General features: G+C 69.9%; 34 protein-coding genes, 1 tRNA gene, 3 rRNA genes and 1 pseudogene (1 of these 39 running past the window's edge). 26 read left to right on the top strand and 13 right to left on the bottom strand.

Going from position 1 to position 57,671, the window contains the following annotated elements:
* The 6 genes from BBH68_RS22540 to eccCa all read right to left on the bottom strand — a co-directional run.
* A partial coding sequence (locus BBH68_RS22540; protein ID WP_065965362.1) for a DUF6531 domain-containing protein occupies positions 1–3,642 on the bottom strand: 3,642 nt, incomplete at its 3' end.
* Positions 3,639–4,130 (bottom strand): hypothetical protein, encoded by a 492-nt coding sequence (locus tag BBH68_RS22545; protein ID WP_079151146.1) that lies wholly within the window; start codon positions 4,128–4,130, stop codon positions 3,639–3,641. The genes BBH68_RS22545 and BBH68_RS22540, both read right to left, overlap by 4 nt.
* A gap of 241 nt (positions 4,131–4,371) precedes the next feature.
* Positions 4,372–5,013 carry a hypothetical protein gene (locus tag BBH68_RS41540; protein ID WP_141713044.1) on the bottom strand — a complete coding sequence of 214 codons (642 nt, stop codon included), beginning with the start codon at positions 5,011–5,013 and terminating at the stop codon, positions 4,372–4,374.
* 21 nt (positions 5,014–5,034) lie between these two features.
* A complete protein-coding gene (locus tag BBH68_RS22550) occupies positions 5,035–7,335 on the bottom strand; it encodes a hypothetical protein (protein ID WP_065965288.1) in 2,301 nt (766 codons plus the stop codon).
* Positions 7,336–7,353: 18 nt separating this feature from the next.
* Positions 7,354–7,626 (bottom strand): hypothetical protein, encoded by a 273-nt coding sequence (locus tag BBH68_RS44310; protein WP_342673148.1) that lies wholly within the window; start codon positions 7,624–7,626, stop codon positions 7,354–7,356.
* Between the two features lie 353 nt (positions 7,627–7,979).
* Positions 7,980–11,936, bottom strand: a complete 3,957-nt coding sequence (eccCa, locus tag BBH68_RS22560) for a type VII secretion protein EccCa (protein ID WP_065965290.1) — start codon at positions 11,934–11,936, stop codon at positions 7,980–7,982.
* A gap of 174 nt (positions 11,937–12,110) precedes the next feature.
* On the opposite strand from eccCa, the gene eccD reads away from it, so the two are divergent.
* From eccD to BBH68_RS22590, 6 genes are all read left to right on the top strand, one after another.
* The gene (eccD, locus tag BBH68_RS22565) at positions 12,111–13,580 is read left to right on the top strand and encodes a type VII secretion integral membrane protein EccD (protein ID WP_065965291.1); all 1,470 of its coding nucleotides are present in this window, start codon (positions 12,111–12,113) and stop codon (positions 13,578–13,580) included.
* Between the two features lie 214 nt (positions 13,581–13,794).
* Complete coding sequence (rpsO, locus tag BBH68_RS22570) at positions 13,795–14,082, top strand: 30S ribosomal protein S15 (RefSeq protein WP_030414166.1); 288 nt, start codon at positions 13,795–13,797, stop codon at positions 14,080–14,082.
* 376 nt (positions 14,083–14,458) lie between these two features.
* Positions 14,459–16,702, top strand: coding sequence for a polyribonucleotide nucleotidyltransferase (locus tag BBH68_RS22575; protein WP_065965292.1), 2,244 nt, complete (start codon positions 14,459–14,461; stop codon positions 16,700–16,702).
* Positions 16,699–18,078 (top strand): M16 family metallopeptidase, encoded by a 1,380-nt coding sequence (locus tag BBH68_RS22580; RefSeq protein WP_065965293.1) that lies wholly within the window; start codon positions 16,699–16,701, stop codon positions 18,076–18,078. Before BBH68_RS22575 ends, BBH68_RS22580 begins: the two co-directional genes overlap by 4 nt.
* A 61-nt stretch (positions 18,079–18,139) precedes the next feature.
* Positions 18,140–18,892, top strand: a complete 753-nt coding sequence (dapB, locus tag BBH68_RS22585) for a 4-hydroxy-tetrahydrodipicolinate reductase (protein ID WP_065965294.1) — start codon at positions 18,140–18,142, stop codon at positions 18,890–18,892.
* 9 nt (positions 18,893–18,901) lie between these two features.
* Positions 18,902–19,360 carry a tetratricopeptide repeat protein gene (locus BBH68_RS22590; RefSeq protein ID WP_065965295.1) on the top strand — a complete coding sequence of 153 codons (459 nt, stop codon included), beginning with the start codon at positions 18,902–18,904 and terminating at the stop codon, positions 19,358–19,360.
* Positions 19,361–19,464: 104 nt separating this feature from the next.
* Here BBH68_RS22590 and BBH68_RS22595 read toward each other — a convergent pair whose 3' ends face one another.
* Together BBH68_RS22595 and BBH68_RS22600 are read right to left on the bottom strand one after the other, a co-directional pair.
* On the bottom strand, positions 19,465–20,019 hold the full coding sequence (locus tag BBH68_RS22595; RefSeq protein ID WP_065965296.1) for a hypothetical protein: 555 nt from the start codon (positions 20,017–20,019) through the stop codon (positions 19,465–19,467).
* Positions 20,020–20,082: 63 nt separating this feature from the next.
* Positions 20,083–20,325: a hypothetical protein gene (locus BBH68_RS22600; RefSeq protein WP_065965297.1), complete on the bottom strand. Its 243-nt coding sequence runs from the start codon at positions 20,323–20,325 to the stop codon at positions 20,083–20,085.
* A 195-nt stretch (positions 20,326–20,520) separates the two neighbouring features.
* Between BBH68_RS22600 and thyX the strand changes: the two genes are divergently transcribed.
* The 8 genes from thyX (at position 20,521) to BBH68_RS22640 (ending at position 30,723) form a co-directional block, all read left to right on the top strand.
* Positions 20,521–21,261: an FAD-dependent thymidylate synthase gene (gene thyX / locus BBH68_RS22605; protein ID WP_065965298.1), complete on the top strand. Its 741-nt coding sequence runs from the start codon at positions 20,521–20,523 to the stop codon at positions 21,259–21,261.
* A gap of 221 nt (positions 21,262–21,482) precedes the next feature.
* Positions 21,483–22,382 carry a 4-hydroxy-tetrahydrodipicolinate synthase gene (gene dapA / locus BBH68_RS22610; RefSeq protein ID WP_065965299.1) on the top strand — a complete coding sequence of 300 codons (900 nt, stop codon included), beginning with the start codon at positions 21,483–21,485 and terminating at the stop codon, positions 22,380–22,382.
* A gap of 126 nt (positions 22,383–22,508) precedes the next feature.
* The gene (locus BBH68_RS22615) at positions 22,509–24,194 is read left to right on the top strand and encodes a ribonuclease J (RefSeq protein ID WP_065965300.1); all 1,686 of its coding nucleotides are present in this window, start codon (positions 22,509–22,511) and stop codon (positions 24,192–24,194) included.
* 433 nt (positions 24,195–24,627) lie between these two features.
* Positions 24,628–26,152, top strand: a 16S ribosomal RNA gene (locus tag BBH68_RS22620).
* Positions 26,153–26,438: 286 nt separating this feature from the next.
* A 23S ribosomal RNA gene (locus tag BBH68_RS22625) occupies positions 26,439–29,560 on the top strand.
* Positions 29,561–29,649: 89 nt separating this feature from the next.
* Positions 29,650–29,766 (top strand): 5S ribosomal RNA (gene rrf / locus BBH68_RS22630).
* Together the 16S, 23S and 5S rRNA genes form the textbook arrangement of a ribosomal RNA operon.
* A gap of 105 nt (positions 29,767–29,871) precedes the next feature.
* The gene (locus tag BBH68_RS22635; RefSeq protein ID WP_065965301.1) at positions 29,872–30,570 is read left to right on the top strand and encodes a DegT/DnrJ/EryC1/StrS family aminotransferase; all 699 of its coding nucleotides are present in this window, start codon (positions 29,872–29,874) and stop codon (positions 30,568–30,570) included.
* 80 nt (positions 30,571–30,650) lie between these two features.
* A tRNA-Thr gene (locus BBH68_RS22640) sits at positions 30,651–30,723 on the top strand.
* A 111-nt stretch (positions 30,724–30,834) separates the two neighbouring features.
* On the opposite strand, the gene BBH68_RS22645 is transcribed toward BBH68_RS22640, so the two are convergent.
* Positions 30,835–33,459 (bottom strand): SpoIIE family protein phosphatase, encoded by a 2,625-nt coding sequence (locus BBH68_RS22645; RefSeq protein ID WP_065965302.1) that lies wholly within the window; start codon positions 33,457–33,459, stop codon positions 30,835–30,837.
* Positions 33,460–33,709: 250 nt separating this feature from the next.
* Here BBH68_RS22645 and BBH68_RS22650 point away from each other — a divergent pair, with 250 nt between their 5' ends.
* The 9 genes from BBH68_RS22650 (at position 33,710) to BBH68_RS22690 (ending at position 48,215) form a co-directional block, all read left to right on the top strand.
* Positions 33,710–39,235 carry a HAMP domain-containing protein gene (locus BBH68_RS22650; protein WP_079151144.1) on the top strand — a complete coding sequence of 1,842 codons (5,526 nt, stop codon included), beginning with the start codon at positions 33,710–33,712 and terminating at the stop codon, positions 39,233–39,235.
* A 274-nt stretch (positions 39,236–39,509) separates the two neighbouring features.
* Entirely contained in the window at positions 39,510–40,190 is a 681-nt protein-coding gene (locus tag BBH68_RS22655) for a response regulator (RefSeq protein WP_065965304.1), read from the top strand.
* A 161-nt stretch (positions 40,191–40,351) separates the two neighbouring features.
* Positions 40,352–43,222: a DNA translocase FtsK gene (locus tag BBH68_RS22660; RefSeq protein ID WP_065965305.1), complete on the top strand. Its 2,871-nt coding sequence runs from the start codon at positions 40,352–40,354 to the stop codon at positions 43,220–43,222.
* 190 nt (positions 43,223–43,412) lie between these two features.
* Positions 43,413–44,237: a helix-turn-helix domain-containing protein gene (locus tag BBH68_RS22665; protein ID WP_065965306.1), complete on the top strand. Its 825-nt coding sequence runs from the start codon at positions 43,413–43,415 to the stop codon at positions 44,235–44,237.
* A 63-nt stretch (positions 44,238–44,300) separates the two neighbouring features.
* Positions 44,301–45,887 (top strand): 30S ribosomal protein S12 methylthiotransferase RimO, encoded by a 1,587-nt coding sequence (gene rimO / locus BBH68_RS22670; protein ID WP_065965307.1) that lies wholly within the window; start codon positions 44,301–44,303, stop codon positions 45,885–45,887.
* Entirely contained in the window at positions 45,884–46,534 is a 651-nt protein-coding gene (pgsA, locus tag BBH68_RS22675; protein ID WP_065965308.1) for a CDP-diacylglycerol--glycerol-3-phosphate 3-phosphatidyltransferase, read from the top strand. The genes rimO and pgsA overlap by 4 nt, the downstream gene beginning before the upstream one ends.
* Entirely contained in the window at positions 46,531–47,055 is a 525-nt protein-coding gene (locus tag BBH68_RS22680) for a CinA family protein (protein WP_065965309.1), read from the top strand. Before pgsA ends, BBH68_RS22680 begins: the two co-directional genes overlap by 4 nt.
* Positions 47,056–47,164: 109 nt before the next feature.
* A complete protein-coding gene (locus BBH68_RS22685; protein WP_065965310.1) occupies positions 47,165–47,548 on the top strand; it encodes a helix-turn-helix domain-containing protein in 384 nt (127 codons plus the stop codon).
* Between the two features lie 187 nt (positions 47,549–47,735).
* Positions 47,736–48,215: a Dps family protein gene (locus tag BBH68_RS22690; RefSeq protein WP_065965311.1), complete on the top strand. Its 480-nt coding sequence runs from the start codon at positions 47,736–47,738 to the stop codon at positions 48,213–48,215.
* 438 nt (positions 48,216–48,653) lie between these two features.
* Here BBH68_RS22690 and BBH68_RS22695 read toward each other — a convergent pair whose 3' ends face one another.
* The 3 genes from BBH68_RS22695 to BBH68_RS22705 form a co-directional block, all read right to left on the bottom strand.
* Positions 48,654–49,427 carry an SDR family NAD(P)-dependent oxidoreductase gene (locus BBH68_RS22695; protein WP_065965312.1) on the bottom strand — a complete coding sequence of 258 codons (774 nt, stop codon included), beginning with the start codon at positions 49,425–49,427 and terminating at the stop codon, positions 48,654–48,656.
* A 32-nt stretch (positions 49,428–49,459) separates the two neighbouring features.
* The gene (locus tag BBH68_RS22700) at positions 49,460–50,272 is read right to left on the bottom strand and encodes an Fpg/Nei family DNA glycosylase (RefSeq protein WP_065965313.1); all 813 of its coding nucleotides are present in this window, start codon (positions 50,270–50,272) and stop codon (positions 49,460–49,462) included.
* Between the two features lie 73 nt (positions 50,273–50,345).
* Positions 50,346–54,944 (bottom strand): ATP-dependent helicase, encoded by a 4,599-nt coding sequence (locus tag BBH68_RS22705; RefSeq protein ID WP_065965314.1) that lies wholly within the window; start codon positions 54,942–54,944, stop codon positions 50,346–50,348.
* Positions 54,945–55,023: 79 nt separating this feature from the next.
* On the opposite strand from BBH68_RS22705, the gene BBH68_RS22710 reads away from it, so the two are divergent.
* The 3 genes and pseudogenes from BBH68_RS22710 (at position 55,024) to BBH68_RS22720 (ending at position 56,998) form a co-directional block, all read left to right on the top strand.
* Entirely contained in the window at positions 55,024–55,887 is an 864-nt protein-coding gene (locus BBH68_RS22710) for an AraC family transcriptional regulator (protein ID WP_065965315.1), read from the top strand.
* Positions 55,888–55,984: 97 nt separating this feature from the next.
* Positions 55,985–56,699, top strand: a pseudogene (locus tag BBH68_RS22715) (AzlC family ABC transporter permease).
* Positions 56,696–56,998, top strand: coding sequence for an AzlD domain-containing protein (locus BBH68_RS22720; RefSeq protein ID WP_065965316.1), 303 nt, complete (start codon positions 56,696–56,698; stop codon positions 56,996–56,998). The pseudogene BBH68_RS22715 and the gene BBH68_RS22720 overlap by 4 nt, the downstream one beginning before the upstream one ends.
* Positions 56,999–57,010: 12 nt before the next feature.
* On the opposite strand, the gene BBH68_RS42690 is transcribed toward BBH68_RS22720, so the two are convergent.
* Positions 57,011–57,671 carry the 3' portion of a serine/threonine-protein kinase gene (locus tag BBH68_RS42690; RefSeq protein WP_065965317.1) on the bottom strand. Its footprint extends 269 nt past the window's final position, so the window shows 661 of its 930 coding nt (coding positions 270–930); its start codon lies beyond the right edge, outside the window — the gene reads right to left on this strand; its stop codon occupies positions 57,011–57,013.

Here is a 57,671-nt window from a genome sequence, read left to right on the forward strand (position 1 = left end):
TCGGCCAGGCCCGTCCCAGGCGAAGGTGAGGGCGGTCCCGTCGGGGCCGGTCTTGGATGTGCGGCGGCCCAGGGGGTCGTAGGCGTAAGTCCACTCCTCGCCGTGGGGGGTGGTGGCTCTGGTGAGGCGGTCTTCCGCGTTCCAGGTGTAGGTCCAGGTGCGGGTCTGGCCGTTGAGGAGTTTGCGGGTCCTGCGGATCAGGCGGCCCGCGGCGTCGTGTTCGTAGGTCGTGCGGCCCGCGTGGCGGATGAGGGTGCCCCGGTAGGCGCGGCCGCCCTCCGCCGGGTGGCCGGGGGCGGTGGCGTGGGTCTGGTTGCCGGCCGTGTCGTAGGCGTACTTCTCCGTCCAGCCGTGCGCCCGGACGCCCGTCACCCGGCCCACGCGGTCCAGCGCGAATTCGCGCTTCCCGGCGGTCAGTTCACGGATCTCGGTGACGTAGCCGTCGGGACGGTAGGTGTACGTGCGGTGTTGCAGCAGGTCCACGGACGAACTGGAAATAGTCTGGGCCGCCAGACGGCCCGCTGTGTCCCACGCTTGCGAGAGGGTGATCTCTCCCGTGCTGCGCCGGGTCTCGCGGCCTGCGGCGTCGTGGGTGAAGGCGAGGGTGTGGCCGGCCGTGGTGAGCGTGGCGGGCCGGCCGGCCGCGTCGTAGCTCCAGATGGAGGTCAGACCCGAGGGTGTCGTGCGGCGGATGCGATTGCCTGCCGCGTCGTACGCGTACGTCGTCACCCGGCCGCCCGACACCTCCGATATGACGCGGCCCGCCCCGTCACGCTCCCAGCTCAGCTCTGCCCCGGCGTTCGCCGCGTGGCGCAGGTTGCCGCGCGCGTCGTAGGCGTAGGTCGTCACCTCGCCGGTGGCCCGGTCGTGCTGGGCGGTCACACGGCCGACCGAGTCGAGGGTGTAGCGCAGGGTTTCGCCCAGCGGATTGGTACGCGCGGTCAGGCGGCCCGCCGCGTCGCGCTGGTAGGTGTGGGTGGCGCCGTTGAAGTCGGTTTCCGCGATCAGGCGACCCGCCGCGTCGTACTCGTACACCCACCGGTCGCCCTGGGGGTTGGTGACCTGGGTCAGACGCAGCTCGGTGTCATGTTCAAAGGTGTAGGTGACACCGTCGGGGTCGGTGCGGATGGCGGGCAGGTCGAAATGGGTGTGGGTGTAGGTGGTGGTGTTCCCGGCCGCATCCGTGTGCCGGGCCAGATTGCCCTCGGTGTCCCACTGCCACACCTCACGGGCCCCGTCCGGACTCTCACGCCACGCGGGCCTGCCCTCGATCGTCCAGCCATGACGGGTCGTGCGCCCCAGGGGATCGGTGACGGCCGTGATCCGGCCGTGCGGACCCCGCCGGATCCGGGTGGTGTGGCCCAGCGGATCGGTCACCGCCACTGGCAGCCCCGCCGCATCCGTGACCACCTGGGTGGTGCGGCCCAGCGGGTCGGTGATGGAGCACAGGTGACCCGAGCTGTCGTAGGTGTAGTGGGTGGTGGCGCCGCTGGGGTCGGTGGTGGACGTGCGCGCCCCACGCGCATCGTAGGTGTGGCGCCATATTGCGCCGTCCGGCTCCCGGACCTCCAGCGGCAGGCCCTGGTCGTCGTAGACGGCCTCGGTGACGGTGCCGTCAGGCTGTTCGACGGCTGCCAGCCGGCCCTGCTCGTTGTAGCTGTAGCGCGTGGTGTGGCCGAGAGGGTCGGTCACAGCAATGGGGTGGCGGTTGGTCTCGTCCCACTCGGTCCGGGTGGTGTTCCCCAGCGGATCTGTCTGCGCGATGACCTTGTACGCCTCATTGCAGACGTAGGTCGTGGTGTGGCCCTGCGAGTCGGTGTAGCGGGTGGTGCGGGCCTCGCTGTCGTAGTGCAGACGGCCCGAGAGGACGCCGTCCGGACCGATCCCGCGCAGCACCCGACCCCGATGATCGTAGATGTAGGCGTAGGTGGTGCCGTTGCGGTCCGTCCACGAGGTGATCCGGTGCTGATCGTCGTACTGGTACCGCAGCGGCAGACCAGTGGAGTTGACGACCTCTGTCAGGTCGCCCGCTTCGTCGTAGCCGAAAGAGATCAGGGTCGTGCTGCGCTCGTGGCCGTCGCCGTGCAGCAGGCGCAGGCCCGTGATCCGCAGCCGGGTCGGGTCGGTGTCGATGGCGATGCGGTAGCCACCGGAGTGAGTGACCTCTGTCGGTGCGCCCTGTGCGTTGTACGTGATGTCGATGCGGTCGCCCTCACCGGAGCGGTCGGTGATCGCTGTCAGCGCCAGTTCCCGGCCGCCCAGCGGCAGGGGGGCGAAGTGCAGGGTGCGGTTGTGCTCGGGGACGGTGATGGTGAACGCCCCGTCGGGCTTGCCGTCCCAGCGCAGTGGCCAGCGCGGACCGTTCGTGGGCAGCACGGGCACATCGCGCTCGGGCACCGGGTAGGTCAGGAGCATGCCGTCGTCGGTGATGTAGACGACGCCGGCGTCGTCGATCTCCAGGCGCTGGTCGAGCGTGCCGGCCCAGGTGCGGCCGAACCAGCCCCCGCACGGATGCCCCGACACATAATGCCGCTCCAGCACCAGCGGCAGCGCGCCGGGCAGGCTGACATCGGTGGCGGACATCACCATCTCACCGGTCGCCACATCAATCGGCTCACCGGTCGTGCACTTGTCCCCGCCGGGCGTACAGCTCCGCTTCGGGTCACCGTCCACCCGCCGGCGCGCACTCCCGTCCCGCCGCAGCCCCCGCTCACGGCTCAGCAGACGCTGCGCGGCATTCTTGGCCGCCGAACCACCACGGCGCACGGCACCCGAGCCACCGGTGGCCAGGGCCAGAAGCAACTCCGGAGTGAGCTGCCCGGCGGCGCGGGCGGGGTTGCGCTGCCACTCCTCCCAGTTCGTGACCGCCTTCGCGAACTCCTTCGGATGAGCGACGGCATAGGCGATACCGTCCTGGGCCCCCGCCAAGTGCAGGCCCAGGCCCTGGGGGCCGTCCTTGACGAGGTCGTCGAAGCCCTCGTACCAGTCGTACAGGGTGTCGCCCGCGCCGCCGACGAAGTCTCCGAACCCCTTCTTGACCTTGTCCCAGCCCTTGGGAGCCGGCGGCTTGTCCGGCGCCTTCTCCGCCGCCTTGGCGAGTTTCTTCTTCGCCGCGTCGACGACGGGCCGCAGCTCGCTCTCCAGCTTGTCCAGCCGCCGGTAACAGCCCTCCAGCGCCGCGATCCCCGGATCGTCCTCGGGCGGACGCTCGGGCAGTGGATCGTCGCCGCGGTCCTCCGCGACGATGTAGTCGTTGTAGTCCTTCCAGTACTTCTTGGAGGCCGCCCGCGCCGCCTCCGCGTCCGCGATGATCGGCTCGACCCGCTTCTGGACGGAACGCAGCTTGTCCGCGTACGAGTCCAGGGCACTCGCGGCGGCGGTGAAGTACGTCTTCGCGGACTCCAGCTCCCGGGGAAGCTTCTCCGTCGCCCTCTCGAACCCCTCCGACCCGGCCCCGGTCCAGTCCATCAACATCAGGGCGTCAAGCTGGTCACGCCCGTCCTTGAACGCCCCCGCGTAGGCGCGCAGCTTGACGGCCAGGTCATCGATATCGGACGGATTGCCGTAGATCACCTCAGAGGGCTTCGCGCCTGGCGGTATCCGCTCCTGGGAACCACCCTCCATCGCATCACGCTGGGTCATGCGATCGTCCCCTTCGAGCCCCCGTCGACCTCCCAGCCGCCGTCATAACGCTTACGGGGATTGGTCGGCACGTCATGGGCGCCACCGGACCCGTCATCGTCGAGCCAGGGCTCCTGATAGATCTCCGGTGGCGGGTCGAACTTCGGCCGGGACCCGTTCTGCCACGCCCTCAGCCCGTGCTCTCCAAACGGCAGCTTGGCGATGTTGTCCGCGGTCGGCGCGAAATCCTTGATCCGCAACAAATCCGCCAACACGTAGGCGGCGATCACTTCCCGTAGCGTCTCCACCACCGCGTCCGTGTGCTCTGCCACCCGCCCCATCCCGAACCCCCAGGACGAGAGCATCTTCTCTGCCGCGTCATAGACATCGAAGTCAGCCGAATTCTGGATGTGATCGGCCAGGTTCTTCCAGTCGCCTTTGATCTTGCGTGCGGCGACGACTGACTCCTCCAACGGAGTCAAAACCCTGCGTACCGAGGCAATCTCAATCTTGTAGCCGTCGCCCGGCTTCGGACCGTCCGAAGACGTTCCCCCATGGCCCGTCACTTTGCAACCCCCGTGTTCGCGGTCCCACGTGCCTCCGCGCTCAGCAGGGAGGGACTCTCGCCTGGCTGATTGATCAACAACCCTACAGCCTCAGCCCTACCGCCTCAGGTGGTAGGCCTGCGCGGGCATGCTGACGGCCACCATGCGGGTCTTTGATCTGCTGGCGACGCGATGGTGGGTGGGCTCAGGGAACCGCTGGCTTGTCCCAGTGGATCGTGACAGGGCCATCTGGCAATTGGTCCGCGCCGGGGCACTTGAACCAGTCCTGGGTCAGATCGCGCACCGCCTGGGCGGTGAACTCTGTGAGAGCACGCAGCCCTCTGGTCGACCTATTCAGCTTCTGGCCGGCTTCGACTTCGCGATCCACGACGGTGGCGTTTGCGCCTATTAGCAGCCACTTTGTGACAGTTCTAGGGGTATTGATGCATGAGACGTATAGGTTAATGGCCCCTTCTGCGGTTAGGGATCCGTGCGCCTTGCCTAAGGAGACGGGAATGCCTTTGGGCTGATAATTGCGCTTATGGCCCAGAGCGTCCTGATATCCGACGTAAATCGCACTATCATCTACCTTGACTTCGCAAGTTCCCAGGGATGACCAGCCGCCAAAGGTGTCGGCGTCCTCCGTGTATTTCGATCCCTTGGTGGGCAGGAGGGGTGCCGCCTTTTCGCTGGAAATGCGGTTATGGCAGATCCGTTGAGGGATATTGGCGACCTGGGTATCCGACCTCAGCTCGTGTGTTGCCCACCATATCCCGGCGCCGAGTACCAGGGTCGAGGTGGCGACGATCCCTTTGCGTCGAGTCGTGAGTAGTGGTTTCAGCCTCATGTGCGAGAGGCACCTGCTTCCTTATGAAGCCTCGACGGCGTTGGCCTGGTATGCTGCATCATATGCCCTCTGCGCGGCGTTTTTGACGCTTTGGGTCTTGTCCATGCCCGCTTCGGCTACGGCATCATAAAAAGCTTGCTTTGCCCTTTGGGCCCTCTTGACGCGTTCGGTTGTCAGATATGCATCTCGGTTTTCTTGAACCTGTTTCGCTGCAGCGTCCGGGTCCGCTGCTTTGTGGTCGAGGACAGCCTCTCGTACGTCCTCGACCACCCATCCGGCGACATCGCCGGCCACGGGAATATTGTCGATGGTGCCAATCCCCAGATCCACCAATCGCCCCAGCCATCCGTCTCCAGCTTCCAGTGAATCGTTGTATTCTTTGGCCTTCTGTACGCTGTTGTCAGCAGCTGCTATTGCATCGGCCCGGCCCTCGGCCGTGTTTCCTTCGACCCTTGCGCCGGGAACCACGGCAAGCTCGGCCAGATCCCCGACATCTACCTTGTCCCCGCGATGAGTTATTGCATTGCGGAGTGTTTCGCTGGTCACTGCTTCCTGAGCTTGTGTGATGGTTGCGTATGCATTGGGGTCTGCTGTGGTCGTCTTCAGGAACAGATCTAGAGCATGTTTGTCCTCCGGCCTTGAGAGATTCGGTTCAGCGCCGGTGTCTCTGATGTAGCCACTTTCGTCCCCACCTGCGTAAACTCGCTGGATATCGTGCATGTACTCTGCGGACATATTGCCAAGGCTGCCCGCAATCGGCGCGAGTTCGCCGTCGCCCTTGAAGAGATCGGGGTTCGCAGCCACTTTTTTCACCACTGAGCCGAAGACGTCGGCTTGCTCCTCCGTGTGAGGCTTGGAGGGTGCGTCGCTGTCGTACGGACGCCCGGACGTTGCGGACTCGAGGGCGTGTCCGAGTGCTTCCTTGCCGAAATTCTCGGTGTCGGAGACTTTGATGCCTGCGGCGCCGTATGCCCACTCACGTGCGCCGTTTCCGTCCTTGTCACCGAGGAAGTAGTCGAGGTTGCTGATCTTCTTGAGTCCGTCGTGCTCGCCCTCACCTGTAGAGCCGTTGAAGAACGCTGTCGATGCTTCAGGACTGTGCGAGAGACCTTCCAAGAGGCCGGTCACGGGATCCCAACCGGGACCGCCGTCCTTGTCGAGGTTGAGGCCGAACCTGTCCATTCCGAGGCCCGAGTACGAGTTGTGCGGCTCCGGCCAGGCCCACGGCTGCTTGCGCTCGAAGGTGACCATGTCCTCTGCGATGGGAGTGAGGAACGACTTGTCGTAGTTACCATGCCGTAAAAGCGTTCCGAGAACTTGATAGCCTCGAATTTCGACCCGGGCGTTGTTCTTTTCGAATGTGAGAGGCGCACGGCCCACCCGCTTGAGTTCGGTTTGCCACGCCTTCCCGAGATAATCCCTGTCCTCCCGGAACGCGGTACTGGGGTCGTCCTTCCCGGTGGGAGGCCGGGTCGCCGTGGCGAGTGCCTCGCCCATGCTCGTCTGGATGCTGTGGGCGAGCTTCAACTGCGTCTTGTCGCCCTCCGCTGAGGCGTCGAGGGCGATCTGTGCCTGGAAGCGCAGGGCGTCCTTCGGACCCAGAGCCTTATAGAAATCGACAGTGAACTCGCGGTCCTTGGAGTTGTACGCCAAAAGCTGCCTGAGTTCGGTGAGTTCCGTGATGCTGAGCTCACCACCATCCCGATACTTCGCAAGACTCTTCCTGGCGAGTTGGACTGCCCGCTCGGACTGGACGTCGTCCAGGGAGTCGTACTTCGCATGACCGAAGTTGTGGCTGTCGTTACCGTGGATCTTCTTCAGGGCTCGTGATGCCGAGTTGTCGATCTCATCGGCCTGAGCAATGAGATTGTTGATTCGGCTTTCCAGGCGGTCCTTGTAGTCGAGTTGCTCCTGCGTCTGCGTGTCATTGCTGTCGCGCTGATGCAGATAGACGCATGACACCGTGCCGTCAGGGAGGCCCGTGACCTGAATGTGCTGCTTCTTGGCTTCCACATCCACGGCCTCCTTCAGAGCCGACTGGACCGCCACCAGATCCGCATGGGCGTCGCGGAGCATGGCCCAGATGGCTTTGGCCTCGGTGTGGGCGTCGCTGAATTCTTTGGCGGTCTTGCGTACGAAGGGTCTGGTGACATCGGCGTTGACGCCGGCCCAGCGGGCGGCCTCGGATTGCTTCACCATGCCATCCCTGGCGTCCGTGGCCAGGGTTTCGAGTTGGTCGACCATCTCCTTCCAGTCGTCGGCTGCCGAGCCGAGGCTGGTTAAGGAGACCTGGTACAGGTCGTCGAAAGTCAGGCGCCCCATCTCCGGTCCCTGCCCTTCCTACTCGTAGTACTTGGAGATCTCGGAGACCGGCATGGCGGCTCCGTCCCGGCGTGCCATGTCGGCGGCGATCTTCGCGTCCGTATGCGCCTGTGACTTCTTCGAGTAGTCGAGGTGGTTGGAGATATGGGCACAGGCCTGGAGGAGCGTCTTGAGCTGGTCGTTCCAGATCATGGTCATGGTGGTGAGAGCACCGCCCAAGGTGAAGTGGTGCATGGCCAGCACGCTCGCTGCCTTGGCCGTCGAGCCGTCGTCCTTGGCCCCCCGGGTCATGTCTCCGGCCTTCTTCAAGCGGTCATGGAGTAAGAACGCCTCGTGGCCGACCCGTCCGAGATCGTCTCGGTACACGATGAGGTCGCCGGACGCAGTGGCGGGTGATGTCTTGCCGGCTTCATTGAGACGCATGCGCGTTGTCGCTTCGGCCCGAAGTCCCTTCCACTCTTGTTCAAAAGACACGCTTCTCTCCCCAGGCATGCGTGTTGTAAATCAAAGTCGTAAGTAACCAGCAGCATACGGTAGTTGACTGAGAGTGGAGGAAGTCGAAGGAGCGTGTCGCCGACCAAAGAGACCTCTGCCCCGGGCCGCCCGGCCCGGGGCAGAGGTCTGGGGGGGTCGGAGAGGCCGGCCTACTGGTCCGGCAGCCAGCCCAGCTGTACCAGCGGCGTCCCCCGCTTGCGGGAGACGAAGAAGCCGCGGCCCGGGGGCATGGGGCGGGGGCGGACGCCGCCGAGGAGGTCGCCTTCTGTGGGGTCGCCGGAGAGCATGACGCCTTGGGCGCCGAGTTCCTTGATGCGCTGCATGAAGGACTCGAACATCGAGCGGGAGGCGCCGGCGGAGTTGCGGGCGATGATGAAGCGCATGCCGACGTCGCGGGCGAAGGGGAGGTTGTCGGTGAGGACGGCCATGGGGTTGCCGCTGCTGGTGGAGACGAGTTCGTAGTCGTCGATGATGACGAAGAACTGGGGGCCGCTCCACCAACTGCGGTCGCGCAGCTGCTGGGGGGTGATGTCCGGCTTGGGGGCGCGGCGTTCCATGAGGCCGTTGAGGGCGGTGGTGTGGACCTGGAGGGCCGAGGCGATCGGCGCGTACTCCAGGAGGTGGGTGTCCGGGATGACGTCGAGCAGCGAGCGGCGGTAGTCGCCGACCACGATCTTCGCCTCGTCCGGGCCGTACCGTTCGGTGATCTGCTTGGCGATGAGCCGCAGCAGGGAGGTCTTGCCGGATTCGCTCTCGCCGAAGATGAGGAAGAAGGGGTCGGACTCGAAGTCGACGAAGACCGGTTCGAGGTTGGTCTCGTCGATGCCGATCGCGATGCCCTGCTGGGGGAATTCGAAGCCCTTGGGCAGGTCCTCGGCGCGCAGCCGGCGGGGGAGGAGCCGGACGCGGGGGGCGTGGGGGCCGTTCCAGTTGGTGCGCACCGCGCGGATCAGCTCGCCGGTGGCGTCGGTCATCTCGTCGGGGTCGCTGCCCGAGTCGATGCGCGGCTGGGCGCCCATGAAGTGCAGCTTCTCGGGGAGCTGGCCGCGGCCGGGGACGCCGACGGGCACGTTCGCGGCGACCTTGCGGTCGAACTCGGAGTCCATGGTGTCGCCGAGGCGCATCTCGAGGCGGTTGAGGAGCTGGTCCTTCAGGGAGGCGCGGACCTCCATGTTGCGGGAGGCCGTGACCACGACGTGGATGCCGTAGCCGAGGCCGCGGCTCGCGATGTCGGCCACGACCCCCTCCAGCATGTCGTACTCCTGCCGGAAGTTGGCCCAGCCGTCGATGATCAGGAAGACGTCGCCCCAGCCCTGGTCCGCGTGCTCGCCGCGGGACCGCTGACGCCGGTAGGTGGCGATCGAGTCGATGTTCTTGGCGCGGAAGTACTCCTCGCGCCGGGCCAGGATGCCGGCCACCTCGGCGATGGTGCGCCGCACCCGCTCGGGGTCGAGACGGGAGGCGATGCCGCCGACGTGCGGCAGGTCGGCGACGGCGCTCATGCCGCCGCCGCCGAAGTCCAGGCCGTAGAACTGGACCTCGGCCGGGGTGTGGGTGAGCGCGAAGGCCGAGATGAGGGTGCGCATCAGCGTGGACTTGCCGGACTGCGGGCCGCCGACGACCAGCATGTGGCCCGCGGCGCCCGAGAAGTCGCGGTAGAGCACGTCACGCCGCTGCTCGAAGGGCTTGTCGATGAGGCCGAGCGGGACGACGAGGTTGCCCAGGCGCGGGTATTCGGGCGCGGTGAGGCCGCGGCCCTCGACCGGGGACAGCGGCGGCAGCAGCTGGTCCAGCGAGGGGGCCTCGTCCAGCGGCGGCAGCCAGACCTGGTGGGCCGGGGCGCCCTGGCCCTCGAGGCGGCGGACGATGACGTCCAGGACCGTGTCGGCGAGCGCGTCGTCCTCCTGGCGGGCCGGGGTGGTCAGCGCGGCCGGGTCCGGGGTGGTGTACGTCACCGGGACGGGCGCGGCGGTGAAGAGCACCGGCCGGCGCTCGATGGGCAGCGAGGTGCCGTCGAAGTCGGCGGGGGCCGCGCCGGTGCGGTACACGCCCGACACGTAGGCCGCCTTGAAGCGGGTCATCTCGTCCGTGCCGAACTTCAGGTAGCCGGAGCCGGGGACGGACGGGAGGTGGTACGCGTCCGGCACGCCCAGAGCCGTACGGGACTCGGCGGCGGAGAAGGTCCGCAGACCGATCCGGTACGAGAGGTACGTCTCCAGGCCGCGCAGCCGGCCCTCCTCCAGCCGCTGCGAGGCCAGCAGCAGGTGCACGCCCAGGGAGCGGCCGATGCGGCCGATCTGGATGAACATGTCGATGAAGTCGGGCTTTGCCGTCAGCAGCTCGCTGAACTCGTCGATCACCAGGACGAGGGAGGCCACGGGCTCCAGCGGGGCGCCGGCCGCCCGCGCCTTCTCGTAGTCGTGGATGTTGGCGTAGTTGCCGGCCGCGCGCAGCAGCTCCTGACGGCGCTGCAGCTCACCGGTGATCGAGTCGCGCATGCGGTCGACCAGCGTGAGGTCGTCCGCGAGGTTGGTGATGACCGCCGCCACATGCGGCAACTGCGACATCCCCGCGAAGGTCGCGCCACCCTTGAAGTCCGCCAGGACGAAGTTCAGCGTCTCGGAGGAGTGGGTGACCGCGAGCCCCAGCACCAGGGTGCGCAGCAGCTCGGACTTGCCCGAGCCGGTGGCGCCGACGCACAGACCGTGCGGGCCCATGCCGTCCTGCGCCGCCTCCTTGAGGTCCAGCATCACCGGCGAGCCGTCCTCGCCGACCCCGATCGGCACCCGCAGCCGCTCGGCCAGCGACCGCGGCCGCCAGGTCCGCGAGACGTCCACCGAGGCCGCGTCGCCGAGCCCGAGCAGGTCGGTGAAGTCCAGGTTGGCCAGCAGCGGTTCGTCGTCGTCGCCCCCGCCCATGCGCAGCGGCGCCAGCTGCCGGGCGAGCGCGTCCGCGGCCTCGAGCGACAGCACGTCCGGGACCCCGTCGTACGCCGCGACCTGCGACAGCAGCTCCAGCTTGCCCGGCCGTACGATCACCGAGAGGCCGCCGCGCAGCTCGTCGAGGTCGCCCGGCACCACCTCGATGACGGTGACGCCCTGCAGGCCCTCCTGCGCCGCGAACGCCGACTCCGGCGGCACCATCCCGCCGTCCAGTACGACCACCACATGCGGCTGGTCGAGCAGCGGCTGGGCGTCCTTGCTGAACCGGGACCGGCCCTCCAGCCGACCCTTGAGCAGTTCCTCCAGCTCCGCGAGGGAGTCGCTGAACAGCCGCCGCGCGCCCGCCCCGTCGATCGCGCCGGGCACCTGCAGATGCGGCAGCCACTTCGTCCAGTCCCAGTAGGGCGTCGCGCTGCGCGGCGCGACCACCGCGATGACCAGGTCCTCGGGCGAGTGGAGGGTGACCAGCTGGGCGACGAGCGCGCGCGCCGCGCCCCGTACCGAATCCGGCTCCCCGGAGATCGTCACGTGGTAGAAGGCGCGCAGCGACACGGCCATCGGCATGTGGTCCAGCGACCCCTGGGTCGCCAGGAACTTCTGCATCGCGCCCGCCGTCAGCGGCTCCAGCTCGTCGACCGCGGCCGTGTCGGGGGCGATCAGCGGGGTGGACAGCTGCTGGGAGCCGAGCCCGATCCGGATCTGCCCGAAGTCGTTGTCACTCGCCCTCCGTTCCCACACCCGGCTGCCCTCGGCCACGATCGACCACAGCTGGTCGGGGGAGGGGTGCAGATAGAACTGCGCGTCGCGCTGGGCCCGCGCCGTGCGCCGTACCGTGCGCCGGGTCTGTGCCAGGTACTTGAGGTAGTCGCGGCGCATGTCGGCCATCTGGCCCTGTGAGCCCTGCCGGTGCCGGATGAACATCGCCACGGTCATGCCGAGCGTGGAGAACATCATCATCACGCCCATGATCTTCATCATGGGCGCGGCGCCGGGCATGAAGAAGTAGACCATCGAGGAGGCCATGCCCAGCGTCGGCAGCAGCTGCATCAGGACGCCCTCTTGCTGGCCTCGCGGCAGCTCAGGGGGCGCTTCGAGGCGGAGTTCCTCGCTCGGCACCTCGGGCGGGAGAGCCCGCGGTTGGCGCTTGACGACGACCTGGCTCACCGGTTCCCTCAACCCCTCGTCGCAGATGAACAGTTCCTCTCCGGCACCCCCGTGGCGACGGACTCCCTCTGCGAGACGGCGATCCTACCGACGTATGAGCTGTCAGGCCCCGGTAGGGTGGCCGCCGCACGCCTGGTACCGGCGCCGCAGCGAAGCGAACAGGGGGCCTTAAAGGTGAGTACGTCCGCCACGACCGGCTTCTGCAGGGTGACCGTGGTCGCACCTGACAGTCGGATCGATGTGGCTCTTCCGGAGGACATCGCGGTCGCCGACGTCTACCCCGAGATCCTCCGTCTGACCGGCCAGACCCAGCCCGTGGGCGCCCCGACCGGTTACCACCTCGTACGCCGCGACGGCACCGTCCTGGACGGCGCGCTGACGCTGGCCGCCCAGCAGGTGCTCGACGGCGAACTGCTGTCCCTGCGCCCCTTCGCGGAGTCGCTGCCGCCCGCCGTCTACGACGACGTGTCGGACGCGATCGCCTCGGCCGTCACCCGCGACCGGACCCTGTGGAGCGACCGGTTCCTGCGCGCGTTCGGGCTGTTCGGCGGCTCGCTGCTGCTGATCCTCATGGGCTTCGTGCTCTGGTTCGCCGACCCCCTCAAGCACGACATGCACGGTCTGCCGGGCATCATCGCCGCCGCCGTCACGGTGCTGCTGACGGCCCTGTCGGGGGTGCGGGCACGGGTCTACGAGGACCGCGCCTCCGCGATCGCGCTGGGCCTGGCCGCCCTCCCGCACGCCATGATCGCGGGCTCGGGGCTGCTCGCCCTCGACCGGGGCGAGGGCGTCGGCCGACTCCAGTTCCTGCTCGGCTGCGTGGCCGTCCTCGTCGTCTCGGTCGCCCTGGTGGTCGCCATGCCGACCGGCGACGCCCCGTTCGTCGCCGCGGTTTTCGCCTCCACGGTCGGCACCCTCGCCACCTTCTGCGCGATCCTCACCGAGGTCAGCCCCACCGAGACCGCCGCGGTCTGCGCCGCCGTCGCGATCGGCGCCGTCGCGTTCCTGCCGGGCCTGTCGGCGCGCGTCGCCCGGCTGCCCATCGGCTACGCCGCGCCGCGCTCGGCGGCCGAGGACGACGACCTCGACCCCGGGTCCGGGCCCGCCCCGGAGCCCGTGGACGCCGACCGCATCGCCGCCCAGGCCCGCCGCGGCCACGAGATGCTGCTCGGCCTGGTCGGCGGCTGCTCCGCCGTCGTCGTGGGCGCCGCGGCCGTGCTCGGCTTCTCCGACAACGTCTGGGGCCAGGTGCTCGCCCTGACCTCCGGCCTCGCGATGCTGCTGCGCGCCCGGCTCTTCCGCTACACCGCCCAGGTCGCCTCCGTCTTGGCCGCGGGCCTGATCGCGCTGGGCCTGCTCGTCCTCGGGCTGTCCCTGAACCCGCCCGGCGACGCCATGTTCAAGCTGCTGGTCCAGCACGACAGCGGCCCGCTGGACGTCCGTACGATCTGGCTGGCCGCCTCGGTCACGGCGGGAGCCGCGCTGATCACCGGCATCGCGCTGATCATTCCCAAGAAGGGGCTGTCCCCGTTCTGGGGCCGTTTCTCCGACCTGGCCGAGAGCGCGCTGCTGCTCTCCCTGGTCCCCCTGACCCTGGCCGTGCTGGACGTCTACAGCTCCGCGCGCAGCCTGACCAGCGGATGACGCGCCCATCGACCGGCGCGGCCTGACCAGTCGGTCAGGAGGGTGGCCGACGGCTGGTACGCTGTGTGACGGCCGTTTGTGTACGCGCCCCCGGAGTGTCGTACGAGCACTCTGGAGACAGCGCCCAGCGGACCCCGCCTCCCGAGTCATGGAAGCTCCCCTGAGACACAGACCAGGGGCACTCGGTGGCCGAAGAACCCTGAAGGAGTACCGCGTGTCGCTCGACGCCGCTACGAAGAAGCAGATCATGGCCGAGTTCGCCACCAAGGAGGGCGACACCGGTTCCCCCGAGGTCCAGGTCGCGCTGCTCTCGCGTCGCATCTCGGACCTGACCGAGCACCTCAAGACCCACAAGCACGACCACCACTCCCGCCGTGGTCTGCTGCTCCTGGTCGGCCAGCGCCGCCGGCTGCTGCAGTACCTGGCGAAGAAGGACATCACGCGCTTCCGTGCGCTCGTCGAGCGCCTGGGCATCCGCCGCGGTGCGGCGGGCGCCAAGTAAGACGCCGTGGTAGGGAGCGGTTCCCGGGACAGGGGGCCGCTCCCTTTGCCGTACGTGCCGCCGAACCCGCGCGGCGCGGTACGCCACCGGGACCGACCGCGGCCCGCGCGCCGTCCCCACCGGAATCCACAGCCGTCGTGAGGACGGGCGAAGCTTTGTAGTCTGGTCCCAACAACGTCATAACGAACGAGGAGGAGCGCCTCATTCCCGTGGCGCCGGCGCCCTGAGAGCCGGTCCTCGGTAGTGGCTCCCGGAACTGGCAATTCCGGTGGCTTCGATCGAAGACCGGCCCGGCCGCCGGCTCAACGCCAGGGGCGCTGCTCCACCACCGTCCCCCGTCACACGGACGAGGGACGCAGAAGAGGAGATTTTCCTGGTGGAGAACGAGACCCACTACGCCGAGGCCGTCATCGACAACGGCGCCTTCGGCACCCGCACCATCCGCTTCGAGACGGGCCGCCTGGCCCGTCAGGCCGCCGGCTCCGCCGTGGCCTACCTGGACGACGACACCATGGTGCTGTCGGCCACCACCGCATCCAAGAACCCCAAGGACCAGCTGGACTTCTTCCCGCTGACCGTCGACGTCGAAGAGCGGATGTACGCCGCCGGGCGCATCCCCGGCTCGTTCTTCCGCCGTGAGGGCCGCCCCTCCGAGGACGCGATCCTCACCTGCCGGCTGATCGACCGCCCGCTGCGCCCGTCCTTCAAGAAGGGCCTGCGCAACGAGATCCAGATCGTCGAGACGATCATGGCGCTCAACCCCGACCACCTCTACGACGTGGTCGCGATCAACGCCGCCTCCTGCTCCACGCAGCTGGCCGGCCTGCCCTTCTCCGGGCCGATCGGCGGCACCCGGGTCGCCCTGATCAAGGGCCAGTGGGTGGCCTTCCCGACCCACTCCGAGCTGGAGGACGCCGTCTTCGACATGGTCGTGGCCGGCCGTGTCCTCGAGGACGGCGACGTCGCGATCATGATGGTCGAGGCCGAGGCCACCGAGAAGACCATCCAGCTGGTCAAGGACGGCGTCGAGGCGCCGACCGAGGAGGTCGTGGCCGCGGGCCTCGAGGCCGCGAAGCCCTTCATCAAGGTGCTCTGCAAGGCCCAGTCGGACCTGGCCGCCAAGGCCGCCAAGCCCACGGCCGAGTTCCCGATCTTCCTCGACTACCAGGACGACGTCCTGGAGGCGCTCACCGCCGCCGTCCGCGACGAGCTCGCCCAGGCGCTGACCATCGCGGGCAAGCAGGAGCGCGAGGCCGAGCTGGACCGCGTCAAGGGCCTGGCCGCCGAGAAGCTGCTGCCGCAGTTCGAGGGGCGCGAGAAGGAGATCTCCGCCGCGTACCGGTCGCTGACCAAGGCCCTGGTGCGCGAGCGCGTCATCAAGGAGAAGAAGCGCATCGACGGCCGCGGCGTCACGGACATCCGTACGCTGGCCGCCGAGGTCGAGGCGATCCCGCGGGTCCACGGCTCGGCGCTGTTCGAGCGCGGCGAGACCCAGATCCTGGGCGTCACCACGCTGAACATGCTCCGCATGGAGCAGCAGCTGGACACGCTGTCGCCCGAGACCCGCAAGCGCTACATGCACAACTACAACTTCCCGCCGTACTCCACCGGTGAGACCGGCCGCGTCGGCTCCCCGAAGCGCCGCGAGATCGGCCACGGCGCGCTGGCCGAGCGGGCGCTGCTCCCGGTGCTGCCGTCCCGCGAGGAGTTCCCGTACGCCATCCGCCAGGTCTCCGAGGCGCTCGGCTCCAACGGTTCGACCTCCATGGGGTCGGTCTGCGCCTCGACCATGTCGCTGCTGAACGCCGGTGTGCCGCTGAAGGCCCCGGTCGCCGGCATCGCCATGGGCCTGATCTCCCAGGAGATCGACGGCGAGACCCACTACGTCACCCTCACCGACATCCTCGGTGCGGAGGACGCCTTCGGCGACATGGACTTCAAGGTCGCCGGCACCAAGGAGTTCGTGACCGCCCTGCAGCTGGACACCAAGCTGGACGGCATCCCGGCGTCCGTGCTGGCCGCGGCCCTCAAGCAGGCCCGCGACGCCCGGCTGCACATCCTCGACGTGATGATGGAGGCCATCGACCGGCCGGACGAGATGTCGCCGAACGCGCCGCGGATCATCACGGTCAAGATCCCGGTGGACAAGATCGGTGAGGTCATCGGCCCCAAGGGCAAGATGATCAACCAGATCCAGGAGGACACCGGCGCCGAGATCACCATCGAGGACGACGGCACCATCTACATCGGTGCCGCCGATGGTCCGGCCGCCGAGGCCGCCCGCGCCACCATCAACGGCATCGCCAACCCGACGATGCCCGAGGTCGGCGAGCGCTACCTGGGCACGGTGGTGAAGACCACCACCTTCGGTGCCTTCGTCTCCCTGCTCCCGGGCAAGGACGGCCTGCTGCACATCTCGCAGATCCGCAAGCTCGCCGGCGGCAAGCGCGTGGAGAACGTGGAGGACGTGCTCAAGGTCGGCGCCAAGGTCCAGGTCGAGATCGCCGAGATCGACCAGCGCGGCAAGCTCTCGCTCATCCCCGTCATCGAGGGCGAGGAGGGCGCGGACGCGGCGAAGGACGACGCCAAGGACGAGTCGAAGGACGAAGCTGCCCAGTGACGTCCCGTGCTCACGCGGCGACGGCCCGCCCCTCCTCGGAGGGGCGGGCCGTCGCCCGTACCCAAACGCTTCTCGAGGGTGAGAACGGAATCGGGACGGTCCGCAGGACCACGCTCCCCGGGGGCCTGCGCGTCGTCACCGAAACGCTGCCGTCGGTGCGCTCGGCCACCTTCGGCATCTGGGCCCACGTCGGCTCCCGCGACGAGACCCCGGCGCTCAACGGCGCCACCCACTACCTGGAGCACCTGCTCTTCAAGGGCACCCGGCGGCGCAGCGCGCTCGACATCTCCTCCGCCATCGACGCGGTCGGCGGCGAGATGAACGCCTTCACCGCGAAGGAGTACACCTGCTACTACGCGCGGGTGCTCGACACCGATCTGCCGCTGGCCATCGACGTCGTCTGCGACATGCTGACCGGCTCGCTGATCGACGCCGCGGACGTGGAGGCCGAGCGCGGCGTCGTCCTGGAAGAGATCGCGATGACCGAGGACGACCCGGGTGACTGTGTGCACGACCTGTTCGCGCACACCATGCTCGGCGACACCCCCCTCGGCCGCCCGGTCCTCGGCACCGTCGACACCGTCAACGGCCTCGGCCGCGACCAGATCGCCCGCTTCTACAAGAAGCACTACGACCCCACCCACCTGGTGGTCGCCGCCGCGGGCAATGTGGACCACGCCGCGGTCGTCCGGCAGGTGCGCAAGGCGTTCGACAAGGCGGGCGCGCTGTCCCGTACGGACGCGGTGCCCGTCGCCCCGCGCGACGGCTCCCGCACCATCCGCGCGGCCGGGCGCGTCGAGGTGCAGGGGCGCAAGACCGAGCAGGCCCATGTCGTCCTCGGCATGCCCGGGATCGCGCGCACCGACGACCGGCGCTGGGCGCTCGGCGTCCTCAACACGGCGCTCGGCGGCGGCATGAGCTCCCGCCTGTTCCAGGAGGTCCGCGAGAAGCGCGGGCTCGCCTACAGCGTCTACTCCTACACCTCGTCCTTCGCCGACTGCGGTCTGTTCGGGGTGTACGCGGGCTGCCGCCCGAGCCAGGCGGCGGACGTCCTGAAGATCTGCCGCGACGAACTGGTCCACGTCGCCGAGCACGGGCTCACCGACGAGGAGCTGCGGCGCGCGGTGGGCCAGCTGAGGGGCTCCACGGTGCTGGGCCTGGAGGACACCGGCGCGCTGATGAACCGCATCGGCAAGAGCGAGCTGTGCTGGGGCGACCAGATGTCGGTGGACGACATGCTCGCCCGCATGGCCGCCGTCACCCCGGACGAGGTGCGCGAGGTGGCCCGCGATGTACTGGGACAGCGTCCTTCGCTGTCCGTCATCGGACCGCTGAAGGACAAGCAGGCGGCGCGCCTGCGGGAGGCAGTCGCCTAGCCGGGCCCGCCGACCGGCCGGGCCCGCCGCACACCAGCGGACGACACGAGGGATTCGAACGATGAGCAAGCTGCGCGTGGCCGTTCTCGGCGCCAAGGGCCGGATCGGTTCCGAGGCCGTACGAGCCGTGGAGGCCGCCGAGGACATGGAGCTGGTCGCCGCGCTCGGCCGGGGCGACAAGCTGGAGACGATGGTCGAGGCCGGCGCCGAGGTCGCGGTGGAGCTGACCGACCCCGAGTCGGTCATGGGCAATCTCGACTTCTGCGTCCGCCACGGCATCCACGGCGTCGTGGGCACCACCGGCTGGACGGACGAGCGGCTGGCGCGGCTGCGCGGATGGCTGGACGCCGCCCCCGGCACCGGCGTCCTCATCGCGCCGAACTTCTCCATCGGCGCCGTGCTGACCATGCGGTTCGCCCGGCAGGCCGCCCGCTTCTTCGAGTCGGTCGAGGTCATCGAGCTGCACCACCCGAACAAGGCGGACGCCCCCTCGGGCACCGCGACGCGCACCGCGCAGCTGATCGCGGAGGCCCGGGAGCAGGCGGGCTGCGCCCCGCAGCCGGACGCCACGAGCACGGCCCTGGACGGCGCGCGCGGCGCCGATGTGGACGGGGTGCCGGTGCACTCGGTGCGGCTGCGCGGGCTCCTGGCCCACCAGGAGGTGCTGCTCGGCGGCGAGGGCGAGACCCTCACCATCCGGCACGACTCGACGCATCACAGCAGCTTCATGCCCGGCGTGCTGCTGGGGGTGCGGCGCGTGGTGTCCGCCCCCGGCCTGACGCTCGGGCTGGAACACTTCCTCGATCTGGACTGAGACACAGCGGTGCGCGCAAAGATCACGTATTTCGTCCTCGCGGCCGTCCTGGTCGTGTACTTCGTCCTGGTCGGCAGCCGGGGCGTCATGCTCATCGAACAGGGCACGCCGGTGACCGTGGCCTTCGGCGTGGCCGTGCTGGTGCTGCCGCTCATCGGCTTCTGGTTCCTGTGGAAGACGACGGTCTTCGCGCGCAGCGCGGACCGGCTGGCCCGGGAGCTGGAGGCCGAGGGCGGCCTTCCGGTCGACGAGCTGGTACGGACGCCCGGCGGGCGGATCGACCGGGACTCGGCGGACGCGGTGTTCGCCAAGCGGCGGGCCGAGACGGAGGAGTCGCCGGACGACTGGCGCTCGTGGTTCCGGCTGGCCGTCGCCTATCACGACGCGCGGGACACGGCGCGCGCCCGCAAGGCGATGCAGCGCGCCATCGCCCTGCACGACGGACGGCCGGTGCGGTCCCGGGGCTGACCGGGACCGCCGCGCCGGGGCGAACCGCCGGCCCCCTGACCCGCGGGCCCGGACGGCGAGCGGGGCAGCGGGCGGGCGGCGCAGTGGGCGAGAGCGGTCCGGTCTCAGCGGTACCGGTCCGCCCAGCCCTCGATCGCGTCGGCCGCCATGCGGAAGGCCTCGGGACGGCCGAGGAAGTCGGCGCTGTGGTCGGTGAGGGCCACCGTCGGAGCCCCGCCGCCGACCCGCTCGACGAGCACCGCCTGGCCCTGGACGCTGCGCGGCAGCCCCAGCCACCGCACCGGCTGCTGGACGGTGCGTATCGCCGCGACCTCCGGCCAGCGCACCGTCGTGGCCGAGAGCAGGCCCGTCAGCCGGAGCCCCTCCTCGTCCATCCACACCCCCGTCCGCACCAGCCGGACGGCGCCCAGGATCACCAGAACGGCGGCCGCCACGCAGATGCCCGCGGCGGGGACCGACCCCGCGAACGCGATGATCATCGCGGAGAACAGCACATACGAGGCGAGCAGCAGCAGGAGCGCGGCTCCGCCGACCCTCCAGGGCCCCGGCCGGTACGGGCGGCGCCGGCGGCCGGGGTCCTCGTACGGGAGGGGGGCCGCGGCGGCCGCCGGTCCGTCTTCGTCAAGGGCGCGGTCCGCTGTCAGGAAGGGCAGGGGCACGGATGGTCCTCACTCACACACACGTCCGGATGGGCCTGTGGTGGGTGAGGCTATCCCAGGGGCTCAGCGCCCGTTGGACGCCTCCGACTGCTGCACCTGGTGGGTGGTCCGCGGCCCGGTCTCGAGCGCGGGCAGCCCGAACAGCAGCGACCCCACGAACCCGGCGATGATCGTCAGGCCGATGAGGGTACGGCCCGCTATCTGCGACGGGGTGGCGCGGGGGCGGGGCGGCGGGGTGACGTTGCTGCGGAACCGGTCGGCTTCGGCGATGAAGGCGAAGGGCACGGGCTCGCGCCGGCGGAACATACGGGGGCTCTCCTTGGAACCTCGAAGTGGGCACTTCTGTACTTCTGTCAGTAGGACGTGTGAACGAGGGGCGAGGTGCCCTATTTCGGCGACTTCAGTCAACATTTTCACCGCTGCCACCTGGCCGGAGGGGATGTCGGTGGGGGCCCGTAAGCTGGGCGCGCCCCGAGCGATGAGAGATGGAAGGACCCGCCGGTGACCGAGACCCCCGCCGAGAGCGAGAAGGCCAGCTTCCGCAGCGATGTGACCGTCGAGCTGGTCAAGCACAGCACGGCCGACTCCGACGTCCTGTGGGCCGCCCGGGTGTCCACGGCCGGTGAGCAGTCCCTCGAGGAGCTCACCAAGGACCCGGAGCGTTCCAAGGGGCTGATCAACTTCCTGATGCGGGACCGGCACGGCAGCCCCTTCGAGCACAACTCGATGACCTTCTTCATCAACGCCCCGATCTTCGTCTTCCGGGAGTTCATGCGGCACCGCGTGGGCTGGTCGTACAACGAGGAGTCCGGCCGCTACCGCGAGCTCCAGCCGGTCTTCTACGTCCCCGGGGAGGCCCGCAAGCTGGTCCAGCGGGGCCGCCCGGGCAAGTACGAGTTCGTGGAGGGCACCCAGGCGCAGCAGGAGCTGACCGGCCGGGTGATGGAGGACGCCTACCGCCACGCCTACGAGGCGTACCAGGAGATGCTGGCGGCCGGCGTGGCCCGCGAGGTGGCCCGCTCGGTCCTGCCCGTCGGCCTGTTCTCCTCCATGTACGCCACGTGCAACGCGCGATCGCTGATGCACTTCCTCGGCCTGCGCACCCAGCACGAGCAGGCCGCCGTGCCCTCCTTCCCGCAGCGGGAGATCGAGATGGTCGGCGAGAAGATGGAGGCGATCTGGGCCGAGCTGATGCCGCTCACCTACGCCGCCTTCAACGCCAATGGGCGCGTCGCCCCGTAGCGCGGCCCGTGCCGTTCCTCGGGGCGGAAACCGGACACTCCCCGGACGGATCACGCCCCCGAGGTGTCCGTATTGCGGCGTTTCGTGAAGTTCATCTAGGCTGAACAAACGGATCCGGCACTGCCTGAACCCCCGAGCAGGCAGTGCCGGGTCCCATACCGCCGCCCCGGTCGCCGCCCCGAGCGAGCACCGCGAGGCGCGCTACGAGTAGCGTGGGACCCATGGCACCGACATCCACATCGCAGACCCCTTTCGGGCGGGTGCTGACCGCCATGGTCACGCCATTCACCGCTGACGGCGCGCTCGACCTCGACGGCGCTCAGCGACTCGCCGCCCATCTGGTGGACGCCGGCAATGACGGCCTGGTCGTCAACGGCACCACCGGCGAGTCCCCCACCACCAGCGATGCGGAGAAAGCCGAGCTCGTACGAGCCGTGGTGGAAGCGGTCGGTGACCGCGCCCACGTCGTGGCCGGAGCGGGTACCAACGACACCCGGCACAGCGTCGACCTCGCCCGCGCCGCCGAGCAGGCCGGCGCCCATGGCCTCCTGGCGGTCACGCCGTACTACAGCAAGCCTCCGCAGGAGGGGCTCCTGCGGCACTTCACGGCCATCGCCGACGCCACCGAGCTGCCGGTCATGCTCTACGACATCCCCGGCCGCAGCGGCGTGCCGATCAGCACCGAGACCATCGTCCGGCTCGCCGAGCACCCGCGCATCATCGCCAACAAGGACGCCAAGGGCGACCTCGGCCGCGCGAGCTGGGCCATCGCCCGGTCCGGCCTGGCCTGGTACTCCGGCGACGACATGCTCAACCTGCCGCTGCTGTCCGTCGGCGCCATCGGCTTCGTCTCCGTGGTCGGCCACCTCGTCACCCCGGAGCTGCGCGCGCTGCTCGAGGCCCATCTGGCGGGCGATGTCGCCAAGGCCACCGAGATCCACCAGAAGCTTCTCCCGGTCTTCACCGGGATGTTCCGCACCCAGGGCGTCATCACGACGAAGGCCGCGCTCGCCCTCCAGGGCCTGCCGGCCGGGCCGCTGCGGCTGCCGCTCGTCGAGCTCACCGCCGAGGAAACGGAACAGCTCAAGCGCGATCTGGCTGCCGGCGGGGTACAGCTGTAACCAGACGCGCGCTTTTCACACCTTCGTACTTCACAACTACATACAGACACATCAAGCAAGTGCACGAATGTCACGCGCGCCATGTGCCCCAGGGGGGCACGTGGCGTGTGTGGTGAGGAGAGTCTTTTGAGCCATCCGCATCCTGAACTCGGCCCTCCGCCGAAGCTCCCCCAGGGGGGACTGCGCGTCATCCCGCTCGGCGGGCTCGGCGAGATCGGCCGCAACATGACGGTCTTCGAGTACGGCGGCCGGCTGCTGATCGTCGACTGCGGAGTGCTTTTCCCCGAGGAGGAGCAGCCCGGAGTCGACTTGATCCTGCCGGACTTCACCTGCATCCGGGACCGGCTCGACGACATCGACGGCATCGTGCTCACGCACGGCCACGAGGATCACATCGGCGGCGTCCCGTTCCTGCTCCGCGAGAAGCCGGACATCCCACTGATCGGCTCCAAGCTGACCCTCGCCCTGATCGAGGCGAAGCTCCAGGAGCACCGCATCCGCCCGTACACGCTCGAGGTGGAGGAGGGCCGGCGTGAGCGCATCGGCCCCTTCGACTGCGAGTTCGTGGCGGTGAACCACTCCATCCCCGACGCCCTCGCCGTCGCCATCCGCACCCCGGCCGGCATGGCCGTGCACACCGGCGACTTCAAGATGGACCAGCTGCCGCTCGACGGCCGCCTCACGGACCTGCCCGCCTTCGCGAAGCTGGGAGAGGAAGGCATCGACCTCCTGCTCTCCGACTCCACGAACGCCGAGGTCCCCGGCTTCGTCCCGCCCGAGCGCGACATCTCCGGCGTGCTGCGCCAGGTCTTCGCGGACGCCCAGAAGCGGATCATCGTGGCGAGCTTCGCCAGCCACGTCCACCGCATCCAGCAGATCCTCGACGCGGCCCACGAGTACGGGAGGCGAGTCGCCTTCGTCGGCCGCTCGATGGTCCGCAACATGGGCATCGCCCGCGACCTGGGCTATCTGCGGGTCCCGGCCGGACTCGTCGTCGATGTGAAGGCCCTCGACGACCTGCCGGACGACGAGATCGTCCTCGTCTGCACGGGCTCCCAGGGCGAGCCGATGGCCGCGCTGTCCCGGATGGCCAACCGCGATCACCAGATCCGCATCGTCCAGGGCGACACGGTGATCCTCGCGTCCTCGCTCATCCCGGGCAACGAGAACGCCGTCTATCGCGTGATCAACGGCCTGAGCCGGTGGGGCGCCAACGTCGTCCACAAGGGCAACGCCAAGGTCCATGTCTCCGGGCACGCCTCGGCCGGGGAGCTGCTGTACTTCTACAACATCTGCAAGCCCCGGAACCTGATGCCGGTGCACGGTGAATGGCGGCATCTGCGCGCCAACGCCGAGCTGGGCGCGCTGACCGGCGTGCCCAAGAACCGCTGCGTCATCGCCGAGGACGGGGTGGTGGTCGACCTGGTCGACGGCGTCGCGAGGATCGTCGGCAAGGTGCAGGCGGGCTATGTGTACGTCGACGGCCTCTCGGTCGGAGACGTCACCGAGACCTCGCTCAAGGACCGCCGCATCCTCGGCGAGGAGGGCATCATCTCGGTCTTCGTGGTCGTCGACAGCACGACCGGCAAGATCGTGGGCGGCCCGCACATCCAGGCGCGGGGCTCCGGCATCGAGGACTCGGCCTTCGCCGCGGTCATCCCGAAGATCGAGGAGTCCCTGGCCAAGTCGGCCTCGGACGGCGTCGCCGAGCCCCACCAGCTGCAGCAGCTGGTGCGCCGCTCGGTGGGCAAGTGGGTGTCCGACAGCTACCGCCGGCGCCCGATGATCCTCCCTGTGGTCGTTGAGGTCTGACGCCGACTCAGCGCCTGACCGGCGCTGAGCCACGAGCGGGGCTCCCCGATTTGCATCCGGGAGCCCCGCTCCAGTACGTTTACGGCTCCGCCAGAGGGGAACCCCGAGCACTCAGCGTGCCGGGTGAGCCCGGAAGGCGGGTGGGAATCCGGCCCAAAGAATTCTGATAAAGTCGGAGACACCGAAGGGAAGCGCCCGGAGAAACCGGTGAAACGGTTTCGAAGGAAGCGTCCGTTCCTTGAGAACTCAACAGTGTGCCAAAAGTCAACGCCAGATATGTTGATACCCCGTACGGTCGGCCGGTCTGATTCGGATCGTCTGATCGGACGAGGTTCCTTTGAAGAAACACACACAGCGAGGACGCTGTGAGCGGGCTGGATTATTCCTCCGGCCTGCTCCGCTCTCGTGGTGTTGCCGGGATAGCCCGGAAGCATTCACGGAGAGTTTGATCCTGGCTCAGGACGAACGCTGGCGGCGTGCTTAACACATGCAAGTCGAACGATGAAGCCGCTTCGGTGGTGGATTAGTGGCGAACGGGTGAGTAACACGTGGGCAATCTGCCCTGCACTCTGGGACAAGCCCTGGAAACGGGGTCTAATACCGGATATTACCTGGTGAGGCATCTTACCGGGTGGAAAGCTCCGGCGGTGCAGGATGAGCCCGCGGCCTATCAGCTTGTTGGTGGGGTGATGGCCTACCAAGGCGACGACGGGTAGCCGGCCTGAGAGGGCGACCGGCCACACTGGGACTGAGACACGGCCCAGACTCCTACGGGAGGCAGCAGTGGGGAATATTGCACAATGGGCGAAAGCCTGATGCAGCGACGCCGCGTGAGGGATGACGGCCTTCGGGTTGTAAACCTCTTTCAGCAGGGAAGAAGCGCAAGTGACGGTACCTGCAGAAGAAGCGCCGGCTAACTACGTGCCAGCAGCCGCGGTAATACGTAGGGCGCAAGCGTTGTCCGGAATTATTGGGCGTAAAGAGCTCGTAGGCGGCTTGTCACGTCGGATGTGAAAGCCCGGGGCTTAACCCCGGGTCTGCATTCGATACGGGCAGGCTAGAGTTCGGTAGGGGAGATCGGAATTCCTGGTGTAGCGGTGAAATGCGCAGATATCAGGAGGAACACCGGTGGCGAAGGCGGATCTCTGGGCCGATACTGACGCTGAGGAGCGAAAGCGTGGGGAGCGAACAGGATTAGATACCCTGGTAGTCCACGCCGTAAACGTTGGGAACTAGGTGTGGGCGACATTCCACGTTGTCCGTGCCGCAGCTAACGCATTAAGTTCCCCGCCTGGGGAGTACGGCCGCAAGGCTAAAACTCAAAGGAATTGACGGGGGCCCGCACAAGCGGCGGAGCATGTGGCTTAATTCGACGCAACGCGAAGAACCTTACCAAGGCTTGACATACATCGGAAACATCCAGAGATGGGTGCCCCCTTGTGGTCGGTGTACAGGTGGTGCATGGCTGTCGTCAGCTCGTGTCGTGAGATGTTGGGTTAAGTCCCGCAACGAGCGCAACCCTTGTCCTGTGTTGCCAGCATGCCCTTCGGGGTGATGGGGACTCACAGGAGACTGCCGGGGTCAACTCGGAGGAAGGTGGGGACGACGTCAAGTCATCATGCCCCTTATGTCTTGGGCTGCACACGTGCTACAATGGCCGGTACAATGAGCTGCGATACCGCGAGGTGGAGCGAATCTCAAAAAGCCGGTCTCAGTTCGGATTGGGGTCTGCAACTCGACCCCATGAAGTCGGAGTCGCTAGTAATCGCAGATCAGCATTGCTGCGGTGAATACGTTCCCGGGCCTTGTACACACCGCCCGTCACGTCACGAAAGTCGGTAACACCCGAAGCCGGTGGCCCAACCCTTGGGAGGGAGCCGTCGAAGGTGGGACTGGCGATTGGGACGAAGTCGTAACAAGGTAGCCGTACCGGAAGGTGCGGCTGGATCACCTCCTTTCTAAGGAGCACATAGCCGACTGCGGGCGAATGTCTCGCACGGTTGCTCATGGGTGGAACGTTGACTATTCGGCAGGATCGGATGATCCGCCTCTCCAGTACTGCCTCTTCGGGGGCGTGGAACAAGAGACGGGGATGACGAGCCTGCCGGGCACGCTGTTGGGTGTCTGAGGGCACGGGCGGGAGCCTGTTTCCCTTGGCGCCGGTCCCGGTGAACTGCCCTGATGGGGTGGGTGACGGGTGACTGGTCGTTGTTTGAGAACTGCACAGTGGACGCGAGCATCTGTGGCCAAGTTTTTAAGGGCGCACGGTGGATGCCTTGGCACCAGGAACCGATGAAGGACGTGGGAGGCCGCGATAGGCCCCGGGGAGCTGTCAACCGAGCTTTGATCCGGGGGTGTCCGAATGGGGAAACCCGGCAGTCGTCATGGGCTGTCACCCATACCTGAACACATAGGGTATGTGGAGGGAACGCGGGGAAGTGAAACATCTCAGTACCCGCAGGAAGAGAAAACAACCGTGATTCCGGGAGTAGTGGCGAGCGAAACCGGATGAGGCCAAACCGTATGCGTGTGATACCCGGCAGGGGTTGCGTATACGGGGTTGTGGGAGCTTTCTTGATCGGTCTGCCGGCCGGTCGGTGAGTCAGAAATTGTTGATGTAGGCGAAGGGCATGCGAAAGGCCCGGCGTAGAGGGTAAGACCCCCGTAGCCGAAATGTCAGCAACTTGCTTGAGAGTCACCCAAGTAGCACGGGGCCCGAGAAATCCCGTGTGAATCTGGCGGGACCACCCGCTAAGCCTAAATATTCCCTGGTGACCGATAGCGGATAGTACCGTGAGGGAATGGTGAAAAGTACCGCGGGAGCGGAGTGAAATAGTACCTGAAACCGTGTGCCTACAAGCCGTGGGAGCGTCGCGCAGGGACTTGTCCTTGCGTCGTGACTGCGTGCCTTTTGAAGAATGAGCCTGCGAGTTTGCGGTGTGTTGCGAGGTTAACCCGTGTGGGGAAGCCGTAGCGAAAGCGAGTCCGAATAGGGCGATTGAGTAGCGCGCCCAAGACCCGAAGCGGAGTGATCTAGCCATGGGCAGGTTGAAGCGGAGGTAAGACTTCGTGGAGGACCGAACCCACCAGGGTTGAAAACCTGGGGGATGACCTGTGGTTAGGGGTGAAAGGCCAATCAAACTCCGTGATAGCTGGTTCTCCCCGAAATGCATTTAGGTGCAGCGTCGTGTGTTTCTTGCCGGAGGTAGAGCACTGGATAGGCGATGGGCCCTACCGGGTTACTGACCTTAGCCAAACTCCGAATGCCGGTAAGTGAGAGCGCGGCAGTGAGACTGTGGGGGATAAGCTCCATGGTCGAGAGGGAAACAGCCCAGAGCATCGACTAAGGCCCCTAAGCGTGCGCTAAGTGGGAAAGGATGTGGAGTCGCAGAGACAACCAGGAGGTTGGCTTAGAAGCAGCCATCCTTGAAAGAGTGCGTAATAGCTCACTGGTCAAGTGATTCCGCGCCGACAATGTAGCGGGGCTCAAGCGTACCGCCGAAGTCGTGTCATTGCAGCATGAGGTCCAACGGCCGCTGTGATGGGTAGGGGAGCGTCGTGTGCCGGGTGAAGCAGCCGTGGAAGCGAGTTGTGGACGGTTCACGAGTGAGAATGCAGGCATGAGTAGCGATTCACACGTGAGAAACGTGTGCGCCGATTGACTAAGGGTTCCTGGGTCAAGCTGATCTGCCCAGGGTAAGTCGGGACCTAAGGCGAGGCCGACAGGCGTAGTCGATGGACAACCGGTTGATATTCCGGTACCCGCTTTGAAGCGCCAGCGCTGAACCAGGCGATGCTAAGTCCGTGAAGCCGCCCTGGATCCTTCGGGTGAAGGGGAGTGGTGGAGCCGACGGACCAGACTTGTAGTAGGTGAGCGATGGGGTGACGCAGGAAGGTAGTCCAGCCCGGGCGGTGGTTGTCCCGGGGTAAGGGTGTAGCCCGAGGGGTAGGTAAATCCGTCTCTCATATAAGGGTGAGACCTGATGCCGAGCCGATTGTGGTGAAGTGGATGATCCTATGCTGTCGAGAAAAGCCTCTAGCGAGTTTCATGGCGGCCCGTACCCTAAACCGACTCAGGTGGTCAGGTAGAGAATACCGAGGCGTTCGGGTGAACTATGGTTAAGGAACTCGGCAAAATGCCCCCGTAACTTCGGGAGAAGGGGGGCCATTGCTGGTGATGGGCCTTTGCGCTCGGAGCTGGTGGTGGCCGCAGAGACCAGCGAGAAGCGACTGTTTACTAAAAACACAGGTCCGTGCGAAGCCGTAAGGCGATGTATACGGACTGACGCCTGCCCGGTGCTGGAACGTTAAGGGGACCGGTTAGTCACATTTCGGTGTGGCGAAGCTGAGAACTTAAGCGCCAGTAAACGGCGGTGGTAACTATAACCATCCTAAGGTAGCGAAATTCCTTGTCGGGTAAGTTCCGACCTGCACGAATGGCGTAACGACTTCTCGACTGTCTCAACCATAGGCCCGGTGAAATTGCATTACGAGTAAAGATGCTCGTTTCGCGCAGCAGGACGGAAAGACCCCGGGACCTTTACTACAGCTTGATATTGGTGTTCGGTTCGGCTTGTGTAGGATAGGTGGGAGACTGTGAAGCCGTGACGCCAGTCATGGTGGAGTCGTTGTTGAAATACCACTCTGGTCGTGCTGGATGTCTAACCTGGGTCCGTGATCCGGATCAGGGACAGTGTCTGGTGGGTAGTTTAACTGGGGCGGTTGCCTCCTAAAGGGTAACGGAGGCGCCCAAAGGTTCCCTCAGCCTGGTTGGCAATCAGGTGTTGAGTGTAAGTGCACAAGGGAGCTTGACTGTGAGACCGACGGGTCGAGCAGGGACGAAAGTCGGGACTAGTGATCCGGCGGTGGCTTGTGGAAGCGCCGTCGCTCAACGGATAAAAGGTACCCCGGGGATAACAGGCTGATCTTCCCCAAGAGTCCATATCGACGGGATGGTTTGGCACCTCGATGTCGGCTCGTCGCATCCTGGGGCTGGAGTCGGTCCCAAGGGTTGGGCTGTTCGCCCATTAAAGCGGTACGCGAGCTGGGTTTAGAACGTCGTGAGACAGTTCGGTCCCTATCCGCTGTGCGCGTAGGAGTCTTGAGAAGGGCTGTCCCTAGTACGAGAGGACCGGGACGGACGAACCTCTGGTGTGCCAGTTGTTCTGCCAAGGGCATGGCTGGTTGGCTACGTTCGGGAGGGATAACCGCTGAAAGCATCTAAGCGGGAAGCCTGCTTCGAGATGAGGGCTCCCACCCACTTGATGGGGTAAGGCTCCCAGTAGACGACTGGGTTGATAGGCCAGATATGGAAGCCGGGTGACCGGTGGAGTTGACTGGTACTAATAGGCCGAGGGCTTGTCCTCAGTTGCTCGCGTCCACTGTGTTGGTTCTGAAGTAACGACCATGTGCTGGCCCGTTCTCGGGTTGGGCTGGTTTGTTTTCTTCATAGTGTTTCGGTGGTCATTGCGTTAGGGAAACGCCCGGTTACATTCCGAACCCGGAAGCTAAGCCTTTCAGCGCCGATGGTACTGCAGGGGGGACCCTGTGGGAGAGTAGGACGCCGCCGAACAAATTTTACAGAGAGCCCTGTCGGGAACTTCGGTTCCCGACAGGGCTCTCTTTTGTTGTGCTGCGGGCCACTCGGTGTTCATGTTGCCTGGGCACGATGCCAGCCATGGGGACTTCTGCGGACGAGCTGTTGCGAGAGCTCACCGGGTCGGGCGTGCGGCCGGGTGACGAGGTGGTGGTGCCGTCGTACGGGACCGCCGAGGCCCCGGAAGCGGTCCTGCTGGCCGGGGCCCGGCCGGTGTTCGTGGACATCGACGCCAACACCTTCTGCATAGATCCGGCCGCGGTGGCGGACGCGCTGACCCCCCGGACCGCCGCCGTCATCGCGGTGCACACCTTCGGGCATCCGGCCGACATGGCACGCCTCGGTGAGCTCGGCAGGCGGCACGGACTGGTCGTCATCGAGCACGGGGCGCGGCCCGAGCCGGCCTCGGAGGTACTGCGGCGGCAGGCCAACGCGGCCTATCTGAACGGGAAATTGCGCGGCGTGGTCACCCCGTGGGTGGCGCCCGGCGCCCAGCACACCTATCAGCAGTACGTGGTGCGCGTTCCCGGCAATGGCAGGCCGGACCGTGACGCCTTCGCCCGTACGCTGCGTTCCCGCGGCGTCGTGTGCCATGTGCCCGTACAGACGCCGGCGCACCGCACCGCGCGTTTCCGGCGGGACATGTGGCTCGCGGAGACCGAACGGGCCGCGGACGAATGCCTTGCCCTGCCTGTCGACGCGGCGATGTCCCGGCGGGAGTTGCACCGCGTGGTGTCCGCCTGCAACGCGCTCGGCGGGGTGCTTCAGGCGGCGGCTTGAGCAGCGGCTCTCCGGGTGGGCCGCCGGGACGGTGGTACGGAGCACCCTGATCTTCGGGGTATGATTTATTCCGTCGACGCGCCCCAATAGCTCAGTCGGCAGAGCGTCTCCATGGTAAGGAGAAGGTCTACGGTTCGATTCCGTATTGGGGCTCTCTCTTTGTGACAGAAGTCTTTGTGACAGAAGTCGCGGCACAAGGCCCTCGCCCATCGGCGAGGGCCTTCGTCGTACAGGGCGACGGTCTGTGAATACGGCGACGGCCCCTCAGGAGTCCTGCGGCTCGGGGACGCGCATGGCGAGGATCGCCATGTCGTCGGACGGCGGCTCGGCGGCGAACCGCTCGACCGCCCGCAGCACCCGGGAGGCCACCGCGCCCGCCGTCAGCCCGGTGCAGGTCGTCAGCACGTCGACGAGGCCGTCGTCGCCGAGCATCCGGGAGCCCTCGCGGCGCTCGGTCACGCCGTCGGTGACGCACAGCAGGACGTCGCCCGGGTCGAGGGTGACGGTCTGCTCGTACAGCTCCAGGTCCTCCATCACGCCGAGCAGCGGCTGGGGTTCGGCCGCGGGCTCCACGGAGCCGTCCTGGCGCAGCCGCAGCGGCAGCGGGTGGCCCGCGCACACGACCTTCAGCACGGCGCTGCCGTCCTCCTGCGGCCACAACTCCCCGTACAGGAGCGTCAGGAAGCGGCTGCGGGCGCCCTCGTCGAGGATCGCGGCGTTGAGGCGCTCGAGGACCGCCGGGCCGCCGAAGCCCTCGCGGGCGAGCAGCCGCAGCGCGTGCCGGGCCAGGCCGGTGACCGCGGCGGCCTCCGGGCCGGTGCCGCAGACGTCGCCGATGGCGAAGCCGTACGCGCCGTCGCGGATCGGGAAGAGGTCGTAGAAGTCGCCGCCGACCTCGTTGCCCTCGCCCGCGGCGCGGTAGATGACCTCGACCTCCACGCCGGAGACGTCGGGCAGTTCGGGCGGCAGCAGGCTGCGCTGCAGGGACTGGCTGATGGCGGTGCGCTCGGAGTACAGCCGGGCGTTGTCGAGCGCGAGGGCCGCCCTGCGGGAGAGGTCTTCGGCGAGTTCCAGGTTCTCCTGGCGGAAGTGCCCGTCGGTGGACTTGCCGAGGGTGAGCATGCCGATGACGCGGTTGCGGGCGACCAGGGGCAGCACCACGGTCTCCCCGCCGACCGCCGAGGCGGTCGCGAGCGAGGCGCTGGGGCCGGAGGAGGGGCGGGCGGCGTCGCCGAGGCTGAGGCCGCGCAGGGAGGTGCGCAGCGACGCGGCGTGGGCGGTCTGGGCGGGGGCGGTCCACAGGCGGGCGCCGCCGGTGCGGACCTGCTCGGGCGGGTCGATCCTCGTCAGGAGCGCCTTGAGGCCGTCGATGCGCTCCTCGTCCTCGTGCAGGACGTAGGACAGCTCGGGGTCGGACGCCGGGTCGGCGACCGTGTAGACGGCGCACCAGTTGGCCAGGGTGGGCACGGTCATCTGGGCCATGAGGGCGAGCGTCTGGTCGCGGTCGAGGGTGCCGGCGAGCAGGTCGGAGGCCTCGACGAGGAACGAGAGGGAGTTGCGGCGCAGCCGCTCCAGCTCGGTGAGCCGGGCGCGTTCGACCGCGAGCGCGATGCGGTCGGCGGCGAACTGCAGCCGCAGCGCCTCCTCGTTGCTGTACCGGCCGGGGGCCTCGGCCGCGACGCCGAGCGAGCCGGTGAGCCGGCCCTCGACCTTCAGCGGGACGGTGACGACCGACCGCAGGCCGGTGTTGGCGAGCAGGGGGACGGCGCCGGGCACGATGGACAGGTCCTCGTGGACCGCGGGCATCCGGGCGGAGCCGTAGCGGCCGGTGCCGGCCTCGACGGGGACGCGGGCGAAGCGCTGGCGGGCGGAGGTGAGCCCGGTGGAGGCGCGGACCTCCAGCTCGGTCTCGTCGTCGGTGGCGAGCAGCAGGTAGGCGGCGTCGCCGTCGAGCATGTCGCGGGCGCGCTCGACGGTGCGCTGCAGCAGCCCGTCGAGGTCGTCGGGGGCGGGCGAGCCGATGGAGACCTCGAAGGCGTCGCCGGCCGGGCCGCGCTCGGCGCTTTCCGCGGCGTCGGTCCCCGGGCCGCGCTGCGGGCTCTGGAGCACCGCGCGCTCCCGCTCGCGCACCAGCAGACAGACGGTGGACGGATCGCCGTTGGCGTCGCGGACGCGGAGGTGGGAGGCGTAGACGGGGACGACCCGCCCGTCGGCGCCCCTGATGCCGTACGAGCCCTCCCAGCGGGACAGCTGGAGGGCCTCGGCGACCCCGGTGCCGGTGCCGGGGGTGTGCGGCCAGGCGGCGAGGTCGGTGAGGGGCTTGCCGCTGACCTGCTCCGCTGCGTAGCCGAACAGTTCCTGCGCGTCGTCGTTCCAGGCGGTGATGAGACCGGTGCGGTCGACCTGGGTGACGGCGACGCGGACCCGGGCGTCGGTGACCGGCAGGGCGTCGTTGGGGAGGGCGGGGCCGGCCGAGCGGGTGCCGGCGGGGCGGTCCGGGAATTCCAGGTGGAACCAGACCTGCTTGTGGGTCGAGGTGTACTCGACGCCCCAGCGGGAGGCGAGCGCGGCGCACAGCAGCAGGCCGCGGCCGCCCTCGCGGTCGGGGTTGCCGATGGGGCGGCTGGTGGTCTGGAGCGGGAGCTCTCGCTCCGGGTAGCGGTCGGTGACCTCGATGCGCACGCCGCTGTCGGCGCGGACGCACACCACGTCGGCGGTCGTGCCGGAGTGGACGACCGCGTTGGTGACCAGTTCGCTGGTGAGGACGACCGCGTCGTCGACGATGTCGGTCAGGCCCCACCCCTGGAGGGTGTCGCGGACGAAGGTACGGGCGGAGGCGACCGAGCGTCCCACCGGCTCGAAGGTGGCGGCTGCCCGCGCGGTGATCACAGGTCTCCTCATGCGTGTCTCGGCGATCTGCTCACCCATGTCGCAGCGCCCCTCCGATGCCTGGCCGATGCCAGGTTACTTACCTCCACCGCTTCAGCGAATGCCGGTGGGGGCTGATTCCACCCCAGAGTGTGCTGTCGGCGGTATGCGATGCTGCCGAACTGTTATGGCCTGGTAGGACCATGGTGAAACACTGGGGAAGCTGGAAGAAGAACCCGAGGACGATGGTCAACCCTGCGGGAGGGACACGGTGGAGTCTGGCGCGGCGACGCGAGGCACGAGCACGCGCGCGAAGGGCGGACGGTCCCGGAGCAGTGGGACGACCGAAGTGGACACGGCGGCCCTGAACCGGCTGCTGACGGCGATGACGGCGATGCGGGACGGGAACTTCCGCAAGCGCCTGACGGTCTCGGGCGAGGGCGTGATGTCCGAGATCGCGGCGATCTTCAACGAGGTCGCCGACCGTAATCTGCAGCTCACGGGCGAGCTGGCGCGGGTGCGCCGGGTGGTCGGGCGTGAGGGAAAGCTCACAGAGCGGCTGGAGATGGGGGCCTGCGAGGGCTCCTGGGCGGCGGCCATCGAGGCGTCCAACGCGCTGGTCGACGATCTCGTACGGCCGGTGTCCGAGGTGGGCCGGGTGCTCTCGGCGGTCGCCGAGGGCGACCTGGAGCAGCGGATGGATCTGCGCTCGCAGGCGGCGGACGGCTCGGCGCATCCGCTGCGCGGGGAGTTCCTCAAGGTGGGCCGTACGGTCAACGGGCTGGTGGACCAGCTGTCGGCGTTCACCGACGAGGTGACGCGGGTGGCCAGCGAGGTGGGCACCGAGGGCAAGCTGGGCGGACAGGCCCGGGTGCGCGGGATGTCCGGTTCGTGGAAGGACCTCACGGAGTCCGTCAACACGATGGCGTCGCGGCTCACCGCCCAGGTACGAGACATCGCTCTGGTGACCACGGCGGTGGCCAAGGGTGATCTGTCCCGTAAGGTCACGGTCCACGTGGCCGGGGAGATGCTCGAACTGAAGAACACCGTCAACACGATGGTGGACCAGCTCTCCTCCTTCGCGGCGGAGGTCACGCGGGTCGCCCGCGAGGTGGGCACCGAGGGCGAGCTGGGCGGCCAGGCGAAGGTCCCCGGCGTCGCCGGGGTCTGGAAGGACCTCACCGACTCGGTCAACCTGATGGCCGGGAACCTGACCGCGCAGGTGCGCGGGATCGCCCAGGTCACGACGGCGGTCGCCAATGGCGATCTGTCGCAGAAGGTGACGGTGAGCGCGCGCGGCGAAGTCGCCCAGCTCGCCGAGACGATCAACACCATGACCGAGACGCTGCGCACCTTCGCCGACGAGGTGACGCGGGTGGCCAGCGAGGTCGGGGCCGAGGGCCTGCTGGGCGGTCAGGCGCAGGTGCCGGGTGCGGCGGGGACGTGGAAGGATCTCACCGATTCGGTGAACACCGCGTTCCGTAACCTCACCGCGCAGGTGCGTGACATCGCGCAGGTGACGACGGCGGTGGCCAATGGCGATCTGTCGCAGAAGGTCACGGTCGACGTGGCCGGGGAGATGCTGGAGCTGAAGAACACCGTCAACACGATGGTGGACCAGCTGCAGTCCTTCGGCGCCGAGGTGACCCGGGTGGCCCGGGAGATCGGCGTCGAGGGCGAGCTGGGCGGTCAGGCGCAGGTGCCGGGCGCGGCGGGGACGTGGAAGGACCTCACCGACTCGGTGAACACCGCGTTCCGAAACCTCACCGGACAGGTGCGCAACATCGCGCAGGTGACGACGGCGGTCGCCAACGGCGATCTGTCGCAGAAGGTCACCGTGGACGTCTCCGGCGAGATGCTCCAGCTGAAGAACACCGTGAACACGATGGTGGACCAGCTGTCGTCCTTCGCCGACCAGGTCACGCGGATGGCGCGGGACGTGGGCACCGAGGGCCGGCTGGGCGGTCAGGCCCGGGTGGACGGCGTCAGCGGCACCTGGAAGGACCTGACCGACTCCGTCAACTCGATGGCGGGGAATCTGACCTCGCAGGTGCGCGGGATCGCGCAGGTGACGACGGCGGTGGCGCGCGGCGATCTGTCGCAGAAGATCGAGGTGGACGCGCGCGGCGAGATCCTGGAGCTGAAGAACACCATCAACACGATGGTCGACCAGCTGTCGGACTTCGCCGAGCAGGTGACCCGGGTGGCCCGCGAGGTGGGTACGGAGGGCCGGCTGGGCGGCCAGGCCCGGGTGCCCGGCGTCGCGGGTGTCTGGCGCGACCTGACCGACTCGGTGAACAGCATGGCGGGCAACCTGACCGCCCAGGTCCGCAACATCGCGCAGGTCGCCACGGCGGTCGCCCGCGGTGATCTGTCGCAGAAGATCGACGTCGACGCGCGCGGCGAGATCCTGGAGCTGAAGAACACCCTCAACACCATGGTCGACCAGCTGTCCTCCTTCGCCGAGGAGGTCACCCGGGTGGCCCGTGAGGTGGGTACGGAGGGCCAGCTGGGCGGTCAGGCCGAGGTGCAGGGGGTCTCCGGCACCTGGAAGGACCTCACCCAGTCCGTGAACGGCATGGCCGACAACCTGACCTCCCAGGTGCGCAGCATCGCCGAGGTGACCACGGCGGTGGCCAAGGGCGATCTGTCGAAGAAGATCACGGTGGACGCCAAGGGCGAGATCCTCGAGCTCGTCACGACCGTGAACACGATGGTGGACCAGCTGTCGTCGTTCGCCGAGCAGGTGACCCGGGTGGCCCGTGAGGTGGGCACGGAGGGCCAGCTGGGCGGCCAGGCGCGGGTGCCCGGCGTGACCGGCATCTGGAAGGACCTGAGCAACAACGTCAACCTGATGGCCAACAACCTCACCATTCAGGTGCGCAACATCTCCCAGGTCTCGGCGGCGGTCGCCAACGGTGACCTGACCAAGAAGGTGACGGTCGAGGCCCGGGGCGAGGTCGCGGCGCTCGCCGACACCGTCAACACGATGGTGACGACGCTGTCGTCCTTCGCGGACGAGGTCACCCGCGTGGCGCGCGAGGTGGGCACCGACGGCATCCTGGGCGGTCAGGCCCGGGTGCCCGGCGTCTCGGGGACCTGGAAGGACCTGACCGAGTCCGTCAACTCGATGGCGTCCAACCTGACCGGGCAGGTCCGCAACATCGCCATGGTCACCACGGCGATCGCCCAGGGCGACCTGACCAAGAAGATCGACATCGAGGCGCGGGGCGAGATCCTCGAGCTCAAGACGACGATCAACACGATGGTCGACCAGCTGTCGTCGTTCGCCGACCAGGTGACCCGGGTGGCCCGCGAGGTGGGCACCGAGGGGCAGCTGGGCGGCCAGGCGCGGGTGCGGGACGTGGCCGGCACCTGGAAGGACCTGACCGAGTCGGTGAACGAGATGGCCGGCAACCTGACCCGGCAGGTGCGCGCCATCGCCGAGGTCGCCACCGCGGTGACCCGGGGCGATCTGAACCTGAAGATCGATGTGGATGCCGCGGGGGAGATCCAGGTCCTCCAGGACAACATCAACACCATGATCGCCAACCTGCGCGAGACGACGCTCGCCAACAAGGAGCAGGACTGGCTCAAGGGCAACCTGGCCCGCATCTCCGCTCTGATGCAGGGGCGCCGCGACCTGGAGGACGTCGCCCAGCTGATCATGAGCGAGCTGACCCCGGTGGTCTCCGCGCAGCACGGCGCGTTCTTCCTGGCGGTGCCGACCGACGAGGGCGTGGAGGCCGGCGCCGAGGTGGGCGGCGAGGGCGACGAGGACGCGTACGAGCTGCGGCTGATCGGCAGCTACGGCTACTCCAAGGGCACCATGCCGACGACCTTCCGGCCGGGCGACTCGCTCATCGGCACGGTCGCGGTCGAGAAGCGCAGCATCCTGATGGAGCGGGTGCCGCCGAACTACCTGAAGATCTCCTCGGGTCTCGGCGAGGCCCCGCCGGCGAATGTGATCGTGCTGCCGGTGCTGTTCGAGGGCCAGCTGCTGGGTGTGATCGAGCTGGCCTCCTTCCAGCCGTTCACCCAGATCCAGAAGGACTTCCTCAACCAGATCGCCGAGATGATCGGCACCAGCGTCAACACCATCAGCGTCAACACCAAGACCGAGGTGCTGCTCAAGCAGTCGCAGGAGCTGACCGAGCAGCTGCGGGAGCGCTCGGCCGAGCTGGAGAACCGGCAGAAGGCGCTCCAGGCCTCCAACGCTGAGCTGGAGGAGAAGGCGGCGCTGCTGGCCCGGCAGAACCGCGACATCGAGGTCAAGAACACCGAGATCGAAGAGGCCCGGCAGGTGCTGGAGGAGCGTGCCGAGCAACTCGCCGTCTCGATGCGCTACAAGAGCGAGTTCCTGGCGAACATGTCGCACGAGCTGCGCACCCCGCTGAACTCGCTGCTGATCCTCGCCAAGCTGCTGGCCGACAACGCGGACGGCAATCTCTCGCCCAAGCAGGTGGAGTTCGCCGAGACCATCCACGGCGCGGGCTCGGACCTGCTGCAGCTGATCAACGACATCCTGGACCTGTCGAAGGTCGAGGCGGGCAAGATGGACGTCAGTCCGACCCGTATCGCCCTGATCCAGCTCGTCGACTATGTGGAGGCCACGTTCCGGCCGCTGACCGCGGAGAAGGGCCTGGACTTCTCCGTCCGGGTCTCCCCGGAGCTTCCGGCGACGCTGCACACCGACGAGCAGCGGCTGCTGCAGGTGCTGCGCAACCTGCTGTCCAACGCGGTGAAGTTCACCGACACCGGGGCCGTGGAGCTGGTCATCAGGCCGGCGGGCGCCGATGTGCCCGACGGCATCCGCGAACAGCTCCTGGAGCACGGCGCGCTGCGCGACCCGGAGGCCGAGATGATCGCCTTCTCGGTCACCGACACCGGCATCGGGATCGCGGCCAGCAAGATGCGGGTGATCTTCGAGGCGTTCAAGCAGGCCGACGGCACCACCAGCCGCAAGTACGGCGGCACCGGCCTCGGCCTGTCCATCAGCCGGGAGATCGCCCGGCTGCTGGGCGGCGAGATCCACGCCGCCAGCGAGCCGGGTCGCGGCTCGACCTTCACGCTGTACCTGCCGCTCCACCCCAGCGAGCTGCCGCCCCAGGGCTACCCGCAGCTCGGCCCGGGCAGCGAGGGGGCGCCGGCCCTGGAGGCCGTGCTGGACACCGGCGCCGAGGGCGTGGCCGAGGAGGGCGCCCTGCCGCGGGAGTCCGCGCAGGACACCTCGGCGGCGCAGCATCGGGTGCGCGGCGCGGGGACCCTCGGACGGCGCTGGCGGGCCCAGCGGGAGGCGGCGGACGGCGGGTCGTCCGTGGCCCGGTCGGGGCGCCGCCCGGCCTCGCGGTCGGCGGAGGCGCCCGAGCCCTGGCTGCTGGGCGGCCAGGACCTGGTGGCGCCGGAGCCGTCGGGCGGGTTCCACGGCGAGAAGGTGCTGATCGTCGACGACGACATCCGCAATGTGTTCGCCCTCACCAGCGTGCTGGAGCAGCACGGGCTGCAGGTGCTCTACGCCGAGAACGGCCGGGAGGGCATCGAGGTGTTGGAGCAGCACGACGATGTCGTCCTCGTGCTGATGGACATCATGATGCCGGAGATGGACGGGTACGCCACGACCGCCGCGATCCGCCGGATGCCGCAGTTCGCCGGGCTGCCGATCATCGCCCTCACCGCGAAGGCGATGAAGGGCGACCGGGAGAAGAGCATCGAGGCCGGCGCGTCGGATTATGTGACCAAGCCCGTGGACACGGATCATCTTCTCGCGGTGATGGAACAGTGGATGGGCGCGGAGTGACCGGTGGGAACGCGGCCCCGGCGGGGCTGCTGACGGAGTGTCGCCGAACACGTGTGGGAACACGGGATTCGGGGAACCTTCTGGTCTCTTACCGCGTTTCTGCTATGTGCACAGTGACATCGCGGTGACAGGGTGTGGCGAACAGCGGGGTGCGGCTACCATGACCGGCACAAGGACGGGCGGCGCAAGGGAGTCGTCCCCCGGGGCGGCGGCCGGCGCCTCCCCGAGCTCTTCGAGCAGGGGAGGCCCCATGCCGGGGCGAGGAGGACGGGCCATGGTGCAGAAGGCCAAGATCCTCCTGGTCGATGACCGGCCGGAGAATCTGCTGGCGCTGGAGGCCATTCTCTCCGCGCTCGATCAGACACTGGTACGGGCATCGTCAGGGGAGGAAGCGCTCAAGGCGCTGCTGACGGACGACTTCGCGGTGATCCTGCTGGACGTCCAGATGCCGGGGATGGACGGATTCGAGACCGCCGCGCACATCAAGCGGCGGGAGCGCACCCGCGACATCCCGATCATCTTTCTCACGGCGATCAACCACGGTCCGCACCACACCTTCCGCGGGTACGCGGCGGGCGCGGTCGACTACATCTCCAAGCCGTTCGACCCGTGGGTGCTGCGCGCGAAGGTCTCGGTGTTCGTCGACCTGTACATGAAGAACTGCCAGCTTCGGGAGCAGGCCTCCCTGTTGCGGCTGCAGCTCGAGGGCGGCCAGCCCGCCGCCGGGGAGGACGCCAAGGAGTCGGCCGGGCTGCTCGCCGAGCTGTCCGCGCGGCTGGCGGCGGTGGAGGAGCAGGCCGAGGCGCTGTCCAAACAGCTCGACGAGTCCGCGGACGCGGCCGCCGTGGCCACCGCCGCCCATCTGGAGCGCAAACTGACCGGGCTGCGGCGGGCGCTTGACGCGCTGGAGCCCGGCGCCGGCGGCGGAGCGGGCCAGGCGCCCTCACAGAACTGAACAGCTCAGGGCGGAGTGACGCCCCGTCGCCCTGACGTCCCGTCATCCCTTGTCCCGCTCCGCACGCCGCCGCGGGCGGCGCCGTCACGGGTGTGACGTGAGTGACGCCCGGCACCGCGGTATGCGTGCTCCGTACGGCGGACGCGGGTAATCTCGCCCCCATGGCCTCTCGTACGTCCGGCAAGGGTTCCCAGAGCACGGCGGGCACCTCGAAGAAGCGCGCCGGGCCGTCCGGGGGCGCGGCCAAGAAGGCGCCCGCGAAGAAGGCGGTCGCCAGGAAGGCGCCCGTCAAGAAGTCCGCCGCGCCCGTGAAGAAGGCCGCGCCGAGGAAGGCGGCGGCCAAGGCCGCGCCGCCCAAGCCGGCGCCGAGCCCCACCAGCGGGGTGCTCCGCGCGGCGCGGGCCGTCTGGATGGGGATGGCGCGCGGTGTCGCGGCGCTGTTCCGCGGCATAGGGCGCGGCGCGAAGGGGCTGGATCCGGCCCACCGCAAGGACGGCAGCGCGCTGCTGCTGCTCGCCCTGGCCCTGATCGTCGCGGTCGGCACCTGGTCCAATCTGCGGGGCCCGGTGGGTGACCTGGTCGAGGTGCTGGTCACCGGCGCCTTCGGGCGGCTCGACCTGATCGTGCCGATACTGCTGGGCGCCATCGCGGTCCGGCTGATCCTCCACCCCGAGAAGCCGGAGGCGAACGGACGGATCGTCATCGGCCTTTCCGCGCTGGTGATCGGCGTGCTCGGGCAGGTCCACATCGCCTGCGGGGCGCCGGGGCGCGGCCAGGGCACCCAGGCCATCCAGGACGCGGGCGGCCTCATCGGCTGGGCGGCGTCCCGGCCGCTGATCGTCGCGATGGGCGAGGTGCTGGCCGTACCGCTGCTGGTGCTGCTGACCGTCTTCGGGCTGCTGGTCGTCACCGCGACGCCCGTCGCCGCGATCCCGCACCGGCTGCGGCTGCTCGGCATCCGGCTCGGCCTCGTCCGCGAACACCCCGTCGGCTACCAGGTCGACGACGACTACGCGGCCTACGAGCGGGACGACGCCGAGTACGCCCAGGAATGGCGCGAGACGCCCGCCAGGCGGCCTCGGCGGGCCTCCCTGGACAAGGGGGGCCCGCAGGGCGCGGACGACCCGGAGCGGGCCGAGGAGGAGGCGCTGCGCAAGCGCCGGCGGCCGCGCCGCGGCCAGTCCGCGCAGCCGCCGCTCGACCGCCCGATGGACGCCGTGGACGTGGCGGCCGCCGCGGCCGCGGCCCTGGACGGGGCGGTGCTGCACGGCGTCCAGCCCTCACCGCTGGTCGCCGGGCTCAGCAGCGGGATCTCCACCACCGACCGGATCCCCGGCTCCGACACCGGCGGGGTGCCGGGGGCGCGCGACGCCGAGCAGGCCGGCGCGCCGGGCGCCCCGGCGGGCAAGGGGAAGCGGCCCGGCCGGCCGAAGGCGGCCGAAGGAGCCGAGGGGGCCGAGGGGGAGCGGACGGCCCTCGTCCCCGACCTGACCCGGCCCACGCCCGAGCCCTCCGAGCCGCTGCCGCCGCGCGCCGAGCAGCTGCAGCTCTCCGGCGACATCACCTACGCCCTGCCCTCGCTCGACCTGCTGGAGCGCGGCGGGCCGGGCAAGACCCGCAGTGCGGCCAACGACGCGGTCGTCGCCTCGCTGTCGACCGTCTTCTCCGAGTTCAAGGTGGACGCGTCCGTCACCGGCTTCACCCGCGGCCCGACGGTCACCCGCTACGAGGTGGAGCTGGGCCCGGCGGTGAAGGTCGAGCGGATCACGGCCCTGACGAAGAACATCGCCTACGCCGTCGCCAGCCCCGATGTGCGCATCATCAGCCCGATCCCCGGCAAGTCCGCCGTCGGCATCGAGATCCCCAACACCGACCGCGAGATGGTCCGGCTGGGCGATGTGCTGCGCTCGGCCGACGCCGTCGGCGACGACCACCCGATGATCGTCGCGCTCGGCAAGGACGTCGAGGGCGGCTATGTCTCGCACAACCTGGCGACCATGCCCCACGTGCTCGTGGCCGGCGCCACCGGCTCCGGAAAGTCGTCCTGCATCAACTGCCTGATCACCTCGGTCATGGTGCGCGCCACCCCGGACGACGTGCGGATGGTGCTGGTCGACCCCAAGCGCGTGGAGCTCACCGCGTACGAGGGCATCCCGCACCTGATCACCCCGATCATCACCAACCCCAAGCGGGCCGCCGAGGCCCTGCAGTGGGTCGTGCGGGAGATGGACCTGCGCTACGACGACCTCGCGGCGTTCGGCTTCCGGCACGTGGACGACTTCAACGCGGCGGTCCGGGCCGGCAAGGTGAAGCAGCCCGAGGGGAGCGAGCGGGAGCTCAAGCCCTACCCGTATCTGCTGGTGATCGTGGACGAGCTCGCGGACCTGATGATGGTCGCCCCCAGGGACGTCGAGGACTCGATCGTCCGCATCACCCAGCTGGCCCGCGCGGCGGGCATCCACCTGGTGCTGGCCACCCAGCGGCCGTCCGTGGACGTCGTCACCGGCCTGATCAAGGCGAACGTGCCCTCACGGCTCGCGTTCGCCACCTCCTCGCTGGCCGACAGCCGGGTGATCCTGGACCAGGCGGGCGCCGAAAAGCTGATCGGCAAGGGCGACAGCCTGTTCCTGCCGATGGGGGCGAGCAAGCCGGTCCGGATGCAGGGCGCCTTCGTCACGGAGGAGGAGGTCGCCGCCGTCGTCGAGCACTGCAAGGCCCAGATGGCGCCCGTCTTCCGCGACGACGTCACCGTCGGGACGGCGAAGAAGAAGGAGATCGACGAGGACATCGGCGACGATCTGGATCTGCTGTGCCAGGCCGCTGAGCTGGTCGTCTCCACCCAGTTCGGGTCGACCTCGATGCTCCAGCGCAAGCTGCGGGTGGGCTTCGCCAAGGCGGGGCGGCTGATGGACCTCATGGAGTCGCGCGGGGTCGTCGGCCCGAGCGAGGGCTCCAAGGCGCGCGATGTACTGGTCAAACCGGAAGAATTGGATGGCGTGCTGGCCGTGATCCGCGGGGAGGCTCACTCATAAGGAATCGGCGGGCAACCGTTTCCCCTGCCGATACGTCAAGTTGAGGGAGGTGGCGGAGCGATGTCCCACGATCGCGGTCATACGGCAATCCTGATGGCGGACAAACTCCGCCCTCCCGCTTGCCCGACCCTTTCGCCCCACCCCTAGACTGAACCTCCAGCAGGTGGCTACACGCTCGAAAGGCGCCCCCGTGTCCATCGGCAACTCCCCCGGCAACTTCCCAGAGGACGAGCGGCCTTCCGTCGGCCGCGCCCTCCAGCAGGCCCGTATCGCCGCCGGGCTGACCGTCGACGAGGTCAGTACCACCACCCGGGTGCGTGTTCCCCTCGTCCGAGGCATCGAGCAGGACGACTACTCCCGATGCGGCGGCGACGTCTACGCCCGGGGCCACATCCGCGTGCTCGCCCGCGCGGTCGGCCTGGACGCGGACGCCCTGGTCGCCCAGTACGACGCCGAGCACGGAGGCCGCCCCGAGCCCACCCCCGCGGCGCCGCTCTTCGAGGCCGAGCGGATCCGCCCCGAGCCCCGGCGCCCCAACTGGACGGCCGCCATGGTCGCGGCCATCGTGGCGGTCGTCGGATTCGTCGGCTTCACGCTCTTCAGCGGCGGCACGGGGGACGACGGCTCCACGGTCGCCGAGGAGACCACCACGGCCAAGCCGTCCACCACCCCGCCCAGCACCAAGCCCGCCCCCACCAAGCCGACCGACCAGAAGCCCGAGCCCTCCGACAGCGCCATCGCGGGGGTCCCGGCGGACAAGGTCACGGTCAAGCTGACCGCGGAGGGCGGGCAGAGCTGGATCTCCGCCCAGGACCACAACGGACGGCTGATCCACGAGGGCCTGCTGCGCCAGGGCGACTCGAAGACCTTCAGGGACAGCAAGCGGATCGATCTGGTGCTCGGCAACGCCCAGGCCATCAAGCTGTTCGTGAACGGCAAGGAGGTCAAGAACCTGGCGGCCAACGGGCAGGTCCAGCGGCTGAGCTACACCAAGGGAGACCCCGAGGCGGGCTGACCCGGCGGCCGGACGGGAGCCCTGGCAGCGGGAGGTGTCGCTGCGACGAAGTAGTCTGAGCCCATGTCCGAACGCCGTACCGTCGCCCTTGTCACTCTTGGCTGCGCCCGTAACGAGGTGGACTCGGAGGAGCTCGCAGGCCGCTTGGCGGCGGACGGCTGGGAGCTCGTCGAGGAAGCCGCCGACGCCGACGTCGCCGTCGTCAACACCTGCGGATTCGTCGAAGCGGCCAAGAAGGACTCGGTCGACGCCCTGCTGGAGGCCAACGACCTGAAGGACCACGGCCGCACCCAGGCCGTGGTCGCCGTCGGCTGCATGGCCGAGCGGTACGGAAAGGAGCTGGCGGAAGCGCTGCCCGAGGCCGACGGAGTGCTCGGCTTCGACGACTACGTCCACATCTCGGACCGGCTGCGCACCATCCTGTCCGGCGGCGTCCACGCCTCCCACACTCCCCGGGACCGCCGCAAGCTGCTGCCCATCAGCCCGGCCGAGCGGCAGGAGGCCGCCGAGGTCGCCCTGCCGGGCCACGCGCAGGCCGAGGCCGCCCCCGCCCCCGAGGACCTGCCCGAGGGCGTGGCCCCCGCCTCCGGCCCCCGGGCCCCGCTGCGCCGCAGACTGGGCACCAGCCCGGTGGCCTCCGTCAAGCTGGCCTCCGGCTGCGACCGCCGGTGCTCCTTCTGCGCCATCCCGTCCTTCCGCGGGTCCTTCATCTCGCGCAGACCCTCCGATGTGCTGGGGGAGACCCGCTGGCTCGCCGAGCAGGGGGTGAAGGAGATCATGCTGGTCTCCGAGAACAACACCTCCTACGGCAAGGACCTCGGCGACATCCGGCTGCTGGAGACGCTGCTGCCCGAGCTCGCCGCGGTGGACGGCATCGAGCGGATCCGGGTCAGCTATCTGCAGCCCGCCGAGATGCGGCCCGGCCTGATCGACGTGCTGACCTCGACCGAGAAGGTCGCGCCGTACTTCGACCTGTCCTTCCAGCACTCCGCCCCCGCGGTGCTGCGCGCCATGCGCCGCTTCGGGGACACAGACCGCTTCCTCGAGCTGCTGGACCGCATCCGGGCCAAGGCGCCGCAGGCGGGCGTCCGGTCCAACTTCATCGTCGGCTTCCCCGGCGAGACCGAGGCCGACCTGGCCGAGCTGGAGCGGTTCCTCGGCGAGGCCCGGCTGGATGCCATCGGTGTCTTCGGGTACTCGGACGAGGACGGCACCGAGGCCGCGACGTACGAGGACAAGGTCGACCCGGACGAGGTCGCCGAGCGGCTGGCGCACATCTCGCGGCTGGCCGAGGAGCTCACCGCGCAGCGGGCCGAGGAGCGGCTGGGTGAGGTGGTCGAGGTGCTGGTCGAGGAGATCGGTGGCTCTTACGCCGAAGACGACACCGAGGCCGACACCGATGCCGGCGGCCGGGACGGCATCGAGGCCGGTGAGGGCGGGGGGTCCGTGGTGGGGCGCGGTGCCCACCAGGCGCCTGAGACCGACGGCCAGACGATGCTGACCCTGTCCGGAGCCGGCCCCCGGCCCGCCGTGGGCGACCTGGTCACGGCCAAGGTGGTGGCCGCGGAGGGCGTGGACCTGGTCGCGGAGGTGCTGCCGCGGGGCGAGCCGGCGCGGGCCGGCGCGTGTTCCGAGGAGGCGGCCAGATGAGCGGAGTCCCGGCCTCCGCCGCGGGGGGCCACCACCGCCCGGCCGCGGCCGTGCGGCCCGCCGGGCTGTGGAACATCGCCAACATCCTCACCATGGTCCGGCTGCTCCTGGTGCCCGCGTTCGTGCTGCTGATGCTGCACAACGGGGGGTACGACCCGGTCTGGCGCTCCTTCGCCTGGGCCGCGTTCGCCATCGCCATGATCACCGACCTCTTCGACGGGCACCTGGCGCGCCGGTACAACCTGGTCACCGACTTCGGCAAGATCGCCGACCCGATCGCCGACAAGGCGATCATGGGCGCCGCGCTGATCTGCCTGTCCGCCCTCTCCGACCTCCCGTGGTGGGTCACCGGAGTGATTCTCTTCCGCGAGATCGGCATCACCCTGATGCGCTTCTGGGTGATCAAGCACGGAGTGATCCCGGCCAGCCGGGGCGGGAAGATGAAGACGCTCGCCCAGGGCACCGCGGTGGGCATGTACATCCTGGCGCTCACCGGGCCGCTGGCCACCCTGCGGTTCTGGATGATGGCCGTGGCGGTGGCGCTCACCGTGCTCACCGGCATCGACTACGTCCGGCAGGCGGTCGTGCTGCGCCGGGCCGGTCTGGCCGCGGAGCGCGAGCGGGCGGAGCGGGAGTCCGTGGGGTGACCGGGGGGAGCGGGGGAGTGGCCGCCGAGGCGCTGGGGCTGCTGGACGGGCGCGGGGAGACCGTGGCCGTCGCCGAGTCGCTGACCGGCGGGCTGCTGGCCGCCGAGCTGACCGCCGTGCCGGGCGCGTCCCGTTCGTTCCGCGGCTCGGTGACCGCGTACGCCACCGAACTCAAGCGGGAGGTACTGGGCGTGGAGGGCGCCCTGCTCGACGCCCGCGGGGCCGTGGACCCGGAGGTCGCCCGGCAGATGGCCCAGGGTGTGCGGCGGGTGCTGGGCGCGGACTGGGGCGTGGCGACCACGGGTGTCGCGGGCCCCACACCGCAGGACGGACAGCCGGTGGGCACGGTGCACGTGGCCGTCGCGGGGCCGTCGGGGGCGGCCACCGGGGCCGCGCTGCATTTGGCCGGAGATCGCGCCGGAATCCGTGGACAGACGGTGGAGGCAGCGGTCAAGCTGCTGTTGAGGGAATTGATCGCGTCGTCGAGGGCACAGGATACGGAACAACACGGGGGGATTTGATGTTTGCAGCCCTGAGTGAACACGACATCGCTCCCCGCACGGGCGCAGCAAGAGGCGGTACGGTGGGGCGTGAAGGATCCGGATCCGAGGTCCGAGGAGGGAGCCAGCGATGATTCTGCTCCGTCGCCTGCTGGGTGACGTGCTGCGCCGGCAGCGCCAGCGCCAGGGCCGTACCCTGCGCGAGGTGTCCTCCTCCGCCCGGGTGTCCCTCGGCTATCTCTCAGAGGTGGAGCGCGGCCAGAAGGAGGCTTCCTCCGAGCTGCTGTCCGCGATCTGCGACGCGCTGGACGTCAGGATGTCCCAGGTCATGCGAGAGGTGAGCGACGAGTTGTCGCTCGCGGAGCTCGCGGAGTCGACAGCGGCGAGCGAGAAGGTGCCCGCACCCATGCGGCCCATGCTCAACTCGGTTTCCGTGACGTCCGTGACGGGTGTCCCGGAGGAGCGGGTGACCATCAAGGCGCCTACGGAGGCCGTGGACGTCGTGGCGGCCTGACGGTCGTCGTCGCAGCCTGACAGCGCAGAGCTTTCGAGCCCCGGTCGGTGTACAACCGACCGGGGCTCGACGTTTGCCAGGTTGTTTGCGGGACACACGTGGGAAGGTGGAGGGAGGGGTTCAATAGGCCCCAAATGGTTCAAAACGCATTCAAAGGTCAGTCAACAGGTCGAAAAGGAGGAGATGGATGTCTGTGGTGAAGAGCCCCCTCTCGGAGGAGAACCTCAAGGTCGTCGGTGATGCGCTGCAGGGCGCCCTCGTCGACCTCGTCGACCTGGCGCTCGTGGGCAAGCAGGTTCACTGGACCATCGTCGGCCCGCGCTTCCGTTCGGTCCATCTGCAGCTCGACGAGGTCGTCACCACCGCCAGGACGCACGCCGACACCGTGGCGGAGCGCGCCTCGGCGCTGGGGGTGCCGCCGGACGGCCGTGCCGCGACCGTGGCGGCGACCAGCGGCATCGAGACGGCCAAGAGCGGCTGGACCGAGGACACGGACGCGGTGCGTGCCCTGGTGGCCGGCCTCGGGGCCGTGATCACCCGGATGAGGGAGCGCATCGAGGCCACGGCCGAACCCGATCCGGTGACGCAGGACATTCTGATCGGGCTCACGCGGGACCTGGAGAAGCACCACTGGATGTTCCAGGCGGAGAACGTCAACGGTCGCTAGCCCGGAGCGGGCGGGGCCGGCGGTGGCCCCGGGGCGGGCGGGGGCGGCGTGACCTTGTCGGGGGCGGCGTGATCGGCGGGCTCAAGGGGCGTGGGATGTGTGATACGCGCCCGTGAGCCTCCCGTACGCCCTCCCGCCGCGAGTGAGCGGGCGTCTAGCGTCGGCCGAAGGAGGCAGTCGATGGCAGCCCTGGGAGGAGCCGGTAAACGGCACGACAAGCGGCGCCGGGGACCGGTCCGGTGGATGCTCGCGCTCGCGCTCGGTGGCGTCTGGTGGTGGGCGGTGTTACGGCTGGCCGCCGCGCCGGAGCAGACCGGGCCCGTCGAGGGCGCCTTCACGGCCGGCGGCTGGGGATTGAGCCTGCTGCCGGTTCACTGCGGCCCCTCCCCGGGGCGGGCGGTGCGCCGCCTGTGGTCGGGGCCGGGGTCGCGGCCGGGGTCACCAGGGCATGGCGACGCCGCCGTTCGGGCGCAGGATCTGGCCGGTCGTGAACGATGAGGCGTCGGACGCCAGGTGGAGCACCGTGTGTGCGACGTCCGCCGGCTCTCCCACCCGCCCCAGCGGAGCGCGCCGCGCCATCGGTTCTTCGGCCCGGCGCTGCTCCTCCTTACTGCCGCGCTCGGTCATCGGCGTGCGGATCCAGCCGGGGGCGACGGCGTTGACGCGGATGCCGTGGCGGCCCACCTCGGTGGCGAGGGTCTTGGTGAGCTGCACGACGGCGGCCTTCGCGACGCCGTAGCACAGCAGGCCGGGCGCCCCCGTGTCGATGGCGCCGGAGGCCATCGTGACGATGCTGCCTCCGCCGCCCTGCTCGATCATGGCGCGGGCTGCCTCCTGACAGCCGTACAGCACCCCTTTGAAGTTGACCGCGAGCACCCGGTCCAGGTCGGAGTCGGCCGTCTCCAGGACCGGGCTGCTGTGCATGATCCCCGCGATATTCGCCATGATGTCCAGCCGGCCTCCTACGCGGACGGCGGCCACGGCGGCGGCGACCTGGGCCCGGTCGGCGACATCGAGGGTGTGGGCGTGGGCGCTCCCCCGGGACTCGTTGATCCGCTCGGCCGTCCGGCGCGCCCCTGCCCCGTCCAGGTCCGCGCAGTGGACGGTCGCGCCGGCCTCGGCGAGCAGGAGGGCGCTGGCCCGGCCTATTCCGCCGGCCGCGCCGGTGACCAGGGCGGTGCGGCCGGTGAGGTCGTACGCGATGACGGTCATGGCGCGACCGTACGACCTGATCTGACGGAGCGTCAATCAGTCGGGCCGACCGGGGAGGCCGGGTCCGGTTGACAGGCCGGGCACCAGTAGGTGAGCCGCTCCTGGCCGGAGGGATCCAGGCCGTCGGTGCGCACCGGCGTCCCGCAGCGCAGACAGGGCTTGCCCGCCCGGCCGTAGACCCACAGCCGGCGGTCGGCTCGCGACTCGGCCGTGGTGATCCGCGCCGGACGGGCCTTGTTGGCCTCCAGCAGTCTCTTGGCGAGCGCCACCAGGCGCTGCGGGGACGGCACTTGGCCGGCGGGCAGCCAGGGGGAGACGCGCATCAGGAAACACAGCTCCGACTTGTACACATTGCCGATCCCCGCCAGGTTGCGCTGGTCCAGCAGCGCCTCGCCGACGGGGCGGGCGGGATCGGCGAGCAGCCGGCGCAGGGCCTCCTGAGGGTCCCAGTCGGGGCCGAGGAGATCGGGGCCCAGGTGTCCGACGACCCGGTCCTCGTCCGCGGTGCGGAGCAGGTCGAGGACGGGGAGGCGGTAGCCGACGGCCGTGTGGTCGGCGGTGGACAGGACGGCGCGGACCTGGTGGAGCGGGCCGCCGCGCCACCGCTCGCCGGGGTCGTAGACCCGCCACGCCCCGTCCATCCGCAGATGTGAGTGGAGGGTCAGGCCGCCCTCGATGCGGGTGAGGAGGTGCTTCCCGCGCGCGGTGACGTCCATGACCCGGCGCCCGGCGAGGTCGACCGTGGCCAGCCGGGGGACGCGCAGGTCGCAGCCGGTCAGCGGCCGGTCGGCCAGGGCCTGGTGCAGACGGCGGGCCGTCCGCCAGACGGTGTCTCCCTCGGGCATGGCTCCATGATGCCGCCCGGCGGCGCGGGGCGGGCCGGGGCCCGGGACGCCGGCCGCGTGGATCCCGGGGCGGTCAGGGGCGCAGGCGCAGGCCCCGGGGGGTGGGGTGGAAGCCGACGGCTTCCAGGGCGCGCCCGGTCGGGGAGGACAGCGCCGCCGCCCCGTTGACCCGCTCGACGGTCACCGTGCCCAGCGAGCCCGCCCGCGCGGCCTGGGCGAGCGCCTCGGCCGCCGCGTCGAGCCGGGCGTCGTCGTGCCAGGCGAGGAGCGTCTTGCCGCCGCGCTCCATGTAGAGGGTCAGCTCTCCATCGACGAGGACCACCAGGGAGCCCGCCTTCCGGCCCGGCCGGTGGGTCGCGTCCCCCGGCGGATCGGGCCAGGGGAGGGCCGCTCCGTACGCGTTGGCCGGGTCGGCGGCGGCGAGGAGGACGGCGCGGCGGGCCGGGTCGCCGGTCTCGCGGGCCGTGGCCGCGGCGCGGAGCCGGTCGACCGCGCCGTCCATGGCGAACTGGGCGGCGCCGAGCCCTTCGACCACATAGCCGCGGCGGGCCTGGCCGTTGTCCTCGAAGGCGGACAGCACCCGGTAGGCGGCGGAGAATCCGCCCTCGACGCCCTCGGCGGCGACCGCGCCGCGGGTGACCACGCCATGGCGGTCCAGCAGCGTGCGCGCCAGGGCGTGGGCGCGGTGGGTGGGCTCGGGCTCGCGCTCGGGGAGCAGGGACCAGCGGCCCGCCACGGTGGGCGGTCCGTTCCGCGAGGCGGTGGGGCGGGCGGTCAGGCCGCCGTAACGGCCCCGGGGGACCGCGCGCCTGGCGCGGTGGGCGGTGGAGCCGGCCGTGCGGCCCGAGCCCATCAGGGCGCGCAGCGGGGCGAGGGTGTCGCCGGTCAGCCGGCCGGACCAGGCCAGGTCCCAGACGGCCTCCGCGAGCCGCGGGTCCTGCACGTCGTGTCCGGCGGCTCGGACCTGCTCGGCGATCTGGCGGAAGAACAGCCCGTAGCCGCCGGCCAGCGCGTCCAGCACCGCCTGGTGGAGGGGGCCGATCTCCAGCGGGTGCGGGGCGTGGAGCAGCAGCGGAGCGGACTCGGCGAGATGGAGGGTGACCCAGCCGTCCTTGCCGGGCAGGGCGCCCGCCCCGGCCCACACGACCTCCCCGCTCGCGGTGAGCTCGTCCAGCATGGTGGGGGTGTAGTCGCTGACCCGGGAGGGCAGGACCAGCTTCTCCAGGGCCGAGGCGGGCACCGGGGCGCCCTGGAGCTGCTCGACGGCGCGCACCAGGCCGTCGATCCCGCGCAGGCTGTGCGTGCCCAGGTGCTGCCAGCGGGGGAGGAAGGCGGCCAGCGCGGCCGGCGGGACGGGCTCCAGCTCATGGCGCAGCGCGGCCAGGGAGCGGCGGCGCAGCCGGCGCAGCACGGCGGAGTCGCACCACTCCTGGCCGGCCCCGGCGGGGGCGAACTCGCCCTGGACGATGCGGCCGCTCGCCGCGAGGCCGTGCAGCGCCCCCTCGGTGACCGCGGTGCCCAGGCCGAAGCGGGCCGCCGCCTGGGCGGAGGTGAAGGGGCCGTGGGTGCGGGCGAAGCGGGCCAGAAGATCGCCGAGCGGGTCCTTGACCGGCTCGGTGAACGCCTCGGGCACCCCCACGGGGAGCGCGGTGCCCAGCGCGTCCCGCAGCCGCCCCGCGTCCTCGACGGCCGCCCAGTGCTCCTGCCCGGCGATCCGGACGCGGATGGCGCGGCGGGCCGCCGCCAGCTCCGGCGCCCACGCGGCCTCGGCGCCGCGCTCGGACAGCTCGGCGTCGGTGAGCGGGCCGAGGACGCGCAGCAGGTCGGCGACGCCCTCGACGTCCTTGATCCGCCGGTCGTCGGTGAGCCACTGCAGCTCGCGCTCCAGCTCGGCCAGCACATCCGCGTCGAGCAGCTCCCGCAGCTCGGCCTGGCCGAGGAGCTCCGCCAGCAGCCGGGAGTCCAGGGAGAGCGCCGCGGCCCGGCGCTCGGCCAGCGGCGAGTCGCCCTCGTACAGGAACTGCGCCACATAGCCGAAGAGCAGCGAGCGGGCGAACGGGGAGGGCTCGGGGGTGGTCACCTCCACCAGCCGGACCCGGCGGGACTCGATGTCGCCCATCAGCTCGGTCAGGCCCGGTACGTCGAAGACGTCCTGCAGACATTCGCGGACGGCTTCGAGCACGATCGGGAACGAACCGAACTCGCTCGCCACCTGGAGGAGCTGCGCGGCCCGCTGGCGCTGCTGCCACAGGGGGGTGCGCTTGCCCGGGTCGCGGCGGGGCAGCAGCAGGGCGCGGGCGGCGCACTCGCGGAAGCGGGAGGCGAACAGCGCCGAGCCGCCGACCTGGTCGGTGACGATCTGGCCGACCTCGTCCTTGTCGAAGGCGACATCGGCCGCCCCGACGGGGGACTGCTCGGCGTCGTACTCCCGCCCGGGGGCCATCGGGTCGCCGTCCAGCAGGTCCAGGCCCATCAGGTCCGCGTCGGGCAGACGGAGCACGATGCCGTCGTCCGCGTGCATCGCCTGCGCGTCGAGACCGAACCGCTCGGCCAGGCGCGCGCCCAGTGCCAGCGCCCAGGGCGCGTGGACCTGCGCGCCGAAGGGGGAGTGGATGACGACGCGCCAGTCGCCCAGCTCGTCCCGGAAGCGCTCCACGACGATCGTGCGGTCGTCCGGCACATGGCCGCAGGCGCGGCGCTGCTCGTCCAGATACGCCAGCACATTGTCCGCGGCCCAGGTGTCGAGCCCCGCGGCCAGCAGCCGCTCCCGGGCCGCCTCCGGGGCCAGGCCGCCGACCTCGCGGAGGAACGCGCCCAGCGCGCGGCCCAGCTCCAGCGGGCGGCCCAGCTGATCGCCCTTCCAGAACGGGAGGCGCCCGGGGACGCCGGGGGCCGGGGTGACCACGACCCGGTCGCGGGTGATGTCCTCGATCCGCCACGAGGTGGTGCCGAGGGTGAACACATCGCCCACCCGCGACTCGTAGACCATCTCCTCGTCGAGCTCGCCGACCCGGCCCCCGCCCTTCTTGGGGTCCGAGCCCGCCAGGAAGACCCCGAACAGGCCGCGGTCGGGGATCGTGCCGCCCGAGGTGACGGCCAGCCGCTGCGCCCCCGGGCGCCCGGTGACGGTGCCCGCCACCCGGTCCCACACCAGGCGCGGCCGCAGCTCGGCGAAGGCGTCGGAGGGATAGCGGCCCGCGAGCATGTCGAGGACCGAGGTGAAGGCGGACTCCGGGAGCGCGGCGAAGGGCGCGGCCCGGCGCACCAGGGCCAGCAGCTCGTCCACGTCCCAGGTGTCCACGGCCACCATGGCGACCAGCTGCTGGGCCAGCACGTCCAGCGGGTTGGCGGGCACCCGCAGCGACTCGATGGCCCCCTCGCGCATCCGCTCGGTGACCACGGCCGCCTGCACCAGGTCGCCGCGGTACTTCGGGAAGACCACACCGGTGGAGACCGCCCCCACCTGATGGCCGGCGCGGCCAACCCGCTGCAGCCCGGAGGCCACCGACGGCGGCGACTCGACCTGGACGACGAGGTCGACCGCGCCCATGTCGATGCCCAGCTCCAGGCTGGAGGTGGCCACCACGGCAGGCAGCCGGCCCGCCTTCAGGTCCTCCTCCACCAGCGCCCGCTGCTCCTTGGACACCGAGCCGTGGTGCGCGCGGGCCAGCAGGGCGGGCGCCCCCTTGGCGGCCCCCGACTCGGCCATCAGCTCGGCGGGGGAGTGGTCCTCGGGCAGCGCCTCGCCCGTGGCCCGCTCGTACGCGATCTCGTTGAGCCGGTTGCACAGGCGCTCGGCGAGGCGGCGGGAGTTGGCGAAGACGATGGTCGAGCGGTGGGCCTGCACCAGATCGGCGATCCGCTCCTCCACATGGGGCCAGATCGACGGCTTCTCGCCCGTGTCCCCGTCCTGGACGGGCGAGCCGCCCAGCTCGCCCAGGTCCTCGACCGGGACCACCACCGACAGGTCGAACTCCTTGCCCGAGGGCGGCTGGACGATCTCCACCCTGCGCCGCGGCGAGAGGAACCGCGCCACCTCGTCCACCGGCCGCACCGTGGCCGACAGCCCGATCCGCCGGGCCGGGTGGGCCAGCAGCTCGTCGAGCCGCTCCAGGGAGAGCGCGAGATGCGCCCCGCGCTTGGTCCCGGCGACGGCGTGCACCTCGTCCAGGATCACCGTCTCCACGCCGCGCAGCGCCTCCCGCGCGGACGAGGTGAGCATCAGGAACAGCGACTCGGGGGTGGTGATGAGGATGTCCGGCGGCCGGCTGACCAGCGCGCGGCGCTCGGCCGCCGGGGTGTCGCCGGAGCGCACGCCCACCCGGATCTCGGGCTCGGGCAGGCCGAGCCGGACGGACTCCTGGCGGATGCCGGTGAGCGGGCTGCGGAGGTTGCGCTCGACATCCACCGCCAGGGCCTTGAGCGGCGAGACGTACAGCACCCGGCAGCGCTTCCGGGTCTCGGCCGGCGGGGGCGTGCCGGCCAGCCGGTCGAGGGCGGCGAGAAAGGCCGCCAGGGTCTTGCCCGAGCCCGTCGGGGCCACGACCAGCACGTCCGAGCCCTCGCCGATCGCCCGCCAGGCGCCCTCCTGGGCGGCCGTGGGCGCGGTGAAGGCGCCCGTGAACCATCCGCGGGTCGCGGGGGAGAAACCGTCGAGTGCTGGGCCTGCCATGTCCTCCATCGTGCACCGGGCCACTGACAACGGGCGGACCCGCAGGTCAGGGCCCCGGGGAGCGGCGCACAATGACCCCATGGACACCAAACGGCGGTCGGCGGAGTGGGCACGGCACTGGCGCTGGACCGCGCTGCCGGGCCTCGACCTGCTGCGGGCCCGCTACGTGGACCACAGCTTCCCCCTGCACTCGCACGACGGGTACGTCTTCGGCGCGGTCACCCGCGGGGTGGAGGAGGTCGGGCTGCCGGGCGGCACCGAGCGGGCCGGCCCCGGCACCGTCGTCATGATCAACCCCGAGGTGCCGCACACCGCGCGCGCCGGGGCCCCGGAGGGCTGGGCCTACGCCACGCTCTACCCCTCCCTGTCGGTGATCGCCGAGATCGCGGCCGAGACCACCACGGTCCGCGGCACCGTCGGGTTCCGCGAGGTCCTGGTCGAGGACGCGCACGCCGCACACCTCATCAGCGAGGTCCACCGGGCGGCCGAGGAGGGCAACGCGCTCGCCGCCGACGGCCTGCTGCGCGTCGCCGTCGCCCGGCTGCTGCGGCGCCACGGCGGCCCGCTCCCCGCACGCCCGGCGCGCACCGCGGGCGCGCGGGTGGCGGTACGCGCCCGCGAGATCCTCGACGCGCGGATGGCGGACCCGCCCACCCTGGAGGCCCTGGCGGCCGAGCTCGGTACGGGCCCCTTCGCCCTGCTGCGCGCCTTCCGTGCCGCCTACGGCATGCCGCCGTACACCTGGCTCACCGACGCGCGGGTGCGCCGGGCGCGCCGCCTGCTCGAGGGCGGGGCCGCCCCGGCCGAGGCCGCCGTCGCCGTCGGCTTCACCGATCAGCCCCATCTGAACCGCCACTTCACCCGGATCGTCGGAGTGCCACCGGGCGCCTACCGGCGCGAGCGTGCAAGAACGTACAAGACCGGATCCGGTCCGGTCTCCTAGCGTGCGGAGTGTGGCAGAACAGATCGACATACGTACCGGCTCCGGGGCCGGTCCCGGAGCCGACCGCGGTTCCGGAGACGAGCCCGGAACCGAGCCCGTGACCGGCTCCCCGCCCGGAGCGCCCAAGGCGAGCACGGCCGTGGTCCGCGACGCGCTGGGCGTCGGGGTCGCGGTCGGGCTCTCCGGCTTCGCCTTCGGGGTGACGTCGGCGGGCGCGGGCCTCAGCGTCCCGCAGACCTGCGCGCTCAGCCTCCTCGTCTTCACCGGCGCCTCGCAGTTCGCCCTCGTGGGCGCGCTGGCGGCGGGCGGCAATCCGCTCACCGCCGCCGCGGGGGCGTTCTTCCTGGGCGTGCGCAACGCCTTCTACGGGCTGCGGCTGTCCGGCCTCCTCGCGCTGCCCCGTTCGGTGCGGCCCCTGGCCGCCCAGTGGGTCATCGACGAGACCTCCGCCGTCGCCCTGGCGCAGCCGGACCGGCGGAGCGCGCGGCTCGGCTTCACCGTCACCGGCCTGAGCCTGTACGTCCTGTGGAACCTCACCACGCTGATCGGCGCCCTCGGCGCGTCCGCGCTCGGCGACACCGCCGCCTGGGGGCTGGACGCCGCCGGCCCGGCGGTCTTCCTCGCCCTGCTGGCCCCTCCGCGGCACGGTCGAGCGGGCCGCGGCCGGCCTCGGGGCCCTGCTCGTCCTCGGCTGCCTGCCGGCGCTGCCCGCCGGCGTACCGGTCCTGGTGGCGGCGCTCGCCGCGCCCGCCGTGCTGGCCGCGCACGGCCTGCGCGCCCGGCGCGCGACCGGGGAGGGGAGGGACCGTTGAGCACCTGGATCGCCATCGGTGTCACCGCGGCCGGGTGCTACCTGGTCAAACTGCTGGGCCTGTCGGTGCCCGCCGGCGCGCTCGAGCGCCCGCTCGTCCGGCGCCTGGCCGCGCTGCTCCCCGTCGCGCTGCTGGCCGCCCTCACCGCCCAGCAGACCTTCGGCGACGGCGGGCACCTGGTCCTCGACGCGCGGGCCGCCGGGCTCGGCGCGGCCGTGATCGCCCTGGTGGCGCGCGCTCCCTTCCTGGTGGTGGTCGCCGTCGCGGTGGCCGTCACCGCGGGCGTACGGGCGCTGTAGCCGCGGGCCCCCTCACAGGGCGCGGCCGTACGCGCGCAGCGTCAGCAGGGCCTCGATGGTCACGATCGGCCGCGACTCCAGGGCCGCCCCGGGCGCCCGGGTGCTCCGGCGGAGGGGCCAGCCGCCGTCCTCGCACTGGGAGTCCGCGAGGAAGTCGAGCGACCGCTCCACTTCGGTGTCGGTGAACCATGCGCGGGCGGGGGAGCCGGGAGTGGGCGCCACCTCGTGGACGAAGATCCGCCGGTCCGGGGGGTGGCCGTGCGGAGGCGGGGTGGCCCGGGCGGCTTCGGGGTCCAGCGCCACCAGCCCCTGCTTGCGCACCCGCCGGCCGAGCCGCTCCGCCGCCGCCAGCGCCCGGGGGCGGTCCGGCGCGCCGTCGAGGAAGGCGACGGCCGCCAGGACCTCCTCCGCACGGGGCGCCGCGCGCTCCTCCAGCGCCGCGACCGCCGCCCAGCAGAAGTCGGTGGCCCGGAACAGCCAGGCATGCCAGACGTCGTTGCGGTGCAGCAGCCCCACCACCGGGCCGGTGGTGAGCAGGTCCCCGGCCGGGCCGTCCGCCACCGGGCCCCCGAAGGCCGCCGGGCTGCCCGGCGGCGCGGGGCGGTGCGCCGGGAGCGCGCCGTCCGGGGTGGTGATCTCCGTCAGATAGCGGCACAGGCCCTCCGCGCGCCGC

The sequence above is a fragment of the Streptomyces sparsogenes genome, assembly GCF_001704635.1.
In the GTDB taxonomy this organism is placed as follows: Bacteria; Actinomycetota; Actinomycetes; order Streptomycetales; family Streptomycetaceae; genus Streptomyces; species Streptomyces sparsogenes.

Bases quoted from the DNA above. Each gene is read 5' to 3' on its own strand.
- BBH68_RS41540 (WP_141713044.1), bottom strand. From the start codon at position 5,013: ATGAGGCTGAAACCACTACTCACGACTCGACGCAAAGGGATCGTCGCC.
- BBH68_RS22550 (WP_065965288.1), bottom strand. From the start codon at position 7,335: ATGGGGCGCCTGACTTTCGACGACCTGTACCAGGTCTCCTTAACCAGC.
- BBH68_RS44310 (WP_342673148.1), bottom strand. From the start codon at position 7,626: ATGACCCGGGGGGCCAAGGACGACGGCTCGACGGCCAAGGCAGCGAGC.
- dapB (WP_065965294.1), top strand. From the start codon at position 18,140: ATGAGCAAGCTGCGCGTGGCCGTTCTCGGCGCCAAGGGCCGGATCGGT.
- BBH68_RS22600 (WP_065965297.1), bottom strand. From the start codon at position 20,325: ATGTTCCGCCGGCGCGAGCCCGTGCCCTTCGCCTTCATCGCCGAAGCC.
- dapA (WP_065965299.1), top strand. From the start codon at position 21,483: ATGGCACCGACATCCACATCGCAGACCCCTTTCGGGCGGGTGCTGACC.
- BBH68_RS22635 (WP_065965301.1), top strand. From the start codon at position 29,872: ATGGGGACTTCTGCGGACGAGCTGTTGCGAGAGCTCACCGGGTCGGGC.
- BBH68_RS22655 (WP_065965304.1), top strand. From the start codon at position 39,510: ATGGTGCAGAAGGCCAAGATCCTCCTGGTCGATGACCGGCCGGAGAAT.
- BBH68_RS22660 (WP_065965305.1), top strand. From the start codon at position 40,352: ATGGCCTCTCGTACGTCCGGCAAGGGTTCCCAGAGCACGGCGGGCACC.
- rimO (WP_065965307.1), top strand. From the start codon at position 44,301: ATGTCCGAACGCCGTACCGTCGCCCTTGTCACTCTTGGCTGCGCCCGT.
- pgsA (WP_065965308.1), top strand. From the start codon at position 45,884: ATGAGCGGAGTCCCGGCCTCCGCCGCGGGGGGCCACCACCGCCCGGCC.
- BBH68_RS22685 (WP_065965310.1), top strand. From the start codon at position 47,165: ATGATTCTGCTCCGTCGCCTGCTGGGTGACGTGCTGCGCCGGCAGCGC.
- BBH68_RS22690 (WP_065965311.1), top strand. From the start codon at position 47,736: ATGTCTGTGGTGAAGAGCCCCCTCTCGGAGGAGAACCTCAAGGTCGTC.
- BBH68_RS22695 (WP_065965312.1), bottom strand. From the start codon at position 49,427: ATGACCGTCATCGCGTACGACCTCACCGGCCGCACCGCCCTGGTCACC.
- BBH68_RS22700 (WP_065965313.1), bottom strand. From the start codon at position 50,272: ATGCCCGAGGGAGACACCGTCTGGCGGACGGCCCGCCGTCTGCACCAG.
- BBH68_RS22705 (WP_065965314.1), bottom strand. From the start codon at position 54,944: ATGGCAGGCCCAGCACTCGACGGTTTCTCCCCCGCGACCCGCGGATGG.
- BBH68_RS22710 (WP_065965315.1), top strand. From the start codon at position 55,024: ATGGACACCAAACGGCGGTCGGCGGAGTGGGCACGGCACTGGCGCTGG.